A 44,548-nucleotide genomic window follows, 5' to 3' on the forward strand; every position below is an offset into this window, starting at 1 on the left:
TTGTAACCAAGAATTGATGTGATCCATTCTTTTTTTTACACTTTTACACAATTATACGGACTTAATCTGTGTGCTGCTGATATCTTCGCTCTCCTGCCGATTCCCCCGCCCTCCTGCCGATTTCCCGAGCTGTCCTGCCGATACCCCCGCTCTCCTGCTGATTTCCCGAGCGTGCTGCTGATATCCATGCTCTGCTGCCGATACCCTCGCTCTCCTGCCGATTCCCCGAGCATGATGCCGATATACCCGCCCTCCTGCCGATATACCCGCTCTCCTGCTGATATACCCGCTCTCCTGCTGATTTCCCGAGCGTACTGCCGATTTCCTCGCTCCCTGCTGATTTCCACCACGTAAAAAAGCCGCATCAATGAATAATTCACTGATACGGCTTTGCATGTCTATTTCTGATCGTTAAAGTATTCCAGGATGGCATCCGCAATGCGGCGGGAAGCTTCTCCGTCTCCATATGGGTTGGAGGCCTTCGCCATTTTTCTGTGCTCCTCATCATCGGACAGCAGTTGATTTGCCATTTCAAAGATGTTGTCTTCTTCCGTGCCGGCAAGTTTCAATGTACCTGCATCAATTCCTTCAGGACGCTCGGTCGTATCCCGCAAGACGAGCACCGGCACCCCTAAGGAAGGGGCTTCTTCCTGAACGCCGCCGGAATCTGTAAGAATCAGGTGGGCACGGGAAGCGAAATTATGGAAATCGACAACACCAAGCGGTTCAATCAGCTGGATCCGTTCATCATTTCCAAGAATCTCATTGGCCGTTTCCTGTACGACAGGATTCAAATGGACTGGATAGATGACTTTGATATCATCATGGGTCTCCACTAAACGCTTGATCGCCCGGAACATCTGCTGCATATTCGACCCGAGGTTCTCCCGGCGGTGGGCAGTCATAAGGACGAGCCGCTTTCCATCCAGCTGATCCAGCACCGGGCTGGAATAGCTGTCGCTGACCGTCGTTTTTAATGCATCAATCGCCGTATTGCCGGTCACCTTGATGGAATCTTCTGGTTTATGTTCTTCCAGCAGATTATTCTTCGATTTGTCTGTTGGGGAGAAATGAAGGTCGGCCATGACACCTGTAAGCTGCCGGTTCATCTCTTCCGGATACGGGGAATATTTATCCCAGGTCCGCAGTCCTGCTTCCACATGCCCGATGGCAATCTGGTTATAATACGCTGCCAGGGAGGCGGCAAAGGTCGTAGTCGTATCCCCATGGACCAGCACCATATCCGGCTGCGTCTCCTTCATGACTTCATCGAGACCCTCCAACGCCCGGGTCGTGATCTGGGCCAGGGACTGCTTCTTTTTCATGATATCCAGATCATAGTCCGGCTGAATATCGAAAATTTCCAGCACCTGATCCAGCATTTCTCGATGCTGGGCCGTCACGGTCACAATGGATTCGAATTCCTCCGGCCGTTTGTTCAGTTCCAAGACAAGCGGAGACATCTTGATTGCCTCAGGCCTTGTCCCGAAAATGGTCATTACTTTTATACGCTTTGACATAGATTTATTTCACTCCATCAGCATAGTAGGTTTCCGTAAAGAGAACTCCTTATTTCGTTCCGAACAGACGGTCTCCGGCATCACCGAGCCCTGGGATGATATAGCCTTTTTCATCCAGCTTTTCATCAAGTGCAGCCAGGTAGATGTCGACATCGGGATGTGCTTCTTTGATCACTTCCACACCCTCAGGTGCCGCAATCAGGCACATCAGGCGGATGTTCTTGGCTCCGCGCTTCTTCAGGGATGCAATCGCATCTTTCGCCGAACCGCCAGTAGCGAGCATCGGGTCGATCACAATCAATTCACGTTCATCAATGTCGGATGGAAGCTTTATATAATACTCATGTGGTGTCAGTGTTTCCGGATCGCGGTACAATCCGACATGCCCCACTTTTGCAGCCGGAATCAAGTCCAGCATGCCGTCGACCATGCCAAGTCCTGCACGCAGGATCGGCACCAGACCGATTTTCTTGCCCGCCAGCACTTTTGTTGTAGCGGTAGTTACCGGTGTTTCTGTATCTATTTCTTGTACCGGCAGATTCCGGGTGATTTCGAATGCCATCAGCATTGCCACTTCATCCACCAATTCACGGAATTCTTTGGTACCGGTCCGTTTATCTCTTATGTACGTCAGCTTATGTTGAATCAGCGGGTGATCCAGTACGAATACATTACCCATTATGCCGAACACTCCTTTAAATGTTATATCTTTCAAATTGTACTAATAAAAGCCTGCCGTTTCAAGTCGAATCCGCACGAAAAAGGGGCTCCCGTCCTGGGAACCCCACTTCTTTTCCGTAAAAACCGCTTCTCTCTTCGATCAGGCGTACAATGGGAACTTTTGTGTCAGTTCTTTGACACGTTTGGATGCTTCTTCTAGCTTAACTTCGTCCTCATGGTTCTTAACAGTCAGAGCCATAATCTCCGCAATCTCTTTCATTTCCTCTTCCTTGAAGCCGCGGCTGGTCACAGCTGCCGTACCGATTCTTACACCGCTTGTGACAAATGGGCTTTCCGTATCATAAGGAATGGTGTTCTTATTGGCAGTGACACCAATTTCATCCAGCACCTGTTCAGCGACTTTACCGCTGATTCCGAGAGAAGTGACATCCAACAAGAGAAGATGGTTGTCCGTACCACCCGAAACGATGCGCAGACCTTCTTTCGACAGACTGTCACCGAGTGCGGCTGCATTCTTGACGATCTGTTCTGCATATTCCTTGAAATCATCGGACAATGCTTCCTTGAAGCAGACAGCTTTAGCTGCGATGATATGCATCAATGGGCCGCCCTGCATGCCAGGGAATACAGCCTTGTCAATCTGCTTGGCGAATTCCTCTTGACAAAAGATCATGCCGCCGCGTGGTCCGCGCAATGTCTTATGGGTCGTCGTGGTCACAAAATGGGCATGTGGTACTGGGTTCTGATGGACACCCGCAGCTACGAGTCCGGCAATATGGGCCATGTCCACCATCAGATAAGCATCCACACTGTCTGCGATTTCACGGAACTTGGCAAAATCGATTTCTCGGGAATAGGCACTGGCTCCCGCAACGATCATTTTCGGCTTAACCTCTTGAGCCTTCGCTTTCACATCATCATAATCCAGCTGTTCGGTCTCCTTGTCCACACCGTAATCAACGAAGTTATACAGTTTACCACTGGAATTGACTGGGCTGCCATGGGTAAGGTGCCCACCATGATTCAAGTTCATCCCTAGTACCGTGTCACCGGGCTGGAGAACGCTGAAATAGACAGCCATATTCGCCTGAGCTCCAGAATGTGGCTGGACGTTGGCATGGTCTGCGCCAAAGAGCTCTTTTGCACGGTCACGCGCAAGATTTTCCACGACATCCACATGCTCACACCCGCCATAATATCTTTTGCCCGGATACCCTTCCGCATATTTGTTGGTGAGGACGGAGCCCATTGCTTCCATTACTGCTTGTGAAACAAAGTTTTCCGATGCGATCAACTCGATCTTATCCTGTTGCCGTTTTGTTTCCGCTTGAATCGCTTGGTATAGTTCCTGGTCTGATTGCTTAAGATGGTCCATTTCATTTCCTCCCTATGTATCATAATATCTTTATGCTCCGTCGCGACGGAACAGGTGAAACCTCATTGGGGGGAAGAAAGCAGGCAACCGCCTCTTTCTGACGGCCAAATCAGCAGCTTCTCCCCATTGTTTCGGGCTATTTTTCGTTGGTGTCAACACTGGTTATTCAGTCTGGTATCCTCATAATTGGCCCGCTTGCCACCGATCAGCTTCGGCCTGCTGCGCGCGCCTGTCACTCTGGCGTTTCCGATAGAACGCTGCTTGAAACGCAGTGGCACAGCCACCTTCTTCAACTGCATACCGATCATGGTTTCTCCAATATCGATACCGGCATCGGCTGCGACAGACTCCACTACGGCAGGGTTGTCCATTTGTTTATAGGCGTGGGCAGCCATGGACCCGCCTGCTGTCGGTACTGGGATGACAGAGACTTCTTCCAGGTGATTCGGCCTGAGAATCTCCCTTTCTACTACCAATGCACGGTTCAAATGTTCACAGCATTGGAAAGCGAGGTGAATTCCTGTCTGCTCTTTCCATCGATCCAGCTCTTTGAACAGGATGGAAGCTATTTCTTCACTTCCTGCTGTGCCAATCTTTTCACCGATGACTTCACTGGTGGAACAACCGATCACGAACAAGTCGCCTTCATGCAGATATCCACTGTCTTTCCATTCTTGCAAGATTGTTTCGATACCTTGCTTCACCTGCTGATGGAATTCTGCCATTGATGATCACCCGCCCTATTATGGTTGTGACGAACCCTTATTATTCACGTATAATTTTCGTTAAATAAACAATATGGTTCGGATTTAGCTGTTTCTTATCTATATTATGCCTGATTTTGTACTATTTTTTAAGTCTTTTTTGTAAATTTACCGTTATTTATTTCTGTCAAACAGGTTTCGTAGAAGTTGGTGGATGTTATCTTGCTATTATAGGTAGTTTTGGAGATGAAAGAAAGTAATGTGTATTGTTGGGGAAATGAATGTTATAGAACAATAAAAATATTGATTGGTAAGTCGTAAAGGAGCCACCCGCATCGCTGCGGAAATTCCACTTCGCTGGTTGGGAGATTTAACTTGAGTGGGTATTATGAAGTGAATAGAATTAAAAGATTTCATATTTACAAAATTAATTCTTAGTGAGGAAGCTTCACTAGATATTCGTTCCATGATCCACGCAAATTTAAAACCAGAACACTACATCTAGCGGAGGCAGAATGCGAAGACTCCTGTGGGAACAGCACGAGTCGAAGACCCCACAGGAAGCGTCCTTTGCTTCCGAGGAGACTTAGACCGTGCCCACGGAAAGCGAAGCATTCTGCCGGAGCGGATGCAATTGATGATACATCAATAGAGGAACGAGCACCTCACGATTAACCCTAGTTACAATTACAGTATTGAATACCTTACGCATTGGAAGTGTGTTGCTTTTACTATTTCAAGTCATTCAAAACTACAAAGCCTCACCAAACGTAGACAAAATGCATAGCCTTCTGTGGGAACAGCACGAGTCTGAAGGCCCCGGAAGAAGTGCCTTTCTTCTGAGGAGACTGAAGCCGTAACCACGGAAAGCGAAGCATTCTGCCGGAGCGGATGCAATTGATGATTCATCATTAGAGGAACGAGCACCTCACGAGTAAATCTCTCGCGCTGAAGTATGCAATCATTCCGTTTTCTCAATCAGCATATCAATATGCTTCTCCAGCTCAGCCAATGTGTCCTGGTAGATGGAAAGATCACCGCCGAATGGATCAGAGATATCATAATTGATGAGATCGGCTTCCAACCGCTGGATGTTTTTGGCATCTTCCTGGAGATGTTCTCTGAGCTTCCGGTCCAGCACCTTATTATCAAACTTCATCTCATTTTCCTGAATGAAAAGGGAACGTTTCATCTCGTAATCGGCATAAGCCTTCTTCAACTGTTCCCACACTTTCCTATCCGTATCAGAAACATATTCCTTCAGGGTAAAGTATTTATCCTGAAAGTTCGGATATTCCATTATCAAGGATTGTTTATGCTGGGTGGTCATGGTCAAAACGATATCGGCCCATTGCAGGAGCTTACTGGTCACAGGCTGGGACAAGTGTTCCGCGTCCACACCTTTTTCCTTCAATGCCTGGATTGCATTGATATTGGCCCGCTGATTCTTGCCAGCAAAGATCCCCGCTGATTGGACCTCGGCATCTGGCACCTTCTTTTTCAACAGCGCCTCCGCCATCGGGCTGCGGCAAGTATTTCCCGTACATACAAACAAAATTTTCATCCAAGATCCTCCGTTTCATCACTCTCTCTTAAATATATCATATGAACACTAAAGCGCAAGCGCGCTACTTGAGTCACAAAACTGCAGTACATCCACCATTCCAGGGCTTCCGGCAGCAAAACGTACTGTGATGCAAGCAAAAAAATCTGCATGTACTATTCAACCGAATAGTACATGCAGACCGAATCCGCAAAGGACACTTCCTCCAAGTATTTCACTGTATATTCCAAGCAGGCCCTGCACTTTCCTTCCGAGCAGCATCCCGCTCCATGCGAGCATCATACTGAATGCTCCGAACAACAAAAGGGCCAGCATCGTCTTCACCCCAGATAGCCCGAGACTGAGTCCGACGGAGAAACTGTCAATACTGACACTGAAGGCAAGCAGGAGCAGGCCGAACCCGATAGGCTGCAGCGGGGTGGAAGGGCCTTCGGAAAACGCGGAAAATACCATCTGGGCTCCGATTCCGAATAGAAGCAGGCCGCCGGCTAGGGTGGTCAGCTGTCCGATCTGTCCGGACAGGAACGACCCGAGAATGATGCCGAGGAATGGCATGATGACATGCATGACACCGATCGTCAGACCGATCAAGGCGATCCTTTTCAACCGGAGACGCTGCATACCGATGCCAAGGCATACGGAAAAGGCGTCCATTCCGAGAGCTGCTGCCATAAATACCAATGAAACGATTTCTGCTATGTAATACTCCTGCATCCTGTTACCCCCCTGAACATGCTTATTAACTATATGCATGTCCAAAAGGGATTATGAATGCCTCAAAGAAGCGCCTCTTTAACCCAGCTGCAGGTAATCGCTTGCCGCTTTTTTCAACCGGTTCATGACTGCTTGGCCCAGTCCTTCTTGCGCGAAAGCTTCACAGATGATCAGGTCGATATCCCCTTCTTTAAAGGTACGGAGACCGTCATACAGATTCGCAGCGATTTCCGCAATATCTCCGCCAAGCTCTATTTTTGCGTCGGCTTCAAGCTGCTTGGCAGTACGAGTACCAGCAAGCAGACCTATTCGCTGCCCTTTCTGCTTTTCCTGATCGATTAAATCTTGCAGGGCTTGTACATTGCCTTCCACCAGCCATAATGGCACCTCAGGTGAATAGTGCCTATATTTCATGCCAGGCGCTTTCGGCCGATCATCTTTTCCAGCCAAAGCAGGATCAACCATGACGTTGCCGATCACCGACTCCAGCTGTTCCCTGGTAATGCCACCCGGGCGCAGTATGATCGGAATTTCCTGGGTACAATCCAAGACTGTGGATTCGAGGCCCACTCCCGTTGCCCCGCCGTCCACCAGCCCGGAGATTCTTCCATGGAGATCGGCCCAGACATGATCTGCTGTTGTCGGACTAGGCTTCCCTGAAAGATTGGCACTCGGAGCGGCGATAGGCAGACGGCAGGCTCGAAGCAGCTGCTGTGCCACCGGGTGGTCCGGAATGCGCACACCGAGGGTAGGAAGTCCTGCTGTCACATTCGCTGCACATGTTCCATTGCTTGGCAGCACAAAGGTCAGCGGTCCCGGTGTGAAAGCATCCAGCAGCATATCCACATAAGGAAATGGACGCTCCACCAGTTCATACAACTGTTCCCTATCTGCGATGTGAGCGATCAGCGGATTATCCTGTGGCCGCCCTTTCGCCTGAAAAATCCCTGAAACAGCTTCCTCGTTGGTCGCATCTGCCCCCAACCCATAGACCGTCTCTGTCGGGAAGGCGACCGTGCCGCCTCGCTTGAGCACTGCCGCCGCTTCTTCAATCGCTTGTCCATCTATTCGTTCACTGTCCTGTATCTTCCATCTTGTTGTTTCCATCGTATCTTCCCTCTTTTCTATCCTACATTTTAGTCGATAATCCACAGGGAGTAAAACATTATAAAAGAAGGATTGGGGATAATAAACCAATTAGTCCACAAAAAAAGACCTGCGGACATTTATCCACAGGCCTCTTTGCCATCTCGACAGCCTTCAACAATGTTTGTCTTTTCATTGTACACAGAAATCTCCAGCTACTCACATTTTTCCAACAAGTTACCCACATGCCCCTGTGGATACTGTGTATATCTTGTCAGGATACACTATACGACCACCAATTACCTTCCGTCGCGCGATACTTATCCACAACCGCGTGCTCATTTTGAGGACGAAATTGAAGGGCTTCCAATAATAGATCCAGGAATGGCTGATGACTGTGGACAAACAGCTGTTTCGCCCCTTTCTTGTTGGCCAGTTTCAGTATCGCATCAAGCAGGAACGGCAGCCTGCCCGCTTCCGACTTGGTGATATACAGCTTCTTCAGCCAGTAGACTCCTTCTTCCATCTCTTCCAGTTGAAAGCTTCCCTCAATGGTCCCATCGATCTCTACGACATATCCTTTTAAAAGCAGGCTTTCCTTCTGGATCCCCTCATTATTCGCTAAGTAACTGTCCAATTTATCTTCCGGCGCACGGTAAGCAGGAATCAGATTCATGTGTGATCCACCTCTATTTTTTAGTCTAGTATTGGCTTATTTCTATCATTCTATGCACACATTTTCTGATTCATGACCAGCCCAGCCATTCAAACAGGAAGAATTTCACTTCTGTTTCTTCTTCCTCCTCGGCCAGATCCTGTTCATCTGCTTCCCGTTCATCCGCTTCCGCCGCCGCTACAGAAGTACCGTTGGAGAAGTCCAAGAAACACAGGGGCGGGAAGAGGACACACCACCAATTAGCTCCCTCTGCCTCTCCAATAGAGATCAATACGGCCTCGTATTCCCCCTCTGGGTAAAGATAGTTTCCATACAGTTTTGCCGGGAAACTGATATTTTCGCCGTACTCCACCTCAAAGGAATGCTCCTTGCCTGCTTCTTCCAGCACCTTTGCGACAATCTTCTCTACCTCCGGGATCCGTTCGGCGATCAATTCCCGCGCTTCCTCTATATCCGTCATCTGTTCCACCCATTCGGTAATCTCTTTGTTCACCCTGTCTCTGATCGTCCGTTTCAATTCCTGGTCTTCCTCACTGTCACTATTGGCCAAGATCCGCAATCGGATCGCTTCATCCGGAATCACTTGAAACTCCATGACTTCTTCATCTATTTGTTCACTGACTCCTTGGGTTGGCAGACTTAAAAATATAATAAAAAATATAAAAACAAAAAATACTAGTTTCTTCATTTAGGCCGTCCCCCTGATCTGTTTTATTATCCACAGTATGGGCAGTACCAAATGATTCTAAACTAGTATTCTCGTAAATTTCTATTTAATTGTGGCGGTGACTATTCGATCCTTGCCATTGATATCCTGGATGACTGCCGTTTCTGCCGGTGGGAAATTTCCTTTGATAATCTGCTGGACAGCTTCCCCTTGTTGGTGGCCGATTTCGAATACAAGCAAACCACCCTGGCTCAGCAGCACGTCCGCTTGTGAGGCAAGTTTTTGATAGGCGGCAAGTCCTTGCTCTTCAGCAAATAATGCAAGCTCCGGATCAAAATTCCGCACCGTGTCCGACAGGTCGTCCGCTTCCGCTTCAGAGATATACGGGGGATTGGAGACGATGATATCCGCCTTTATCCCTTGGTCCAACACCGGCTTTAGGAAATCTCCCTGTAAAAAGTGCACATCTGCCTCCAGATTGGCTGCATTGGTCTTAGCCGTCTCCAAGGCCTGGGGAGAAATATCAGTGGCATATACCTCTGCGTGCTCCAGCTCCAGAGCAAGTGTAATGGCAATGACCCCGCTCCCTGTCCCCGCATCCACAATGACAGGTCTCTCCATTTGATTGGTTCTCAGGATATGCTGGATCAGTTCTTCTGTCTCCGGCCTTGGGATCAGCACATGTGGATTGACGGTGAATTCCCTTCCCCAAAACACCTCATATCCTGTCAGGTGCTGTACAGGCACACCGGTTTCCACATGCTTATCCACATCCTGTTCCAATGCAGCCACCACATCATCAGGCAGCGGCTCCCGCATCTGCATCAGGAATTCCGTCCGAGTCAGACCCAAGTGATGCTGGAGCAGGATTTCCGCTACACGTGCTTCCCGGTTATTCGCTTCTAAAAAAGAAGAAGCCCATTGAAGGACTTCATACTGTTTACGGCTCATGTTATTCACCAATCTGTTCCATTTTCTTCGCTTGTTCTTCCATCAACAGCGCATCCACAAATTCATCGAGTTTGCCCTGCATGATTTGATCAAGCTTTTGGATGGTCAGACCGATTCGGTGATCTGTCACACGGTTTTGTGGATAGTTGTACGTACGGATCCGCTCGGAACGGTCCCCGGTACCGACCGCGGATTTCCGGTTCTCATCATACTCTGCCTGTGCTTCCTGCTGGTATTTGTCATAGATACGCGCACGCAGCACTTTCATGGCCTTTTCTTTGTTCTTGATCTGGGACTTCTCATCCTGGATGGAAACCACAATTCCGGTCGGTTCGTGGGTCAGACGCACCGCAGACATGGTCGTGTTGACACTCTGTCCGCCCGGACCGCTGGATGCAAAGGTGTCCACCCGGATATCTTTCTCATGCACTTCCACTTCTACTTCCTCTGCTTCCGGCAAAACAGCAACTGTTGCAGTGGAGGTATGGATCCGGCCGCCTGATTCCGTCTCCGGAACACGCTGCACACGGTGTGCACCATTTTCGTATTTCAGACGAGAATAGGCGCCTTCTCCTTTGATCAGGAATATGATTTCTTTATAACCGCCGACACCGGTAGAGCTGGCTTCCATGACATCGATTTTCCAACCGAGGGATTCCGCATAACGGGAATACATCCGATACAGGTCACCGGCAAACAATGCCGCCTCGTCCCCGCCGGCAGCTCCGCGGATTTCCATGAAGACGTCTTTATCGTCGTTCGGATCCTTCGGCAACAGCAGGATTCTCATTCTTTCCTCCAGCTCATCCTTGGACTCCTGAAGCTCCGAGATCTCCGCCTTCACCATGTCTTCCATCTCATCATCGAGGCTGTCATCCAGCATCTCCTTTGCATCCTTCAGTTGGCTGGTGACATCCTTATACTCCCGGTATGCCTGCACGACATCCTCCAAGCCTGCCTGCTCTTTGGAGTACTCGCGAAGCTTTCCCGTATCATTGATGATTTCAGGGTCACTGAGCAATTCATTCAATTTATTATAACGATCCTCAAGCGCTTGCAATCGGTCTAACATCACGTTCACCTCTTTTTCGATTAACAGTCTAATTATAGTATACACAAGGGGTCAGGTCAAAGTTATTTGGGCTCGTATGAGGGAGCTGGCGACCGAGTGTGCGCATATGTGGCATGACTGCGGATGGCTGGCGCCCGAGTGAGCTTCGGAACCTTCCCCTATAAAAAAAGTGCCGGGATAGGCACCTTTAATTGGAACTTTCGGTTAAGCTGTTTATTTTCTTGCTGCTGGGTTTATTCGGTACTTCATGGTGGTGGCGGCATCTCGGTTCATAGGACTCCGAAGCGCCGACCAAGATGACCGGGTCATCATAGGAGGCAGGTTCGCCGTCGATCAAGCGCTGGGTGCGGCTGGCGGGAGAACCACAAACAGGGCATATCGCATTCAGCTTTGTCACCGACTCACATAATGCCATCAACTCAGGCATGACACCGAACGGCTCGCCGCGGAAGTCGGTATCCAGCCCGGCAGCAATCACGCGGATGCTGCGGTTGGCCAGTGTCTCCGCCACTTCCACCACATGCTCATCAAAGAATTGGACTTCATCAATGCCGACAATATCCACATGCTCGTCAATATGCTCGAAAATGTCACAGGATTCTTGAACAGGACGCGCCACAATGGAGGTGCCGTTATGGGAGACAACTGATTCCTCATCGTACCGATCATCGATGGCCGGCTTGAATACACGAACAGACAAATTTCCATAGGTGGCCCTGCGGACGCGGCGAATCAATTCCTCCGACTTGCCTGAAAACATGCTGCCGCAAATGACCTCAACCCAACCATTTTGTTTCATCACATACATTATAGGTTCTCCTTCTCCATTTGGTCTGCACGATTATGTACCGTCACGGTAATAGTGTACCACTTTCACCGCTTCTCCTAACCGTTATTTTATGGTAATGAAAGTAAAAAAACAGGCAAAATATAGACATTTTGCCTGCCCTTTACAAAACTCTTCCATGATATATAAATGGAAGTTCGGCTAACACCGACGCTTTGCGCGGCAACGCCGAACCACCCGCGATGCGCGGGCGCAGCCTTTTAGAATAATCCAGCTTCCACACCTAGAAATTCCCGCCATAAGCAATGGCACTTCAAACGCTCAAAACCAAGCGTTCTGCGGTCCCTTGCTTATGCGTTCATTTCTGAACAGTCGTTTCAGCCTTTTAGTTCATATTATATTTTTTCTTGAATCGGTCTACACGGCCGCCGACTTTATCAGCTTTTTGCTTACCTGTGTAGAATGGGTGTGAAGCTGAGCTGATTTCCACGCGAATCAATGGGTAGGTGTTGCCATCTTCCCATTCGATGGTTTCTTCGGCGCTTTGTGTTGAGCCAGTCAGAAATTTGTAATCAGAACTAGTATCTAGAAATACTACTTTTCTGTACTCTGGATGAAGATCCTTTTTCATGTCTTTCCACTCCTTTTTGCCCTGAATCCTTTGGAAACAGAGTTATTGTAAGAGATATCACAGGTACAATACCTTCTCTAAAACTCACATAGAAAGATTATAACAGTCCGGGTGGCTGAATGCAATAGCGCGGCAGATAAAGTTATTTCCAGTCCGCTATTTCTTCATGCCTTTCCGTTTCATCTCTTCTTCCATTTGCTGCAGGAACTCTTCATTCGATTTCGATGCTTTCATCCGTTTCAAGAAGCGGTCGAGGAAATCATGGGAATCCTGCATGGTCTTACGGATGGTCCACATCTTATCGAGATGCCCTTTGCTGACAAGCAGCTCTTCCTTCCTGGTGCCGGACTTGAGAATATCCATGGCAGGGAAGATGCGGCGCTGTGCCAGGTTGCGGTCCAGATGCAGTTCCATGTTGCCTGTTCCTTTGAATTCTTCATAGATGACATCATCCATACGGGAGCCTGTATCCACCAATGCGGTAGCAAGCACGGTAAAGCTGCCGCCTTCTTCAATATTTCTGGCCGCCCCGAAGAAACGCTTTGGACGGTGGAAGGCAGCGGGGTCGATACCACCGGAAAGTGTACGCCCGCTTGGCGGGATCACCAAGTTATAGGCACGTGCCAGCCTGGTGATGCTATCCATCAGGACAATGACATCACGCTTATGTTCGACCAGCCGCATAGCCCGTTCGAGCACCAGTTCAGAAACCTTGATATGGTTCTCTGGCACTTCATCAAATGTGGAGCTTACTACGTCCACATCCGAAGATACAGAGCGCTCGATATCGGTCACTTCCTCCGGCCGTTCATCTACAAGCAGGATGATGAGTTTGGCTTTTGGATGGTTCTGGGTGATGCTGTTGGCAATTTCCTTGAGCAGCATCGTCTTACCGGCCTTTGGCGGGGCAACAATCAACCCACGCTGTCCAAAGCCGACAGGTGTCATCAAATCCATGATGCGTGTGGACAATGTGCCCTTTTCATTTTCCAGTTTCATCAGCCGATCCGGATATAAAGCAGTCAATGCAGGAAAGTGTACGCGGTCTTTCGAGGAATCAGGATCTGCGTCATTGACGGCATCCACATGCAGCAAACCGTAGTACCGTTCATTCTCTTTAGGTGGACGGACTTTCCCGGATACTTTGTCCCCGTTCCGGAGGTCGAACCTGCGAATCTGGGAAGCGGAAATATAAATGTCCTCTGCACTTGGAGAGTAGTTGATCGGTCTCAAGAAGCCGAATCCTTCAGATGGAATGATTTCAAGTACACCGTCCATGAATAAATAGCCGTCCTTTTCGGCCTGTGCTTTCAAGATGGCAAAGATCAGTTCCTTTTTCGTTAATTTTGCATAGTAAGAAACTTTGTATTCTTTGGCCAATGCATAAATTTCTTTCAATGTTAATGTCTCCAGATGGGAGATTGTCAGTTCTGCCATGAGATCACCACGCCTATCAGTATTTAGTTCTGTGTTAATAATTGATTGTTGAATGCCTTTTAAGGAAGGTCTTTCCGAAGAATTGGAAGAATGGTCAGAAGATAGATTGGAAGTCCGTTCATCTTTCGCCAAATGTTCACGGAGTTTAGAATAAGTATATTTATGATAGCCAATATCATCTTCACATATACCATATATTACTCTTTCAGTTAGCAATATTCAACTCTATTTTATAGTTTTACTAGATAACCAGCAGAAGACGGAGTCACTTCCCTCCTCTGGAAACTACAGAAAAGGAAGCCAATGAATATGGCTTCCTTCTGTAGATGTATTTATGGTTCGATCACCAGGTTTGGTTTCTTCTGTAAACTATGTTCCCCGCCGATGAAACGGACCGTTCCACTTTTTGCCCGCATGACAACCGTTTCCGTTGTTGCGCTGGAACCTTTGAATTGCACACCTTTCAGCAATTCGCCATCGGTCACGCCTGTTGCCGCGAAAATGGCATCATCCCCACTGCAGAAATCTTCCATATAGAAGACTTTATCCAAGTCAGAGATTCCCATTTGCAGGCAACGTTCTCTTTCTTCATCAGTGGATGGAAGAAGTTTCCCTTGAATCTCTCCACCGAGACACTTTAGTGCAGCAGCTGCAAGCACACCCTCAGGTGCCCCGCCGCTACCGAGCAGGATATCAACACCGGTATCATCAAAGGCGGTATTTATAGCTGCAGCTACATCTCCTGCAGGGATCAACTTGATCCTGGCCCCTGTCTCGCGGATTTCATCAATCAGTTTTTGGTGGCGTGGACGGTTGAGAACCGTTGCCACCACATCTTCAATATCCTTGTTTTTCGCCTTGGCGACTGCCTCCAAGTTTTCCCGGGTGGAAGCATTGATGTCAATCATCCCGACCGCTTCCGGCCCGACAGCAATCTTGTCCATGTACATATCAGGTGCATGGAGAAGTGTCCCTTTGTCTGCAATGGCAATGACCGCCAAAGCATTCCAGGAACCCTGGGCTACAATGTCCGTGCCTTCCAGCGGATCCACGGCAACATCTACACCAGGTCCGTTCCCCGTACCTAGTTCTTCCCCAATATACAACATCGGCGCCTCATCACGTTCACCTTCCCCGATGACCACCGTGCCCTGCATCGGAATCGTATCGAATACATCCCTCATCGCTGTAGTCGCAGCATCATCCGCTTCCTCTTTCTTACCGCGCCCCATCCATCTAGCCGACTTCAGCGCAGCCGCTTCCGTTACCCTTACAATCTCCATCGATAAACTTCTCTCCATATAAAACCTCTCCCTTTTTAACAAAAATGAAATATCCTCATCCCAAAAAGAATATTTATAAATAGAAAGGCTATGGCGACCGTTCAGGAACGGACGCATAAGCAAGGGGCCGTAAAACGCCTGATCTTTGGCGTTTGAAGTGGCCATTGCTTATGACGGCAGGTCCTGGAAGCCAAAGCCGGACATTAGAAAGGCTGAGCGGGCTCGTTCAGCGACGACATGCATAAGCAGAAGACACTTCGAGTGGGTGGGTTTCCCGCTCAAAGTGTCGGCTGCTTATGTCACGAGTCGCTAGCCCGGGAAGCCAGACATTAGAAAGGCTATGGCGACCGTTCAGGAACGGACGCATAAGCAAGGGGCCGTAAAACGCTTGATCTTCGGCGTTTGAAGTGGCCATTGCTTATGACGGCCAGGTCCTGGAAGCCAAAGCCGGACAATAGAAAGGCTGAGCGGGCTTGGTCAGCGACGACATGCATAAGCAGAAGACACTTCGAGTGGGTGGGTCTAAGGTGTGAACCGGGCCGCCGATTAGAACCGGCGCTACCCAGCCACCTGTTACACGACACGGCAGTGCAGAGGCCTGCCAACCATCAGGAGTTCTGGAACTGGCGAATCTCCAGCTCGGTCATCTCTTCCCGCCATACTTTGGCACCAAGGTTGTTGAGTTTTTCCGTGAGATTTTCATATCCTCTGTCGATATGATCCAATCCGGTTATTTCCGTAACACCTTCCGCCATCAATCCGGCAATGATCAAGGAAGCCCCGGCACGCAGATCACTGGCTCTTACTTTCGCCCCTTCAAGCTGTACTGGCCCTGAGACAATGGCAGAACCGCCTTCCACTTTGATGGATGCATTCATGCGCCTCAGTTCGTCTATATGCTTGAGTCGGGCAGAGTAAATCGTGTCCGTGACGACGCCGGTGTTCTCCGCTTTGGTCAGCAGGGATGTGAATGGCTGCTGCAGATCTGTCGGGAAGCCTGGGTAGACGAGTGTCTTGATATCCACGCTTTTCAAATGCTTGCCCGGACGTACCAGCAACTGTTCATCACTTTCTTCCACGGATACCCCCATTTCCCGAAGCTTGGCCAACACGGACTCCAAATGCTGGGAAATCACGTTATCAATGACCACTTCTTTTCCCTGGGCAGCAGCCGCTATCGTATAGGTGCCTGCCTCGATCCGGTCAGGGATGATCGTGTGATTGCATCCATCCAATGAATCGACGCCTTCAATTCGGATGACATCCGTCCCTACTCCCTTGATTTTCGCTCCCATGCTTGTCAGCAGGGTCGCAACATCAATGATCTCGGGTTCCTTGGCGGCATTTTCAATGACCGTTTTCCCCTTGGCCTTGACAGCAGCAAGCATGATATTGATCGTGGCACCGACACTGACCACATCCAAATAGATACGGGCGCCGCGCAGTTCTTTGGCACGTAGATAGATGGCTCCCTGCTCATTGGTCACTTCAGCACCCAATGCTTCAAACCCTTTGATATGCTGATCGATCGGACGAGGACCGAGGTAGCATCCCCCGGGAAGCCCGATGACCGCCTTCTTGAATTTGCCAAGCATCGCACCCATGAAATAATAGGAGGCGCGAAGCTTGGTCACCTTTCCGTTCGGTAGTGGCATCGCTATCATCCTGGAAGGATCGATATGAACTTTTTGGCTGGAACTCCATGAAACCGACCCGCCTATTTCCTCGAGCAGTTCCCCGAGGGTGTAGACATCCGATATTTCCGGAAGACCTTCAATGGTCACCTCGGAATCCGCCAGTATGGCTGCCGGCAATAATGCGACCGCACTGTTCTTCGCCCCGCTGATGCGGACCTTACCGTTTAAGAGCCGGCCGCCTTCCACTAACATTTTTTGCATGTATAATACCCCGTTTCCTGGGTTCTTCGTATTTACTTATACTTTTCACAGTTGCTTCCAATTTTATGCAATTATTTTTGATTGTTCCAGTCTGCCAGGAATTTTTCGATTCCTTGGTCTGTCAGAGGATGTTTGACGAGCTGGCCGAACACTTTATATGGAATAGTGGCGATATGCGCACCGTTCCTTGCCGCTTCTGTCACATGCATCGGGTGTCTGATGGAGGCTGCGATGATTTCCGTTTTGATATCATGGCGGTCGAAAATTTCAGATATGGAAGCGATCAGGTCGACCCCATTCTGGCCGATATCATCGAGTCTTCCGAGGAATGGAGAAACATACGTAGCACCTGCACGTGCTGCAAGAAGTGCCTGGTTCGGATTGAAGACCAGTGTGACATTGGTGGTGATATTAAGGTCGCTGAAAGCCTTCACTGCCTTGAGACCTTCCAGAGTCATCGGGACTTTTACCGTAATGTTCGGTGCGATTGCCGCCAGCTCTTTTCCTTCTGCAATCATGCCCTCTGCATCTTCGGAAATGACTTCCGCACTGACAGAGCCGGACACTTCATCCGTGATTTCTTTCAGGCGATCATGGAATGAAACGCCCTCTTTTGCTACAAGGCTCGGATTGGTCGTTACACCTGCCAGAATTCCAAGCTCATTTGCTGCACGAATGTCATCGATATTTGCTGTATCTACGAAAAATTTCATTTTGACTTCCCCCTGTTTTTTTATAGTTTCCTGCTCCCTGATACCTATAATTGCATAGATAGCCACGCCCAGCTGCACAGCAGCTAAACGCACCGGGTCGACGGTGCTGGGACGTGGCTCATTTGTGGTCTGTCAAGACGCTTTTCTTAAGATGTAGTTACGCTTGTTGTGATGAACCGAATTCACGCATTTTGCCAATGACGGTTTCTTTGATGGCCTCAGTACCAGGTCCGAGGTATTTACGAGGATCATAGAGATCCGGCTTTTCTGCCAATACTTCACGAACTCTTTTAGCCTGGGCAATTTGGTTCTCTGTGTTGACATTGATTTTAGCTGTACCGAGAGATACTGCTTTCTGGATATCTTTTGTAGGAATCCCTGTTCCACCGTGAAGTACAAGCGGCAGGACAATCGTATCATGGATTTCCTTCATTTCTTTGAAGCCGAGGTTCGGCTCGCCTTTATATGGACCGTGAACGGAACCAAGTGCTGGTGCCAAGCAGTCGATGCCTGTCCGTTCTACAAGTTCGAGACACTCTTTAGGGTCTGCATAGATGACGCCTTCTGCTACCACATCATCTTCCTGACCTCCGACTGTACCCAATTCAGCTTCCACGGATACTCCGTGAATATGGGCAAGTTCAACGACTTTGCTTGTGAGGGCGATGTTTTCTTCCAGCGGATCATGGGATGCATCGATCATGACGGATGTGAAACCGGCATGGATAGCCTCTGCACACTTCTCAAAGCTTGATCCGTGGTCAAGATGAATGGCAACCGGAACAGTCGTACCATAGGCTTCCATCAGGGATTCAACCATGGTTACGACAACCTTGAATCCACCCATATATCTCGCCGCGCCTTCTGATACACCCAGAATGACCGGGGATTTTTCCTCTTCCGCTGCCTGAAGGATGGCTTGAACATATTCCAGGTTATTCAGGTTGAATTGTCCAACTGCATAACCATTTTTTCTTCCCTTTTCCAGCATATCCTTCATAGATACTAATGGCATTGTGTGTCCTCCTCATTGATGAAAAACGTTCATCTGCTTGTTTTATACTACAGTATAAGAATACCAACTTCCTCCTTCTGGCGCAACTTTCGGTTTTGAATTATTCCAGAATGGTGTGCACCTGCCCGAGCAGGTCGCTGATGTTGAATGGTTTTCCCAGAACCGCCTTTACATTCCGCTGCCGGATTACATCCTCTGAGAGCATTTCCGTCATGCCGCTGATCAGGATGACTGCCAAATCAACTTCCTCCTGTTTGAGCCTGTCCAATATCTCCGCACCATCCAGTACCGGCAATCTGTAATCCAGGATCGCCAGCGCGAATGTATGTGAACAGATGAGGTCCCATGCCTCTTTCCCTGTCTCGCCTATGGTGACTTGGTAGCCTTCGTTCACCAAGAGGTCCTGCAGCAGCAAGCGTATACCAGGTTGGTCATCCACCACCAATATCTCTTTCTCCATATAATCCCTTTCCCTTCCCGAAACAAATACTTACCCCTTTATTTATGTATAACTTATAGTTCAACCGAATCCACGTTATTAACTATGTTCGCTATACGTTGTCGAATTTCCTGCCGTCACTCATAAAAAAACTCCGAAAAGGAATCCTGCCAGTTGGCAGAAATCCCTTTTCGGAGGTGAAATCATTTCTGTTCATGTTGGTCCAATGCTGCACCGATGAAGCCTTTGAACAAAGGCTGCGGCCTTGTCGGGCGCGACGTGAACTCCGGATGGAACTGACTTGCCACGAACCAAGGATGGTCCTCCAGCTCAATCGTTTCCACCAACCTGCCATCCGGGCTTGTCCCGGAGAACAGGAAGCCTTTCTCGGTCATCTGTTCACGATAGGAATTATTGAATTCATAGCGGTGGCGGTGACGTTCTTCGATCATATCCGCCCCATCGTACACTTCTTTCGTCTTGGTTCCATCTTTCAGGCGGCAAGGATAGACGCCAAGCCTGAGCGTCCCGCCAAGGTCGGAAATATGCTTCTGTTCAGGAAGCAGATCGATGATCGGGTGTGGTGTCTGTGGATCGATTTCTGCCGAATGTGCACCTTCCAGACCCAAAACATTCCGGGCGAATTCCACGGTTGCTAGCTGCATGCCGAGGCAAATTCCAAGGAACGGGATCTTATTTTCCCGCGCATAGCGGATCGCTTCGATTTTCCCTTCAATACCGCGGTCACCGAACCCTCCAGGCACGAGGATGCCGTCTACCTGATCCAGTTCCTGTTGGATGGATTGTGCGTCCAACTTCTCGGAATCGATCCAATAGATGGAAATATCGGTATCATAGGCGAATCCTGCATGTTTCATCGATTCTGCCACAGAAATATAGGCATCAGGCAGTTCTACATACTTCCCTACCAGGCCGATCTCCACTTTTTTGGACAGATTGCGCACCTTGTCCACCAATTCAACCCATTCACTCATCTCTGCCGGATCACACTGCAGGCCGAGATGGTCACAAGTCAATTGATCCAAATGCTGTTCCTGAAGAGCGATCGGGATTTGATACAAGGTATCCGCATCCATCATCTCGATGACGGCCTGTTCATTGATATCACAGAACAAGGCAATCTTCTCTTTCATTTCCTTGCCGATGGCATGCTCCGTACGCAGTACAATCGCATCCGGCTGGATCCCGAGAGAACGGAGTTCCTTCACACTGTGCTGGGTCGGCTTGGTTTTCATTTCACCGGCAGCCTTGATATATGGCACCAGTGTACAGTGAATATACATGACACTGTTTCTTCCCACGTCACTCTTAATCTGGCGAATCGCTTCAAGGAACGGCAAGGATTCTATATCACCGACAGTTCCGCCGATTTCGGTGATGACGACATCTGCCTTTGTCGCTTCACCGGCACGGAAAACCTGTTCCTTGATTTCATTGGTGATATGCGGAATCACCTGGACCGTTCCGCCAAGGTAGTCGCCACGACGTTCTTTACGGATGACACTGGAGTATACCTTCCCTGTCGTGATATTCGAATATTTATTCAGGTTATTATCGATGAACCGCTCATAGTGGCCGAGGTCAAGGTCGGTTTCTGCACCGTCTTCCGTCACGAAGACCTCCCCATGCTGATACGGACTCATGGTTCCCGGGTCCACATTGATATACGGGTCGAATTTCTGGATGGTCACCTTCAATCCTCGATTTTTCAGCAAACGGCCCAGAGAAGCTGCAGTAATCCCTTTTCCCAGGGAAGAAACAACCCCGCCTGTCACAAAAATATACTTCGTCACATTCATCCCTCTTTCTCCAAGTTTATCTTCTGTTGATTTGTACTGCCTTATACCTTTGAAGCAAAATCGCAGAAATCTGCGTATCAATAACAAAAGCGCCTCCCCAATCAGGGGAAACGCTTTGATTAAGTAATTAAAAGAGCCCAAGTAAAATATTACTCACCGGGCTCCAAAAAGTCAAGATGATCTTTATTTCGGTTCTTCTTCATCTGTTTCGAAACCTGCTACATTATCTTCTCCGAACTCATCTTCATCACCGAGTTCGTCATCATCTGCTTCCAGATCCTCGCCAAGCTCAGCTGGAACGTCTTCCAGATCATCGTCAAAGAAGTCGAGGTCGTCCGACTCTGCGAATACCTCTTCTTCTTCCACCTTTTTCTTCTTCGCCGGCTTTTTCTTTTTCTTCTTCGGTGAATCGGTGATCTCCTCATCCATCTGTTCCACCGGATACCAGCGCTTCAGCCCCCAAACATTGGAACCAAGCGTCAGGAAACGCCCATCCACATTCATATCTGTATAAAACTGGGCAATGCCTTCCTTTTGTTCCGAATCGGAAAGTTCCTTATGTTCAGCAACCCTGGAGAAAAGTTCCTGGAAATCCAATGCCTTCTTTTCTTCGAGCAAGACCAGGTTGGCCAATTCCAGCTTGGACATACCCTTCAATTCTTCGTGACTATAATCCTTCAAGCTCACGGCAACGCACTCCTTTACCTTATATATTGCAGCATTCCCTGCCGTAATTAAACATATCCGTATTTTACCATTCCACAGGTTCTAAATGATACCATACATTATAAACAAATATAATAGCAATATGCTAGAGAAAAGAAAAGATTTTCTCCGGCCTTCCCTCAGGGCATACCGGCGGAAGAGCCGGGAAGGCGGGCACTTCCTGTACTGTGCGATGGTGTCAGACGTGCTGTACAGAAAGCGGCCTGCCGCTATTCCCCGCTTTTTACATATTCCTGCGGTACTGGCCGCCTACTTGGTAAAGGGCATTGGTGATCTGGCCGAGACTGGCCACTTTCACGGTTTCCATGAGCTCGGCGAAAATGTTGCCATTGGAAGCGGCTGTCTGTTTCAGCCGGTCGAGGGCTGCATCCACTTCTTCCTTGTTTTTCTCTTGGAACTTGTGCAATTCACTGATCTGATGCTCTTTCTCCTCTTTGGACGCACGAGCAAGTTCCATCGAATCGATCGCTTCCTCTGACGGGGGATTCGGACTCAGGTACGTGTTCACCCCGATAATCGGAAGCTCCCCGGAATGCTTTTTCCCTTCGTAATAGAGAGACTCTTCCTGGATTTTGCCCCGCTGGTATTGACGTTCCATGGCACCAAGCACCCCGCCGCGGTCATTCATCCGTTCAAATTCCTGAAGCACTGCTTCCTCCACCAGGTCGGTCAATTCTTCCACGATGAAGGAGCCCTGCAGGGAATTTTCATTCTTCGTCAAGCCGAATTCCTTATTGATGATCATCTGAATGGCCATAGCCCTGCGGACGGATTCCTCCGTCGGTGTTGTGATCGCTTCGTCGTAGGAATTGGTATGCAGGGAATTGGTGTTGTCCTGGATTGCCAGCAGTGCCTGCAGTGTCGTACGTATATCATTGAACTGGATTTCCTGGGCATGGAGCGAGCGGCCGGATGTCTGGATGTGATACTTCAACTTTTGGCTACGCTCATCGGCCCCGTATTTCTCTTTCATCGTAATCGCCCAAATGCGCCGTGCCACCCGGCCGATCACCGTGTATTCGGGATCGAGTCCATTGGAGAAAAAGAAGGACAGGTTCTGGGCGAATTTGTTCACATCCATGCCCCTGCTCAGGTAGTATTCCACATAGGTGAACCCGTTGGCCAATGTGAAAGCAAGCTGGGTAATCGGATTGGCACCCGCCTCCGCAATATGATAGCCAGAAATCGATACCGAGTAGTAGTTGCGCACGTTCTTATCAATGAAATACTCTTGGATGTCTCCCATCATCCTTAGGGCAAATTCCGTCGAGAAGATGCAGGTGTTCTGCCCCTGATCCTCCTTCAGGATATCCGCCTGGACAGTGCCCCTTACTACTTTCAGTGTATCATCCTTCAGTTTTTCATATTCTTCTGCGGTAGGCTCCCGTCCATTTTCTTCTGTGAACGCATCGATCTGCTGGTCGATGGCCGTATTGAAGTACATGGCCAGAATAATTGGTGCCGGGCCATTGATGGTCATGGATACGGAAGTGGATGGATCGATCAGATCAAATCCATCATACAGCTTTTTCATATCCTCCAAAGTACAGATGTTGACGCCGCTTTCCCCGACCTTGCCATAGATATCCGGACGTTCGGCTGGATCTTCTCCATAGAGGGTAACCGAATCGAAGGCAGTGGATAAACGCTTTGCCTGTTCCTCCTTGGAAAGATAATGGAAGCGGCGGTTCGTGCGTTCCGGTGTCCCCTCGCCGGCGAATTGGCGGGTCGGATCCTCTCCCTTTCTCTTGAAAGGAAAGACCCCTGCCGTGAATGGAAAGGCCCCGGGCACATTTTCCTTCATCAACCAGGTCAACCGCTCTCCCCAGTCGCGGAAATTCGGAAAAGCTACTTTCGGCACCTTGGTTCCTGCAAGTGATTCCGTGATGATATCCATCTCCATCTCTTTATCCCGGATGGTGAATGTCATTTTATCCTTGCTGTAGCGTTCCTTCGTTTTCTCCCAGCTGTCCAGGAGCTTCTGTGATCTGGCATCCAATTGCCCTTTATAGTCGTCTATTTTGTGTTCCACTGTCTCCTGTACCGCTTCATCCTCCAGGAGCTCCCTGGCACCTTCCAGCTGATAAAGCTTGCTCGCAACCTCGCTCTGTTTCCGTGTTCTTTCATGATATCCCCGCACATGTTGGGCAATCTCCTGCAGATAATGGCGACGTTCATTCGTGATGATCAGATTTTTCTTCTCCGCTATGATGTTGCGGTCGAATTTAATCTCTACCTGCCAGCCGTATTCCTCGTTCAATTGATCCATCAAGGATGCGAACAAGGCATTGGTTCCTGCATCATTGAACTGGCTGGCAATCGTGCCGAACACCGGGGATTTCTCCTTGTCTTCATGAAACAGCATATGGCTCCGTTCATACTGCTTGCGCACCTGGTTGAGTGCATCCTCCGACCCTTTCTGCTCAAATTTATTGATGACAATGAAATCGGCAAAATCGATCATATCGATTTTTTCCAGCTGGGAAGGAGCACCGAATTCTGCTGTCATCACATACATGGAAAGGTCGGAAACATCGGTGATGGACGCATCCCCCTGTCCGATACCGCTCGTTTCCACAATGATCAAGTCATATGCCGCAGCCCGCACCACATCGATGACATCCTGTATCGACTGGGAAAGCTCATCCCGTGAACTTCTGGTCGCCAATGAACGCATATATACCCGGTCATTGAAGATGGCGTTCATCCGGATCCTGTCCCCGAGCAGCGCTCCGCCCGTTTTCTTTTTCGTCGGGTCAATGGAGATGATGGCCACTCTTTTCTCAGGGACCTCATTGACGAAACGGCGGATCAGCTCATCTGTCAGGGAGCTCTTCCCTGCTCCGCCTGTACCGGTGATGCCTAGCACTGGTGCTTGATTCCCGCTTTTCTCCTTCAAGGATTCCAACAGCTGCTGCTTTTCGCGGGAATCTGCCTCCGGGTTCTCCATATAGGTGATGAACTTGGCGACAGATTTCCTTTCCCCCTGCAAGAGACCTTGCTGTTCACGCTCCACATCGATCGGCGGGATGAAGTCGCATTGCTCCAGTATCCGGTTGATCATTCCCTGCAGACCGAACTTCCTGCCATCCTCCGGGGAAAAGATCCAAGCCACCCCGTAATCATGGAGCTCTTTGATTTCCCGCGGGATGATCGTCCCGCCGCCACCGCCGAATACCTTGATATGCTCCGCATCAAGCTTCTTCAACAGATCCACCATGTATTTGAAATATTCCACATGGCCGCCCTGGTAGGACGAAATGGCAATCCCTTGCACATCTTCCTGAATTGCTGCATATACAATGTCTTCCACCGAACGGTTATGCCCCAGGTGAATGACCTCTGCCCCACTTGCCTGCATGATCCGTCGCATAATATTGATGGAAGCGTCATGGCCATCAAACAGACTGGATGCCGTCACAAACCGGACCGGATTCTTCGGTTTATAAATCTCCGTTTCTACCATCCTAAAATTCCTCCCTCGCTGTTTCAGCGCTCTTTTTTCCTTGCCTCAAAAAAGGATCGGTGGATGCCTCAGAGCATCTCTGCTCACTTCCCCCGATCCGTATAGGATATACCCAGCCCCTGCAGCAAGAACCGGATCTGCCGCTCCATATATTCGTCCAATGTGAACTGCTTTTGCAGGATCCAGCGCCTGAACCCCCACATCTGGCCTTGAACAAACAGATTATTCGCCAGCAGCCTGGCGTCTTGCGGGGAAATCTCATCCGGCAAACAGGTGACAATGACCCGTTCGAGCATGCCTACCATCAGGCGCTCCTTCTCCAGGACATAGCTTTTCGATTCCCTTTTCAATGATTTCACTTCCTGATAGAGAATCAGCACCTCCTCCTGCATGTCATCCATCAGCCGGAAGAATGATTCCAGCATGGAAATGAAGGTGTCGATCGAGGGGTTCTTCAAATCTATCTTTTCCTCCAGCCGGTCACGGACCTGGTGATGGATCGAGTCCACCACCAAAAACAAAACATCCTCTTTTGTCCGGATATATTCATAGAGCGTCCCGATGCTGAATCCGCATTCCTTGGCAATTTCCCTGGTGGTCGTACGGTGGAACCCTTTCTCCCGGAACAGGCTCACCGCTCCCTGGACAATCTGGCTGCGGCGTTTCATGATAAGTTCCTGGTCTTTGATCGATGAAACAATCCGGTCCTGTGCCATCAGCCGCCAGACCTCCCTTCCTTTTTCCATTCAGCGAACCATTCGGCTGCCAGCTTATATGGGTCACTATCCGCTTCAACCGGCGGGAGATCTGGAGTCCTGTCGGCAAATGCCTGGACTTCCCGCCACATTTCCTCCCGGATCAATTCGAAGACTTCCAGCTCCTGTTGGTTCTTGCGGCGGTTTTTTCCCTCTTCCGTCTGATAGAGATAATCATGGTGTTCCTTCAGCCGCTCCCACAGCTTATCAATTCCTTTATTCTCCGTGGTAATCGTCTTGACGATGGCTGCTTGCTGTTCCTCTGCTCCTGCCGTCATCATGACCAGCTCTTTTAACAGGGCTTTCAGCTTGCCATACCCAGGGAGGTCAGCCTTATTGATGACAAACAGATCCGCAATTTCCATGATTCCCGCCTTGAAAATCTGCAGGACATCGCCGCTGTTCGGAGTGAGCACCAGGGCAGTAGTATCGACGATTTTCATAATATCCAGTTCCGACTGGCCGACTCCCACCGTCTCCACCAGAACCATATCAAACCCGTACGCATCGCAGACCCTGACAGCATCCTTGGTGGACCGGGCCAGACCGCCGAGGCTTCCGCGTGTGGCCATACTTCTGATATACACACCATCATCGGTGAAATGCTCATTCATGCGCACCCTGTCTCCCAACAAGGCTCCGCCGCTGAACGGACTCGTCGGATCCACGGCAATGACAGCAACCGTCTTCCCTTCCTCGCGGATATGCGTAATCAGCCGGTTCACCAAGGAACTTTTTCCTGCTCCCGGTGAACCTGTAATGCCAATGAACTGCGCCTGTTTCCGAAGGGAAAAAATATCGCTGAGCAAGTCGAGCTTTTCCGGATGCTCGTTCTCCACCATCGTAATGGCCCTTGCCAATGCCCGTATATCCTTCCTTTTGATCCGTTCAACAATCTCATGCATGTGGTACATCCTTTCCTTATTCAACAGTTCTTCTCTATTTATTTCGTCAGCATCCGGCCGATGACCAGGCGTTGGATTTCATTGGTTCCTTCATAAATTTGCGTGATTTTGGCATCACGCATGTAACGCTCCACCGGATAATCCTTCGTATAGCCGTACCCGCCATATACTTGGACAGCTTCCACGGTGATCCGCATCGCCGCGTCCCCGGCAAATAATTTAGACATGGCGGACGCTTTTCCATAAGGCTTCCCTTTCGACTCCAGCCAAGCGGCCTGATAAGTCAACAGGCGGGCGGCTTCCACATCTGTCGCCATATCTGCCAGCTTGAAGGAAATTCCCTGATTGGCAGCGATCGGCTTGCCGAACTGTTCCCGCTCCTTGGCATAGTCCGCCGATTTGTCGAGCGCACCTTGGGCAATCCCGAGCGCCTGGGCTGCAATGCCGTTACGTCCGCCATCCAACGTACTCATGGCAATTTTGAAACCTTCTCCTTCTTCGCCAAGGAGATTCTCCTTCGGTATCCGGCAGTTTTCAAAAATCAACTCGGTTGTCGGAGAGGAGCGGATGCCAAGCTTCTTCTCTTTTTTCCCGAAACTGAATCCCTCTGTCCCCTTTTCGACGATAAAGGCACTGATCCCTTTATGCTTGGCGTCCGGATCACTCAATGCAAAGACAAGATAAATATCCGCCACACCGCCATTGGTGATCCATACCTTGCTTCCGTTCAAGATATAGTCGTCCCCATCTTTCACCGCCGTCGTCTTCATGGCTGCTGCATCACTTCCGGAACCCGGCTCTGACAATGCATAGGCACCCAGTGCTTCACCGGTCGCCAGGCGATAGAGGAAGTTTTTCTTCTGCTCTTCATTTCCATATGTATAAATCGGCCAGCTGGCAAGGGAAAGATGGGCAGAGAGCGTCACACCAGTGGACGCACACACACGGGAAAGCTCCTCGACAGCGATGACATAGCTGACATAGTCGGCACCAATCCCGCCATACTCCTCGGGCCAAGGAATCCCCGTCAGTCCGAGTTCTGCCATCTTGTCAAAAATGCCTCTGTCAAAACGTTCTTCCTCATCCCGCTCTGCTGCAGTAGGCTCCACTTCCTTCTCAGCAAAGTCACGAACCATCTTCCGCAGCATTTCCTGTTCATCTGTCAGTTCAAAATTCATCTATACTTCCTCCTCATCCATCCGTTATTTTGTAAGTTGCTTGGCAATGACCATGTGCTGGATTTCATTGGTTCCTTCATAGATTTGGGTCACTTTCGCGTCACGGAAGAACCGTTCGACAGGATATTCTTCCGTGTAGCCATAGCCACCATATACCTGGACAGCTTCGATGGCATTGTTCATCGCTGTCTTCGATGCATACATCTTCGCCATCGAGGCCTCCTTCACACATGACTGGCCTTTTTCTACCATGGAGGCCGCTTGATAGACCAATAGTTTTGCTGCCTCTGTTTCTGTTGCCATATCGGCCAGCTTGAACGAGATTCCCTGATTGGCTGCGATGGGCTTTCCAAATTGGCTTCGCGTGGCGGCATAGGATGAAGCATGTTCGAGGGCAGCCTCTGCTATTCCCAAAGACTGGGCCGCAATGCCGATCCGGCCGACATTCAAATTGGCCATGGCAATCTTGAACCCTTCTCCTTCCTTACCGAGCAATCGGGAGGCAGGAACTTTGCATCCATCGAAGGTCAGCTGTACGGTGCTGGATCCATGCAGGCCCATTTTCTTTTCATTTTTGCCGATCACCAGGCCTGGCGTATCCTTCTCCACGATAAATGCGCTCACTCCACCGGATCCTTCACCTGTCCTGGCAAACGTGATGAAAGTATCAGCAGCGCCTCCATTGGTAATGAAGACTTTCCCGCCATTGAGGATATACTGGTCTCCTTCCTTTTTGGCGGTCGTCCTCATGCTGGCTACATCGGAACCAGCACCAGGTTCAGTCAAAGCGAATGCTCCTAGATATTCTCCCGAGGCAAGTTTCGGGATGTAGTATTCCTTCTGTTCCTCGGTTCCGAAATACAAAATGGGATTCGTTCCGACGGAGGTATGGACGGACAATATCACTCCCAGTGCTGCACTCACCTTTGAGAGTTCGTGAATGGCAATGATATAGGAGGGGTAATCCATGCCACTTCCACCATAGGCTTCAGGAATGGGAATTCCCATCAATCCCAACTCTCCCATGCGCTTGACCACTTCTTTCGGAAACCGATCTTCCGCTTCCATCCTGTCAACCTCTCCGGCGGCTTCCTTCTGGGCAAAGTCACGGACCAGCTTCCGCATCATTTCCTGTTCTTCTGTAAAGTTCATGTTCATTCGATGTCATCCCTTCTCTGAAAATGGAAGCAACCCTTTACTCGAACCATGGTCACTGATACTGATAGAAGCCTCTGCCGGACTTTTTGCCGAGCCATCCGGCCTTCACATATTTCCTCAGGAGCGGGCATGGCCGATACTTGCTGTCCCCGAATCCGTCATGGAGCACTTCCATGATATAAAGGCATGTATCCAGGCCGATGAAGTCGGCAAGTGTCAACGGCCCCATCGGGTGGTTGGTCCCGAGCTTCATGACCGTATCGATATCTTCAGGGGAAGCCACCCCTTCATAGACAGCAAAAATCGCCTCATTGATCATCGGCATGAGAATCCGGTTGGATACAAAACCGGGGAAGTCCTTTACTTCCACAGGTGTCTTGCTTAATTGGACAGCCATATCTTCTACGACCTTATATGTCTCCTCACTCGTCTGCAGGCCACGGATGATTTCCACCAGTTTCATGACCGGCACCGGATTCATGAAATGCATGCCGATCACTTGATCCGGCCGGTTCGTTGCCGCAGCAATTTCCGTAATCGGGAGGGATGACGTATTAGAAGCCAGAATAGCATGCGCCGGCGCAATCGTATCCAAGTCACCGAATACCTTTGTTTTCACATCCATATTTTCAACGACTGCTTCGATGACCATGTCACAAGACCCGGCGTCCTCCAGCTGTGTCGATGTGCTCAACCTGCTGAGCGTCTCTTTCTTTTCATTTTCCGTTATTCTTTCCTTTGCAACCGAACGGGCCAGCTGCTTTTCTATCCCCTTGGTCCCCTTCTCCAATGCTTCTTCTGACACGTCGTTCAGAATCACTTCATAGCCTGACTGGGCACAGACCTGGGCGATCCCCGCGCCCATCTGGCCTGCCCCGATCACCATTACTTTATTGATTGCCATGTACTATTCCTCCTTCGATGAATCTTGAGCCCTTGCATGGACGGATTGATGAATGATCATTTCTCCCGTTACTTCATTGCTTCGGCACATCGATCAGGACAGCATCTCCCTGGCCGCCTCCACTGCAGATGGCAGCAACACCGAGTCCGCCTCCACGTCGCTTGAGTTCATGGATCAGTGTAAGGATGATCCGTGCGCCGCTTGCGCCAATAGGATGGCCGAGTGCAACGGCTCCACCATTTACGTTGACCTTTTCCTGATCGATGCCGGCAATCTTCCCACTGGCCAGCGAAACCGCGGCAAAAGCTTCATTGATTTCAAACAGATCGATATCCTCTTTACTGTATCCTGTTTTTTCCAACAGCTTATTGATGACAAGTCCCGGTGTCTGCGGGAAGTCCTTCGCTTCAACAGCAACCTCTGCATGACCGAGGAGCACTGCCAACGGCGATTTTCCAAGTTCCTCTGCTTTCTCATCCGACATGACGACAAAGGCACATGCTCCATCATTCACACCCGGTGCATTCCCTGCCGTGATGCTTCCATCCTTGTCAAAAGCAGGCTTCAGTTTGGCCAACGTATCCAATGAGGTATCCTTTCTCGGCGCTTCATCCGCATCGACTGTTTTCGGATCGCCTTTTCGCTGCGGCACTTCCACCGGTACGATTTCCTCCTTGAATTTCCCGGTCTCCATGGCTTGCACTGCCCGTTGATGGCTGCGGTACGACCACTCATCCTGTGCTTCCCTTGTCAGCCCATACTGTGCGGCCGTTGAATTGCCATACGTACCCATATGGACACCGGCAAACGAACAGGTCAATCCATCGTGCACCATCATATCGACGACCTTCTTATCCCCCATCCGGTTTCCCCAGCGGGCATCTGGCAGAAAATAAGGGGCATTGCTCATGCTCTCCATCCCGCCTGCAACAATCGTATCTTCGTCTCCGGCACGGATCACCTGATCAGCCATCGTTACACTGCGGAGTCCGGATGCACATACCTTATTGATGGTCTCTGTCTTCACTTCCCAAGGAATGCCAGCTTCACGGGCGGCCTGCCTGGAAGGAATCTGCCCCTGTCCTCCCTGCAGGACATTGCCCATGATCACCTCATCGATATCCTTCCCTTCCACTTCGGCACGCTTCAATGCTTCCTTGATCACGATTCCTCCGAGCTGGGACGCCGTCAATGGTTTAAGCTCCCCACCGAATTTACCAAATGGTGTTCTTGCGCCAGACACGATAACCGACTTCCTCATCCTGATTCCCCCTCATATATTCATAGACTTTGAAACCGTTTCAGTTTGATTGAACGCTCGTTCAGGCCCTTTCCATGGAAGAGGGCAGGTATCTCCATTGAGTCCCCGCCCTCCTGTGTTGTCCCTCAAACGGATGGAAGGCTGCCATCAGGCGGTTTTGGTCGCTTCTTTCGAAAAGACCGAAACCGCCAGTATCTCTGCAACATCCATTGTGCTGATATCTTCATCCACTTCTTTCGCCTTGGTTCCATCACTGAGCATGGTCAGACAGAACGGGCATGCACTGGAAATCATGGATGGCTGGACTTCGATGGCCTGCTCCGTACGCGCTACGTTGATGCGGTTGCCTGTTGTTTCCTCTGACCACATCAAACCGCCGCCCGCTCCGCAGCACATGCCATTTTCCTTGCTGCGCCTCATTTCCACCAGCTCCAGCCCTGGAATCGCATTCAGGATTTCACGCGGTGGATCATAGACACCATTATATCTTCCGAGATAGCAGGAGTCATGATAGGTCAACCGTTCATTGATCGAGCCTTCCGGATGGAGTCTTCCATCCATGATCAAGTCGAACAGCAATTGGGTATGATGGTAGACTTCTGCTTCAAAACCGAAATCAGGGTATTCATTTTTGAAAATATTGTAAGCATGTGGGTCTATCGTGACGATTTTCTTCACACCATTTTTCGTGAACTCTTTCATGTTCTTTTCGGCAATCTCCTGGAACAGGAATTCATTGCCGATCCGACGGGCCGTATCCCCGGAGTTAGCTTCTTTATTCCCCAGGATGGCAAAACTGACGCCAGCCTGGTTCATCAATTTGGCGAAAGCAATGGCAATCTTCTGGCTCCGGCTGTCATAAGACCCCATGGAACTTACCCAGAAAAGGTATTCGAACTCCTTCCCTTCCTTCTTCAGTTCCTTGACTGTCGGGATGGAGACGGACTCATCAATTTCCCGCCACTTGATACGATCTTTTTTCGAAAGTCCCCAAGGATTTCCTTGGCGTTCAATGTTCATCACAGCACGCTGCTGGTCCTGGTCCATTTTCCCTTCTGTCATCACGAGGTATCTGCGCATATCCACAATAGTTCCGACATGCTCATTGTTTACCGGGCATGCATCCTCACAGTTTCGGCAAGTCGTACATCCGGACAGTTCTTCAGCAGTGATGACGTCCCCGATCAAGCTGATATCCTGTACCGTCGCTGCCGCTTCCCTGTTGGCACTTGCCTGGTTGCCTTTGGTACCTGCAAAGGCATAGGATGGCACCCATGGAGATTTCCCTGTAATAGCCGCACCCTTTTGCGTCAGATGGTCGCGTGCCTTGATCATGATATCCATCGGTGACAGCATTTTACCGGTGCCTGCTGCCGGACAGACATCTGTACAACGCCCACATTCCACACAGGCATAGAAGTCCAGCATCTGCCGTTGTTCAAAATCTTCCACCTTGCCGACACCAAAGGAGATATCCTCCTCATCCTGCTCTTCGGCTTCATCGAGGTCAAAGTTTATTTTGCTCAGTTTTCCGGGCACCTTCTTGCTTAGAAACACATTGACCGGCGCTGCAATGAGGTGGGCGTGCTTAGACTGCGGCACATAGACGAGGAAGGTGAGAATCGTCAATGTATGTACCCACCACCCGACATAGAACAACACTATGGCTGCTTCCGCGGACAGCCAGCTGAACGCCATCGCTATGACACTTGCTACCGGTTCTGTCCATGTCGCCTCATGACCGTGCCAGATCTGTGCCATACCGTTACTGAACAGCACAGAAATCATCAGCGTACCAATGAACAAGAGCACAAGTCCTGCCTTGAAGCCACGCTTCAACCGGACCAATTTTTCCATATAACGGCGGTAAAAGGCCCATGCCACCGCCACTAAGATCATCAGTGTCACAAGCTCCTGGAAAAACACAAATCCCGGATAGAAAATACCCAGCGGGAAATGGTTCCCTGGCGCCAGCCCTTTGATGAACAGGTCGATCGCCCCGAACTGAACCAGGAGGAATCCGTAGAACATCATCACATGGATGGTCCCCGACTTCTTGTCCTTCAGCAGCTTCGATTGCCCAAATACGATTTTTCCGACGCGCTTCATCCTCCACTTGAAGTCCTCATCAAACTCCGACTTCCTCCCCAGCTTGATGAAGGCGATCCTCGTCGCTACTACTCTGCCAAACAAGTAGAGCCCGTACGCTGTGATTGCAAGGAATGCAACCCAGTTAATCAGCAAAAATGTGTCCATGAAAAATGCTCCCCCTTTGAATCTGCTCTCTACAGAATGATAGCGATTACAAAATAATAGAAAACCAGCGCTGACATGTTATAACTCTACTATAAATATGAATGATCATTCAGTCAAGAAATATTTTCAGTAAAATGTGAGTATTTTTAGTTTTATTAAAAGAATGATTGCCGCTCATATGGACTGGATGAGTTTGATATGTGCGTCCGCTCCTGTGTGATGATGCCGATGTTGCTTGTGAACGGCGTATATGTCCGTCCTCCTGCCGATACTGCTCGACTTCGGCGAATTTCCCGCGCTTCCTGCCGATTCCTCTCTCCTCCCGCGGATATACTCACGCTCCTGCTGATTACGCTCTCCTCCCGCGGATTTCCCGTGCGTCCTGCTGATTACACTCTCCTCCCGCGGATTTCCCGCGCGTCCTGCTGATTCCTCTCACCTCCCGCGGATTTCCTCGCCCTCCTGCCGATTCCTCTCACCTCCCGCGGATTTCCAGCGCCTCCTGCTGATTCCACCCTCCTCCAGCGGATATCCCTCAGGCTTGGCCGACAGCTATGGCCACTAAAATAAAAAGAAGCACCGTCTCCGGTACTTCTTTTTCCATCTATATAGCCGTTACATTTTTTCTGGCGCGTTGACACCGATCAGGTCGAGCGCGTTGGCAATGGTTGTGCGAACCGCCTTCATCAGGGCGATGCGGGCGCTTGTCCGTTCTGGCTGATCCGGGTCCAGCACTTTTTCGGCGTTGTAGAAGCTGTGCAGCAGGGAGGCTAGGTCGAATACATAGTTGGTCACCTTCTGTGGTGTATGCTTCTCTGCAGCTTCTGCCACCACTTGCGGCAGCTCGCCGAGTTTTTTCAGCAGGTCTACTTCCTTTTCCGCTGTCAGCAATGAGGCATCGAATTCACCATCGGTGGCAATCCCTTTTGCTTTTGCTTGTTCGAGCATGGTGCAGATCCGTGCGTGGGCGTACTGCACATAATAGACGGGATTGTCATTGGACTGGGACCGTGCAAGGTCGATATCGAAGTCCAGTTGGGAATCATTGGAGCGGGCGATGAAGAAATAACGCACTGCATCATTGCCGATTTCATCCATCAGTTCCCTCAGCGTAACGGCTGTGCCGGCACGCTTGCTCATTTTCTGTTTTTCTCCTTGTTCAAACAGGTTGACCATCTGGATGATCTTCACATCGAACTTATCCGCCGAATAGCCGAGAGCCTGGATGGCCGCACGCATTCTGGTGATATAGCCGTGATGGTCGGCACCCCAGACATTGATGATCTTATCAAAGCCGCGGTCCAGTTTGTTCTGGTGGTAGGCGATGTCCGGTGTCAGGTACGTGTAATTTCCGTCCTGCTTGATCAGCACGCGGTCCTTGTCATCGCCAAGGTCGGTGGTACGGAACCAGGTGGCCCCGTCTTTTTCGTACGTATAGCCGCCCTCTTCCAATTTCTTCAAGGCATCGGTGATTTTTCCGTCTTTATAGAGAGACCTTTCCGAGAACCAGTTGTCGAAATGCACACCGAAATCGGCGAGGTCTTTTTCAATGTTGCCAAGGGCATGTTTCAGGCCGTATTCTTTGAAAAATTCCAGGCGCTCTGCTTGATCGGCATCTGCCCATTTTTCCCCGTATTCCTCACTGAGGGCTTTGCCGATTTCCGCAATATCCTTGCCGCGGTAACCGTCCTCCGGCATCTCGGCATCACGGCCCAGTGCCTGCAGATACCGCGTTTCCACGGACAGTGCCAAATTGTCGATCTGGTTTCCGGCATCATTGATGTAGTATTCCCGTTCCACTTCATAGCCTGCTGCTGCCAAGACATTGCAAAGCACGTCTCCGAATGCCGCGCCGCGGGCATGGCCGAGGTGGAGCTTCCCAGTCGGATTGACGGATACGAACTCCACTTGGACACTCTCGCCATTCCTTGCATTTGTTTTTCCGTAGCTGCTGCCAGCCTCAAGGATAGACGGAATGACGTCGCCTAGAAAGTCATTCTTCATAAAGAAATTGATGAAGCCGGGGCCGGCAATTTCCACTTTCTCTATGGATGCCTGGGATTGGTCCAGTTGGTTGACGATGTCATCGGCAATCTGCCTTGGTGCCTTTTTAGCGATCCGGGCCAGCTGCATGGCGATATTGGTCGCAAAATCACCGTGGGCCTTGTCCTTCGGTTTTTCCAGAATGATTTCCGGTAGCTCTTCGGCTGTTGCCAGGCCTGCACCTGTGACGGCAGCCGCTATTTCTTTCTTCAGTGTTTCTTCTGTTTGTGCCAGGACGTTCATTTGCTTTCCTCCTCGGTAATGATCAGCTCTAGTTGATGCTTGCGCTCTTCCTGCCCATTCAGTTTGACATGGTAGGAAATCTTCAAATAACCAGCATCCTCATCCTCTACCGACTGATAGAAAATGTTGTTGGTATATGTCTCCATATGTATTTTCCCATGGGGATGATGATAGAGATTTTCCGTCGTTCCGTTCGCGGTGAACTTCTGGTTCATCTTCACCAGGCCTGTTCGTTTGATCGTGACCTTTTCGGGCTGAATGGTAATCAGGTTATCGGTCACAGCCTGGTCCTCTGTCTTTTCCTCAAACGTGATGACATCCAGTTTACCTTTCCGGTAGAATTTCCCCGGCTGCTTGACGGTGTTGTACTCCATCTGTCCGTTATCATCAATAATGGTGCGAAGTTCCACGGATACTTCCTTAAACTGTAGACCCATAATATCTCCTCTGTTTCGCCTCTAGTCGTTATTGTATCATTATAGCGATAAATGTCAGCCGTTCGCAATACGATAGAAGAAAGTTTTCCTCATCTGCCCGTACGAATGGTTTATTTACCCCTATCTTTTCCCATAATGGTAGTAATGCACACCTATAGGAGAAATCATAATGGGAAAGAAAACTAGACGTTTTATATGGAAAGCAGGCATTCGGCTGGTATTGCTTGGAGTACTGCTGCTTGCCGGCGTATATGGGGTCAGCTATCTGCTGGGTCCTCCACCGCTTACCGACGAACAAAACACCGTATACTACGATGATGCGGGGGAAGTATTCGGCGAGGAGAGCAGAAGAAAGAGCAATGATTGGAAGGAACTAGATGAATTGAGTTCTGACTTGGTTGCCGCCACCATTCTTGTGGAAGACCAGCATTTCTATGACCACCCAGGTTTCGATTTCAAGCGGATCGCAGGAGCCATGTGGAAGAATATCCAAAGCGGAAGGCTGAAGGAAGGGGCAAGCACCCTGACCCAACAGTATGCCAGGAATCTCTATCTTTCCCATGAAAAAACATGGTCCAGGAAACTGAAAGAAGCGTTCTATACCATCCGACTGGAGATGTTCTATACAAAAGATGAGATTCTGGAGGGGTATTTGAATTCTGTTTACTATGGGCACGGTGCTTACGGGGCGGAAGCAGCAAGCCAATTGTTCTTCCGGAAATCAGCGGAAGATGTAAGTCTTGCCGAAGCGAGCATGCTGGCAGCCATTCCGAAGGGTCCAACCTACTATTCACCCTGGAATGATGAAGAAAATGCAGAGAACCGGCAGAATCAAATACTGTCCATTATGCTGGAGCACGGGGCCATCACCGAGACCGCCTACCAACAGGCTGTAGACCAAAAGCTTACGTATGCACCCAAGCAAACGCGGGAAGTCGATCAAAAAGCTCCGTACTTCCAAGATGCTGCCCTGTCTGAAGCTGCGGAGATTTTGGATATGGAACAGGAAGATGTCCGGTCTGGCGGCTATGGGATACATACCACCCTGAACATGGAACAACAGGAAAAGCTGGAGAGTGAGCTGGAAGAAGAATTCCATTCCACCAGCGAAGCCCAGGCAGGTGCACTTGCCATGGATCCGGAAAATGGGGCGGTGAGGGCCATGAGCGGGGGCAGGGATTATGAAACGAGCAGTTTCAACCGGGCAACGTCCGCCCGCAGGATGCCCGGATCCTCCTTCAAGCCGTTCCTATACTATGCTGCCCTTGAAAATGGCTACACACCGGCAACCATGCTGATGAGCAAACCGACTTCCTTCCGATTGGAGGATGGGGAGGTCTATCAGCCGAGCAACTACCATGACTATTATGCGAATGAAGAGATCACACTGGCCCAGGCAATTGCTTTATCCGATAATGTTTACGCCGTGAAAACCAATATGTATCTCGGTTCCGAGATGCTTGTCGAAACAGCAAAGGACTTCGGATTCACCAGCAAACTACCTGCCGTCCCTTCCCTTGCCCTGGGAACAGCAGCCGTGACCGTCGAAGAAATGGTGCAGGCCTACAGCTTGCTGGCGAACGGTGGAGAGGAAGTTCAAAGCCATACCGTCAAAAAAATCATCGACAGGCATGGCAAGACATTGTACGAGCGAGAACAAGAAGAAGGAGAACAAGTGCTGGACGCGAAAACAGCCTTCATCCTCACCCATATGCTGACAGGGATCTTCGACCGTGAACTGGACGGCTACATGGCTGTGACCGGTTCACCAATCGCTGGAGAGCTCACCCATATCTATGCCGGAAAGTCCGGGACAACTGCCAGCGACAGCTGGATGGTCGGCTATAGCCCCTCCCTGGTCACAGGTGTATGGGTCGGCTATGATGACAACCGGTCCATGGATAAGGTGCCGGAAACCCGATATGCCAAGAAAATCTGGGCAGGATTCATGGAAGGGGCACATGAAGGGAAGGAACAACAGAATTTCTCTGCTCCTCCCGGTGTGGTCGGAATCCCGGTCGACCCGGAAACAGGTGAACGGGCAACACCATACTGCAATGCCAGCCGGGTCATGTATTTCGAAAAAGGGACAGAGCCTCGGCAGTACTGCTCCGAGCATTATCATCAAGAAGAATTCCAACAGGAGGAAAAAAAAGAAAAGGGAATCGTCGAGAAATGGTTTGAACTGCTTTTCTAAAAAGGACGGGGATTTTGTTCTGGATATTAACATAAAAAGAAGCCGACAATCCAAGGGGTCCGCTCCCCTGTTTGTCGGCTTCTTTTCGTCCTAGTAATACATGAGTCAGCCCATGTACTAATATTTTACAAATTTATTCGGCAAAGTACAACATTTTAATTATTTATTCATAATTCGGTCACAAAATGGTCACGATTCCGGAAGCGCCTCTTTCAATTCATCCGTCGAGTTGTTCCACATTTCCTCATTGAATTCTTTCAGGAAATCACGCAACAGGTTTTTGGAATGATCGTCCATATGCTCGACGATTATCTTGCCTTTCAAGGCCTTCTCCATACGTGTCACATGTTCCGGCATAGATTTGTAGGCACGCTTGATCGAACGGTCCACCCGGATTTCACAGCCTGTCACCCCTGCATAATACGGGCCATTCTCGCCGCGTTCTGTATTGACCCAGACAATCCAATACAGCTTTCCGTTCGGTACTGCATCCTTGTCCGGCTGGAACTTGACCCTGCGTTCCACCTCACTGCGGGCGTGCATGGCACCCATATCGACATAGGCTGTGTCTTCATTCGGGTCCACAATTACAGAGGACATGTTTTCCAGGCTGATTGCCCCGCCTCCATAACCACCATGTCCGTCGGTGGAATCATCCTTGATAATGGTGAATGAATTTTTCTTCTTCGGCTGATCAGAACTCACCTATAAGCCCTCCTTAGACGTCTTTTTCCCCATTGTAGCACAGCGCCTATCCCATTTCCTAATGGCGGGGCTCAAAGGAAAGCAAGAAGAAACGCTGGACATGAGCGGGTTCCCTCCGATGCCAGCGGGCGGCTTGTCCATTTAATCATTACTGCTTCAATCGGTCGATGAACTGGAGGGCTTCCTCGATTTCTTCCTCTGTGTATTTCTGTTTCGGTTTGACGGTATGGACTTTTTCGATATTCTCCTCTAGTGGCAGATGGTCGAAATACATGATCGTCGACACCAGCTCCAGAAACCGGGAGCTTTTATCCTGCATCAAGGATACATATTCCTCCAAGTTCGGCATCTCACTGGAGAACTGCTGGAGAAAGGAACGGCCGTCCTTTGTAACAGTATAACGGTATTGGGAATAGTTCCCTTTATCCTCTTTCACTTCGCTCACAAAACCGAGGTTGCATAACTCTTCGACCCGGAGTGTCAATTCTTCGGAGTATGGCCCGTAGAAGTGGAACTCATATTTTTCCTCAAACGGCATGTTGCATTTCTGCATAATGTAAATCATTTTCTGCAGCTTCTTCCGCCCGGTCAGCTCATCGGCTTCCGTAAAAAACTGCATCAATCTCGCATGATTAGTCAGCATCTACTATCTCTCCCTGCCCATATAAAATTTCATACATGCGCTGTTTCTTATGTTCATCTGTCAGAGCATCCAATAAATCCTTTGGAAAGTACAATTTATGATCCGTCCGTTTCTTGCCGGAGATCGCCTCTACGATATCGGAATTCCTGGACAGCTCCTTCAGTTCGTTGTTCGGCATCTGCAGATGGATCGGAAGCCGCTCTTCCTCTTCCCCTGGCCGGTAAAAATCATAGGGAAGGTCGGAGGATGAATCGACAACCAGATAATATTCCGGATCCATCCCAGCTTCCATGAACAGACGGTGCAATTCCATCCATTCCCTCATCTGCAGGTTCGGGTTGAATTCTATATATTTGAACAGACGACGGTTCATGAACCGTTCGCACAGATCACGGAGGATGGCATCATCCTCTTCCTGCCAAAGCTGGAAATAATAATGGACGATCATTTCGTCCAGCTTCAAATATTCTTCCAGGTCCACATCCCCTTGGAAGAAGGAAATGAAATGGGTCGGCTGCAGCTTGAAGGTGAAATCCTCCTTCTCATACAGGTACTTGGCCCGGTGCAGGATTTTCGACAGAATCACCTCTGCACTTCTTGTGACAGGATGGAAATATACTTGCCAGTACATCTGGTACCGGCTCATGATATAATCCTCCACTGCATGCATGCCGGTCGACTTGATCACTACTTGGTCTTCCAATGGCCGCATCACCCGGAGAATCCGCTCCATGTCAAAATGTCCGTAGCTCACACCAGTGAAATAGGCATCACGCTGCAGATAATCCATGCGGTCGGCATCAATCTGGCTGGATATCAGACTGACGACAAGCTTGTCCGGGTAGGTTTTGGCAATGACATCCGCAACCTTCTGTGCAAAACCTTCATCTACTCGCTCTAAAATCCTGTTTACCCTGGTATCCCCTAAAATAATCCGCCGGGTGAAATCTTCATGATCCAACTTGAAGACTTTTTCAAAGGAATGGGAAAAAGGTCCATGCCCGAGATCATGCAGAAGCGCCGCACACAGGCAAAGCAGCCGTTCTTCCTTGTTCCATTTCGGCCTGTCCTGAAAATTGTAGAGAATTCTCCGGACTATTTCATAGACACCGAGGGAGTGGTTGAAACGGCTGTGCTCTGCTCCATGAAAGGTATAGTTGGTCGTCCCCAGCTGTTTGATCCGGCGCAGACGCTGGAATTCCGGGGAAGCAATCAGATCCCAGATCACCCTGTCCTTGACGTGGACATAGCGGTGGACGGGGTCTTTGAACACCTTCTCCTCATTCAATTGTTCATCCTTGTATGCCATGTAAATTCCACCCGTTTCTTTTCGACGATTTACTAGTAATTAGTATATAATAAGTAGGCAGATGAAAAAAGAGTCAACGAGACAATGATAAGCGAGGTCAGCTATGAAAAACTGGAAGGAAATCGTGAGCCACACGACTTTTCGGCACTTGGACCATTCAACAAAAAAATTTTTTTATGACGAGCCCTATACAGCAATGACATCTTTTGCGGTGGATGATGCCCTTGCCCTCTCCATCAGCGACCATGCCTCTCCGCCGGCTGTCCGCCTCTGGGTGCACACGGACACCATCGTGCTCGGCATCCCCGATGCACGCCTGCCCCATATCCAGGAAGGGGTGGGGTTCCTTGCAGCTGAAGGCTACCATGTTGTTGTCCGCAATTCAGGCGGGCTTGCCGTGGCCTTGGATGAAGGGGTATTGAATATCTCCCTCGTCCTACCGGGTGTCAAAGATATATCCATCCATGAATGTTACGAAGCAATGGTAAGTTTTGTGCAGTATATGCTGAACGACCTCACCGATGAAATTGAGGCATATGAAATAGAAGGCTCCTACTGCCCAGGCGACTTTGACCTGAGCATCAGCGGCAGAAAGTTTGCAGGAATTTCCCAGCGCCGTGTCAAAGACGGTGCTGCCATTCAAATCTACCTCGATGTCGAAGGAGACAGTCACCGGAGGGCCTCCCTGATCCGTGAATTCTACCAGCTCAGCAAAAAAGGTGAGCCGACCAAGTTCGACTATCCGGAAGTGAAACCGGAAGTGATGGGATCGCTGTCTGAACTGCTCGCCCGAAAACTGACGGTGGAGGATATGAAGGAACGGGTCCACCAAGCATTGGAGGACCTTAGCGAGGAAATTGTCACAGATGATTTTTCCCCGGAAGAGGAGCAATCGTTCAAGAAGCGCATGAAATTGATGAAAAAACGGAACGAAGATATAGCAGCCATGCAAGAGTAAGGCATTAGGCACCAATGAAAAAAGCTGAAGCGGCATCCAACCACTCCAGCTTTTTTCTTTTCTTTATTCTGATTGTGCCGCTGTAATCAGGGCAAGATTGTAGACATCTTCCGAGCTGCAGCCACGGGACAGATCATTCACCGGTGCATTCAGCCCTTGGAGTATCGGTCCTACCGCTTCATAGCCACCCAGACGCTGGGCGATTTTGTAGCCGATGTTCCCGGCTTCCAGACTTGGGAAGATGAACGTATTGGCATCCCCTTTCAGAATGGAGTCCGGCGCTTTTTTCTCTGCTACACTCGGCACAAAGGCAGCGTCGAATTGGAATTCCCCATCAATGATGAGGTCCGGATTTTTTTCCCGGGCAATCTGCAAGGCTTCGGTCACTTTTTCGGTTTCCTCTGATTTCGCGGAACCTTTCGTGGAGAAGCTGAGCATGGCAACCCTTGGGTCCACGCCGAACAGCTTGCCGGTAATGCCACTTTCTACGGCAATTTCCGCCAAATCCTGGCTGTCAGGGGAAATGTTGATGGCGCAGTCCGCAAACACATACTTCTCATCATCTTTCACCATGATGAAGACACCGGATGTTTTCTTGACGCCTTCCTTGGTTTTGATGATTTGAAGTGCTGGACGAACCGTGTCTGCTGTTGAATGGGCAGCACCGCTGACGAGGCCGTCCGCCTGGTTCATATATACGAGCATCGTACCGAAGTAGTTCTCATCCTGGAGAATCTTTCGAGCGTCCTCTTCGCTCGCTTTCCCTTTCCGGCGTTCCACAAAGGTCTCTACCATGAGGTCGAACTCTGGGAATTCCTTCGGGTCAAGGATTTCTGCCGTGCCGACATCGACACCGACATCCTCTGCTTTCTGTTTGATTTCTGTTTTATCCCCGATCAGGATCGGTGTGAGGATCCCCGCAGCACCTAGCTGGCTGGCCGCTTTCAGGATACGCTCATCCAAACCTTCCGGGAACACGATCTTTTTATTTTTTGTTTCCACTTTGGCTTTTAATTCATCAAATAAATTGCTCATTTGTCATTCCTCCTAGCTGCATCTACCCCATCATAAAGGATTTTCATGATTTATGAAAGAAATCAACCTGGACACGTTCGTGACAATAATGGGAAATTCCTGTGACAGGGAGGCTTCACATATGATTATGATTCCCTAATTATGATAGACTAAAAACATAAAATCATTTTGAAACAATGAAGGAGAGATAGATATGGTAGAAGCAGTCGAAACCATGGACGGCTGGTACAGCTTGCACGATCTGCGCACCATTGACTGGACATCATGGAAGCTGGCATCCGAAGCTGAGCGGAAAGAAGCCATCGACAGCCTGGATCAGCTGATTGCCAAATGGGAGGAGGTGGAAGAAGCAGGAAACGGAAGCCAGGTGCTGCACAAAGTGGTCGGCCAGAAAGCAGACCTCATCTTTATGTTCCTCCGCCCGACCATGGACGAGCTGTCCGATATGGAAACCGAATTGAATAAATCCAAAATGGGGGAATTCCTGCTGCCGGCACATTCCTATGTATCTGTGGTGGAATTGTCCAAATACCGCCCAGCCAAGGACGGCGTTGATCCGGAAACCCTGCCGGAGACACAGAAACGTCTGAAACCGATCCTGCCGAAGTGGGAGCACATTTGCTTCTACCCAATGGACAGACGCCGTACCGGTGATGAAAACTGGTACACACTGGAAAAGGACGAGCGCGGAAAAATGCTGTACGAGCACAGCAAGACCGGCCGGAAATATGCTGGCAAAGTGACCCAGGTCATTACCGGCTCCATCGGCCTTGATGACTGGGAGTGGGGCGTCACCTTGTTTGCGCATGAGCCGCTCCAATTCAAGAAAATTGTATATGAAATGCGTTTTGATGAAGTAAGTTCCCGCTACGGGGAGTTCGGCGAATTCTTCGTCGGCAACCTGCTGCCAAGAGAAGATATCCCAAACTACCTGGAAGTTTAACTGGAAAAGGCTTCCGCTCCCGGTTGGAGTGGAAGCCTTTTTGTGTGGCTTTTGGGGGGTTGGTGAGCGGGGTAAATCGCGCTCCTGCTGATTTCACGCGCCTCCTGCCGATTTCCTCACGCTCCCGCGGATTTCACGCGTCTCCTGCCGATTTCCTGCGCCTCCTGCTGATACCCTCACGCTCCCGCGGATAAACCGCGCCTCCTGCCGATTTCCTGCGCCTCCTGCTGATATCCTCACGCTCCGGCCGATTTCACGCGCCTCCTGCCGATTTCCTGCGCCTCCTGCCGATATCCTCACGCTCCGGCGGATAACCCGCGCCTCCTGAGTCAAGTCCTCATTGTTGTGTAAATTCTAGTTACAATTTTTCAACCACTTATTGATTATATGGAA

At 49.7% G+C, this 44,548-nt stretch carries 41 protein-coding genes; 3 read left to right on the plus strand and 38 right to left on the minus strand.

Going from position 1 to position 44,548, the window contains the following annotated elements; genetic code table 11:
• Positions 1-35: 35 nt before the first annotated feature.
• The 33 genes from ACFOGI_RS05055 to ACFOGI_RS05215 form a co-directional block, all read right to left on the minus strand.
• On the minus strand, positions 36-365 hold the full coding sequence (locus ACFOGI_RS05055; RefSeq protein ID WP_390269395.1) for a hypothetical protein: 330 nt from the start codon (positions 363-365) through the stop codon (positions 36-38).
• A gap of 33 nt (positions 366-398) precedes the next feature.
• A complete protein-coding gene (wecB, locus tag ACFOGI_RS05060; RefSeq protein WP_390269398.1) occupies positions 399-1,520 on the minus strand; it encodes a non-hydrolyzing UDP-N-acetylglucosamine 2-epimerase in 1,122 nt (373 codons plus the stop codon).
• Between the two features lie 49 nt (positions 1,521-1,569).
• Complete coding sequence (gene upp / locus ACFOGI_RS05065; protein WP_390269401.1) at positions 1,570-2,199, minus strand: uracil phosphoribosyltransferase; 630 nt, start codon at positions 2,197-2,199, stop codon at positions 1,570-1,572.
• 141 nt (positions 2,200-2,340) lie between these two features.
• Positions 2,341-3,576: a serine hydroxymethyltransferase gene (locus tag ACFOGI_RS05070; RefSeq protein WP_390269404.1), complete on the minus strand. Its 1,236-nt coding sequence runs from the start codon at positions 3,574-3,576 to the stop codon at positions 2,341-2,343.
• A 152-nt stretch (positions 3,577-3,728) separates the two neighbouring features.
• Complete coding sequence (locus ACFOGI_RS05075; RefSeq protein WP_390269407.1) at positions 3,729-4,301, minus strand: TIGR01440 family protein; 573 nt, start codon at positions 4,299-4,301, stop codon at positions 3,729-3,731.
• Between the two features lie 940 nt (positions 4,302-5,241).
• Positions 5,242-5,844: a low molecular weight protein arginine phosphatase gene (locus tag ACFOGI_RS05080; RefSeq protein WP_390269410.1), complete on the minus strand. Its 603-nt coding sequence runs from the start codon at positions 5,842-5,844 to the stop codon at positions 5,242-5,244.
• Between the two features lie 159 nt (positions 5,845-6,003).
• The gene (locus ACFOGI_RS05085) at positions 6,004-6,558 is read right to left on the minus strand and encodes a manganese efflux pump MntP (protein ID WP_390269413.1); all 555 of its coding nucleotides are present in this window, start codon (positions 6,556-6,558) and stop codon (positions 6,004-6,006) included.
• A 78-nt stretch (positions 6,559-6,636) separates the two neighbouring features.
• Positions 6,637-7,665 (minus strand): L-threonylcarbamoyladenylate synthase, encoded by a 1,029-nt coding sequence (locus ACFOGI_RS05090; RefSeq protein WP_390269416.1) that lies wholly within the window; start codon positions 7,663-7,665, stop codon positions 6,637-6,639.
• 253 nt (positions 7,666-7,918) lie between these two features.
• Positions 7,919-8,320, minus strand: a complete 402-nt coding sequence (locus tag ACFOGI_RS05095) for a hypothetical protein (protein ID WP_390269419.1) — start codon at positions 8,318-8,320, stop codon at positions 7,919-7,921.
• Between the two features lie 70 nt (positions 8,321-8,390).
• Positions 8,391-9,008: a stage II sporulation protein R gene (gene spoIIR / locus ACFOGI_RS05100; RefSeq protein WP_390269422.1), complete on the minus strand. Its 618-nt coding sequence runs from the start codon at positions 9,006-9,008 to the stop codon at positions 8,391-8,393.
• An 81-nt stretch (positions 9,009-9,089) separates the two neighbouring features.
• On the minus strand, positions 9,090-9,938 hold the full coding sequence (prmC, locus tag ACFOGI_RS05105) for a peptide chain release factor N(5)-glutamine methyltransferase (RefSeq protein ID WP_390269426.1): 849 nt from the start codon (positions 9,936-9,938) through the stop codon (positions 9,090-9,092).
• A gap of 1 nt (position 9,939) precedes the next feature.
• On the minus strand, positions 9,940-11,010 hold the full coding sequence (gene prfA, locus ACFOGI_RS05110) for a peptide chain release factor 1 (RefSeq protein ID WP_390269429.1): 1,071 nt from the start codon (positions 11,008-11,010) through the stop codon (positions 9,940-9,942).
• A 187-nt stretch (positions 11,011-11,197) separates the two neighbouring features.
• A complete protein-coding gene (locus ACFOGI_RS05115) occupies positions 11,198-11,818 on the minus strand; it encodes a thymidine kinase (protein WP_390269432.1) in 621 nt (206 codons plus the stop codon).
• A 364-nt stretch (positions 11,819-12,182) separates the two neighbouring features.
• Positions 12,183-12,428, minus strand: coding sequence for a type B 50S ribosomal protein L31 (locus ACFOGI_RS05120; RefSeq protein ID WP_390269435.1), 246 nt, complete (start codon positions 12,426-12,428; stop codon positions 12,183-12,185).
• 156 nt (positions 12,429-12,584) lie between these two features.
• On the minus strand, positions 12,585-13,865 hold the full coding sequence (gene rho / locus ACFOGI_RS05125) for a transcription termination factor Rho (protein WP_390269438.1): 1,281 nt from the start codon (positions 13,863-13,865) through the stop codon (positions 12,585-12,587).
• Between the two features lie 332 nt (positions 13,866-14,197).
• Positions 14,198-15,166: a class II fructose-bisphosphatase gene (glpX, locus tag ACFOGI_RS05130; RefSeq protein WP_390269442.1), complete on the minus strand. Its 969-nt coding sequence runs from the start codon at positions 15,164-15,166 to the stop codon at positions 14,198-14,200.
• 590 nt (positions 15,167-15,756) lie between these two features.
• A complete protein-coding gene (locus ACFOGI_RS05135) occupies positions 15,757-17,046 on the minus strand; it encodes a UDP-N-acetylglucosamine 1-carboxyvinyltransferase (RefSeq protein WP_390269445.1) in 1,290 nt (429 codons plus the stop codon).
• A gap of 71 nt (positions 17,047-17,117) precedes the next feature.
• A complete protein-coding gene (gene fsa, locus ACFOGI_RS05140) occupies positions 17,118-17,759 on the minus strand; it encodes a fructose-6-phosphate aldolase (RefSeq protein WP_390269448.1) in 642 nt (213 codons plus the stop codon).
• Between the two features lie 157 nt (positions 17,760-17,916).
• Entirely contained in the window at positions 17,917-18,774 is an 858-nt protein-coding gene (locus ACFOGI_RS05145) for a class II fructose-bisphosphate aldolase (RefSeq protein ID WP_390269451.1), read from the minus strand.
• Positions 18,775-18,874: 100 nt separating this feature from the next.
• Positions 18,875-19,234 (minus strand): response regulator, encoded by a 360-nt coding sequence (locus tag ACFOGI_RS05150; protein WP_390269454.1) that lies wholly within the window; start codon positions 19,232-19,234, stop codon positions 18,875-18,877.
• A gap of 182 nt (positions 19,235-19,416) precedes the next feature.
• Positions 19,417-21,027: a CTP synthase gene (locus tag ACFOGI_RS05155; RefSeq protein WP_390269457.1), complete on the minus strand. Its 1,611-nt coding sequence runs from the start codon at positions 21,025-21,027 to the stop codon at positions 19,417-19,419.
• A gap of 189 nt (positions 21,028-21,216) precedes the next feature.
• Complete coding sequence (gene rpoE / locus ACFOGI_RS05160) at positions 21,217-21,720, minus strand: DNA-directed RNA polymerase subunit delta (RefSeq protein ID WP_390269460.1); 504 nt, start codon at positions 21,718-21,720, stop codon at positions 21,217-21,219.
• Between the two features lie 262 nt (positions 21,721-21,982).
• Positions 21,983-25,225: a fused isobutyryl-CoA mutase/GTPase IcmF gene (gene icmF / locus ACFOGI_RS05165; RefSeq protein ID WP_390269463.1), complete on the minus strand. Its 3,243-nt coding sequence runs from the start codon at positions 25,223-25,225 to the stop codon at positions 21,983-21,985.
• Positions 25,226-25,308: 83 nt separating this feature from the next.
• Complete coding sequence (locus ACFOGI_RS05170; RefSeq protein WP_390269466.1) at positions 25,309-25,941, minus strand: TetR/AcrR family transcriptional regulator; 633 nt, start codon at positions 25,939-25,941, stop codon at positions 25,309-25,311.
• Positions 25,941-26,885, minus strand: coding sequence for a methylmalonyl Co-A mutase-associated GTPase MeaB (gene meaB, locus ACFOGI_RS05175; protein WP_390269469.1), 945 nt, complete (start codon positions 26,883-26,885; stop codon positions 25,941-25,943). The genes ACFOGI_RS05170 and meaB overlap by 1 nt, the downstream gene beginning before the upstream one ends.
• Before the next feature lie 38 nt (positions 26,886-26,923).
• Positions 26,924-28,063: an acyl-CoA dehydrogenase gene (locus ACFOGI_RS05180; RefSeq protein ID WP_390269472.1), complete on the minus strand. Its 1,140-nt coding sequence runs from the start codon at positions 28,061-28,063 to the stop codon at positions 26,924-26,926.
• Positions 28,064-28,087: 24 nt separating this feature from the next.
• Positions 28,088-29,221, minus strand: coding sequence for an acyl-CoA dehydrogenase (locus ACFOGI_RS05185; RefSeq protein ID WP_390269475.1), 1,134 nt, complete (start codon positions 29,219-29,221; stop codon positions 28,088-28,090).
• 52 nt (positions 29,222-29,273) lie between these two features.
• Complete coding sequence (locus ACFOGI_RS05190) at positions 29,274-30,125, minus strand: 3-hydroxybutyryl-CoA dehydrogenase (RefSeq protein ID WP_390269478.1); 852 nt, start codon at positions 30,123-30,125, stop codon at positions 29,274-29,276.
• A 73-nt stretch (positions 30,126-30,198) separates the two neighbouring features.
• Complete coding sequence (locus ACFOGI_RS05195) at positions 30,199-31,386, minus strand: acetyl-CoA C-acetyltransferase (RefSeq protein WP_390269481.1); 1,188 nt, start codon at positions 31,384-31,386, stop codon at positions 30,199-30,201.
• A 147-nt stretch (positions 31,387-31,533) separates the two neighbouring features.
• A complete protein-coding gene (locus ACFOGI_RS05200) occupies positions 31,534-33,642 on the minus strand; it encodes a (Fe-S)-binding protein (RefSeq protein ID WP_390269484.1) in 2,109 nt (702 codons plus the stop codon).
• Between the two features lie 389 nt (positions 33,643-34,031).
• Positions 34,032-34,157, minus strand: a complete 126-nt coding sequence (locus tag ACFOGI_RS05205; protein ID WP_390269487.1) for a hypothetical protein — start codon at positions 34,155-34,157, stop codon at positions 34,032-34,034.
• Between the two features lie 100 nt (positions 34,158-34,257).
• A complete protein-coding gene (gene argS, locus ACFOGI_RS05210; protein WP_390269490.1) occupies positions 34,258-35,928 on the minus strand; it encodes an arginine--tRNA ligase in 1,671 nt (556 codons plus the stop codon).
• Complete coding sequence (locus tag ACFOGI_RS05215; protein WP_390269493.1) at positions 35,925-36,365, minus strand: DUF1934 domain-containing protein; 441 nt, start codon at positions 36,363-36,365, stop codon at positions 35,925-35,927. Before ACFOGI_RS05215 ends, argS begins: the two co-directional genes overlap by 4 nt.
• A 169-nt stretch (positions 36,366-36,534) precedes the next feature.
• Between ACFOGI_RS05215 and ACFOGI_RS05220 the strand changes: the two genes are divergently transcribed.
• Positions 36,535-38,562, plus strand: coding sequence for a transglycosylase domain-containing protein (locus tag ACFOGI_RS05220; RefSeq protein ID WP_390269496.1), 2,028 nt, complete (start codon positions 36,535-36,537; stop codon positions 38,560-38,562).
• Between the two features lie 189 nt (positions 38,563-38,751).
• Here the strand turns inward: ACFOGI_RS05220 and ACFOGI_RS05225 are convergent, their stop codons facing one another.
• The 3 genes from ACFOGI_RS05225 to ACFOGI_RS05235 all read right to left on the minus strand — a co-directional run bounded on the left by ACFOGI_RS05225 (position 38,752) and on the right by ACFOGI_RS05235 (position 41,219).
• Positions 38,752-39,267: a YwhD family protein gene (locus ACFOGI_RS05225; protein ID WP_390269499.1), complete on the minus strand. Its 516-nt coding sequence runs from the start codon at positions 39,265-39,267 to the stop codon at positions 38,752-38,754.
• A gap of 148 nt (positions 39,268-39,415) precedes the next feature.
• Positions 39,416-39,910 (minus strand): YwgA family protein, encoded by a 495-nt coding sequence (locus ACFOGI_RS05230; RefSeq protein WP_390269502.1) that lies wholly within the window; start codon positions 39,908-39,910, stop codon positions 39,416-39,418.
• Complete coding sequence (locus ACFOGI_RS05235; RefSeq protein WP_390269505.1) at positions 39,900-41,219, minus strand: HD domain-containing protein; 1,320 nt, start codon at positions 41,217-41,219, stop codon at positions 39,900-39,902. The genes ACFOGI_RS05230 and ACFOGI_RS05235 overlap by 11 nt, the downstream gene beginning before the upstream one ends.
• A 103-nt stretch (positions 41,220-41,322) precedes the next feature.
• Here ACFOGI_RS05235 and ACFOGI_RS05240 point away from each other — a divergent pair, with 103 nt between their 5' ends.
• Positions 41,323-42,177, plus strand: a complete 855-nt coding sequence (locus tag ACFOGI_RS05240) for a lipoate--protein ligase family protein (RefSeq protein WP_390269508.1) — start codon at positions 41,323-41,325, stop codon at positions 42,175-42,177.
• 63 nt (positions 42,178-42,240) lie between these two features.
• Here the strand turns inward: ACFOGI_RS05240 and pta are convergent, their stop codons facing one another.
• Positions 42,241-43,212 carry a phosphate acetyltransferase gene (gene pta / locus ACFOGI_RS05245; protein WP_390269511.1) on the minus strand — a complete coding sequence of 324 codons (972 nt, stop codon included), beginning with the start codon at positions 43,210-43,212 and terminating at the stop codon, positions 42,241-42,243.
• Between the two features lie 193 nt (positions 43,213-43,405).
• Here pta and hemQ point away from each other — a divergent pair, with 193 nt between their 5' ends.
• Positions 43,406-44,155: a hydrogen peroxide-dependent heme synthase gene (hemQ, locus tag ACFOGI_RS05250; RefSeq protein WP_390269514.1), complete on the plus strand. Its 750-nt coding sequence runs from the start codon at positions 43,406-43,408 to the stop codon at positions 44,153-44,155.
• A 93-nt stretch (positions 44,156-44,248) separates the two neighbouring features.
• Here the strand turns inward: hemQ and ACFOGI_RS05255 are convergent, their stop codons facing one another.
• Positions 44,249-44,455: a hypothetical protein gene (locus ACFOGI_RS05255; RefSeq protein ID WP_390269517.1), complete on the minus strand. Its 207-nt coding sequence runs from the start codon at positions 44,453-44,455 to the stop codon at positions 44,249-44,251.
• Positions 44,456-44,548 lie beyond the last annotated feature (93 nt).

Origin of the sequence: Virgibacillus xinjiangensis (assembly GCF_042643145.1) — a bacterium.
Taxonomy (GTDB): domain Bacteria; phylum Bacillota; class Bacilli; order Bacillales; family Amphibacillaceae; genus Virgibacillus_O; species Virgibacillus_O xinjiangensis.

Coding starts and splice junctions, on each gene's coding strand:
- ACFOGI_RS05080 (WP_390269410.1), bottom strand. CDS start 5,844: ATGAAAATTTTGTTTGTATGTACGGGAAATACTTGCCGCAGCCCGATG.
- ACFOGI_RS05055 (WP_390269395.1), bottom strand. CDS start 365: ATGCGGCTTTTTTACGTGGTGGAAATCAGCAGGGAGCGAGGAAATCGG.
- hemQ (WP_390269514.1), top strand. CDS start 43,406: ATGGTAGAAGCAGTCGAAACCATGGACGGCTGGTACAGCTTGCACGAT.
- ACFOGI_RS05190 (WP_390269478.1), bottom strand. CDS start 30,125: ATGGCAATCAATAAAGTAATGGTGATCGGGGCAGGCCAGATGGGCGCG.
- glpX (WP_390269442.1), bottom strand. CDS start 15,166: ATGGAGAGAAGTTTATCGATGGAGATTGTAAGGGTAACGGAAGCGGCT.
- meaB (WP_390269469.1), bottom strand. CDS start 26,885: ATGCATGAGATTGTTGAACGGATCAAAAGGAAGGATATACGGGCATTG.
- fsa (WP_390269448.1), bottom strand. CDS start 17,759: ATGAAATTTTTCGTAGATACAGCAAATATCGATGACATTCGTGCAGCA.
- ACFOGI_RS05170 (WP_390269466.1), bottom strand. CDS start 25,941: ATGGCACAGGACCGGATTGTTTCATCGATCAAAGACCAGGAACTTATC.
- ACFOGI_RS05115 (WP_390269432.1), bottom strand. CDS start 11,818: ATGTATGTGATGAAACAAAATGGTTGGGTTGAGGTCATTTGCGGCAGC.
- upp (WP_390269401.1), bottom strand. CDS start 2,199: ATGGGTAATGTATTCGTACTGGATCACCCGCTGATTCAACATAAGCTG.
- ACFOGI_RS05090 (WP_390269416.1), bottom strand. CDS start 7,665: ATGGAAACAACAAGATGGAAGATACAGGACAGTGAACGAATAGATGGA.
- ACFOGI_RS05240 (WP_390269508.1), top strand. CDS start 41,323: ATGAAAAACTGGAAGGAAATCGTGAGCCACACGACTTTTCGGCACTTG.
- ACFOGI_RS05200 (WP_390269484.1), bottom strand. CDS start 33,642: ATGGACACATTTTTGCTGATTAACTGGGTTGCATTCCTTGCAATCACA.
- ACFOGI_RS05070 (WP_390269404.1), bottom strand. CDS start 3,576: ATGGACCATCTTAAGCAATCAGACCAGGAACTATACCAAGCGATTCAA.
- ACFOGI_RS05230 (WP_390269502.1), bottom strand. CDS start 39,910: ATGCTGACTAATCATGCGAGATTGATGCAGTTTTTTACGGAAGCCGAT.
- ACFOGI_RS05135 (WP_390269445.1), bottom strand. CDS start 17,046: ATGCAAAAAATGTTAGTGGAAGGCGGCCGGCTCTTAAACGGTAAGGTC.
- pta (WP_390269511.1), bottom strand. CDS start 43,212: ATGAGCAATTTATTTGATGAATTAAAAGCCAAAGTGGAAACAAAAAAT.
- ACFOGI_RS05145 (WP_390269451.1), bottom strand. CDS start 18,774: ATGCCATTAGTATCTATGAAGGATATGCTGGAAAAGGGAAGAAAAAAT.
- prfA (WP_390269429.1), bottom strand. CDS start 11,010: ATGTTAGACCGATTGCAAGCGCTTGAGGATCGTTATAATAAATTGAAT.
- ACFOGI_RS05215 (WP_390269493.1), bottom strand. CDS start 36,365: ATGGGTCTACAGTTTAAGGAAGTATCCGTGGAACTTCGCACCATTATT.
- ACFOGI_RS05185 (WP_390269475.1), bottom strand. CDS start 29,221: ATGAACATGAACTTTACAGAAGAACAGGAAATGATGCGGAAGCTGGTC.
- ACFOGI_RS05180 (WP_390269472.1), bottom strand. CDS start 28,063: ATGAATTTTGAACTGACAGATGAACAGGAAATGCTGCGGAAGATGGTT.
- rho (WP_390269438.1), bottom strand. CDS start 13,865: ATGGCAGAACTGACAATCTCCCATCTGGAGACATTAACATTGAAAGAA.
- icmF (WP_390269463.1), bottom strand. CDS start 25,225: ATGGTAGAAACGGAGATTTATAAACCGAAGAATCCGGTCCGGTTTGTG.
- spoIIR (WP_390269422.1), bottom strand. CDS start 9,008: ATGAAGAAACTAGTATTTTTTGTTTTTATATTTTTTATTATATTTTTA.
- ACFOGI_RS05220 (WP_390269496.1), top strand. CDS start 36,535: ATGGGAAAGAAAACTAGACGTTTTATATGGAAAGCAGGCATTCGGCTG.
- ACFOGI_RS05085 (WP_390269413.1), bottom strand. CDS start 6,558: ATGCAGGAGTATTACATAGCAGAAATCGTTTCATTGGTATTTATGGCA.
- ACFOGI_RS05095 (WP_390269419.1), bottom strand. CDS start 8,320: ATGAATCTGATTCCTGCTTACCGTGCGCCGGAAGATAAATTGGACAGT.
- ACFOGI_RS05195 (WP_390269481.1), bottom strand. CDS start 31,386: ATGAGGAAGTCGGTTATCGTGTCTGGCGCAAGAACACCATTTGGTAAA.
- prmC (WP_390269426.1), bottom strand. CDS start 9,938: ATGAGCCGTAAACAGTATGAAGTCCTTCAATGGGCTTCTTCTTTTTTA.
- argS (WP_390269490.1), bottom strand. CDS start 35,928: ATGAACGTCCTGGCACAAACAGAAGAAACACTGAAGAAAGAAATAGCG.
- ACFOGI_RS05150 (WP_390269454.1), bottom strand. CDS start 19,234: ATGGAGAAAGAGATATTGGTGGTGGATGACCAACCTGGTATACGCTTG.
- ACFOGI_RS05075 (WP_390269407.1), bottom strand. CDS start 4,301: ATGGCAGAATTCCATCAGCAGGTGAAGCAAGGTATCGAAACAATCTTG.
- ACFOGI_RS05235 (WP_390269505.1), bottom strand. CDS start 41,219: ATGGCATACAAGGATGAACAATTGAATGAGGAGAAGGTGTTCAAAGAC.
- ACFOGI_RS05120 (WP_390269435.1), bottom strand. CDS start 12,428: ATGAAAAAGGATCTTCATCCAGAGTACAGAAAAGTAGTATTTCTAGAT.
- wecB (WP_390269398.1), bottom strand. CDS start 1,520: ATGTCAAAGCGTATAAAAGTAATGACCATTTTCGGGACAAGGCCTGAG.